This is a genomic window from Robertkochia solimangrovi, from assembly GCF_007279655.1.
GTDB classification, from domain to species: domain Bacteria; phylum Bacteroidota; class Bacteroidia; order Flavobacteriales; family Flavobacteriaceae; genus Robertkochia; species Robertkochia solimangrovi.
Map to the genome: position 1 here is coordinate 1 of NZ_QKWN01000010.1, position 57,671 is coordinate 57,671.

The following is a 57,671-nucleotide window of genomic DNA, read 5'->3' on the forward strand; positions in this document are numbered from 1 at the left end:
GGAGTCACATCGTAACACAGTGAAGCAGTAAACTGTTTTCTGTTTTCCGTTTTCTGTTTTCTGTTTTCCGTTTTCCGTTTTCAGTATACCGTTTTCTGTTTTTCTTATTCAATTATTATCGTATTTTAGGATCAGACCAACTAACTAACGGATTACATGGCCACGATTCAAATTCAGGATAAGGTAAACTTCCGGCTGATCATCGCCGGAATTATTTTTTTTATAGGTTTCATAAGCTTTTTTGATCTCCAACCCGGAGAACCCCAAGTTACCTTTACCGCCGCCATTGGTATATTAATGGCTTTTTGGTGGATCACTGAAGCGATTCCTATCGGTGCCACTTCCCTGCTCCCCCTTGTACTGTTTCCTTTTATGGGGGTTATGGATGGAAAAGTGGTTGCTGAAAGCTATATCAACTATATTATATTCCTGTATATCGGCGGATTTATCATGGCATTAAGCATTGAACGCTGGCATCTCCATAAACGAATCGCTTTAAAGATCCTTTCGCTACTCGGGGGAAGTCCTTTACGTATCCTGAGCGGATTTATGCTTGCTTCCGGAATTTTGTCTATGTGGATGAGCAACACCGCAACAGCCATGATGATGCTTCCCATCGCATTTTCGGTGATTCATACCTTGGAGAACATCTATAGTGAAGCGAATACACAAAAATTTGCATCGGGTCTGTTGCTGGGTATTGCCTATGGTTGTTCCATCGGTGGTATCGCAACTCTGGTGGGCACCCCTCCCAATCTATCCTTTGTAAGAATCTATGATATTATGTTTCCTCATGCTGATCCTATAAGTTTTGGAAACTGGTTTGTTTTTGCAGTTCCGCTCGCTTTCATACTTTTCATTTTCACATTATGGTATCTGTATATGATTTATAAACCGGGAAAGGAATTCAAACCTTTACCAGGGTCCTTTTTTAAGGAAGAGTATAACAAACTAGGACGCATGACTCCCGAGGAAAAGCGTGTTTTCCTACTATTCAATATACTTGTCTTTCTATGGATATTCCGATCTGATATCACTATAGGCAATTTTGTTTTACCAGGTTGGAGTCGATTTTTTTCGCAAGCCTCATTTATTAACGATGGAAGCATCGCTATTTTTGTCGCCCTCCTTTTATTCATTCTTCCTTCCTCTAAAAAAGACCGGGCATTAGCCGACTGGAAAATAGCTTCGGGTATACCCTGGCATATCGTTTTGCTATTTGGAGGAGGGTTTGCACTGGCTTCAGGGTTTATGAAAAGCGGACTTTCCGATTATCTCGGGCATTTCCTGGTGACACATCTAAATACAGGCACTGAAGGTTTTATGATAATGAATACGGCATTGATGAGTATTCTTACCGAATTCACCAGTAATACAGCAACAACCGAGATGATGTTACCCATCGTTGGCGGCCTCGCAAAGGAATTAGGCACAGATCCCCTTCTACTAATGATCCCTGTTACACTGGCAGGATCTATGGCCTTTATGTTCCCGATCGCCACCCCACCTAATGCGATAATCTTCGGCGCCTCCAAACTTACGATCAAACAAATGGCCTTTACAGGATTTCTGCTGAATATCGTAGCAGTATTACTGATCTGTGTCTTCACGATCTTTTGGGGAGCTATGATCTTTGGGTATTCAGCCTAATATCTATGAGATGTTGAATCTTCTCCCTCCCAAAGGTTTGATACAAAAGGAGATTTTTACTTGTGTTCATAATTGAAAATTTAAAAAACGGCAACTTTATTACTACAGCGCGTGCCGGGCGCTAAAATTGCCGTTTTTTGTCAGCTCGATATTATGTATCCGATAATTTATATATCCAGGCTATCGAAGATCTCTCTGATCTCTTTACTGGAAGGTCTTGGAGCATCACTATCAAGGATCTTCCCTTCCTTATCAAGTAAAATGAATCTCGGAATACCATTGATATAATAATCCTGTACGAATTTTGACTTCCATGCATTATCCGCGAGAAGTTGAATTCCGCCAAGTTCCTTTTCATTTACCATATTCACCCATTTATCATGGTCTTTTGCCTCATCGATGGATATACTCACAAAATGTATATCTTTTCCATGATAATCTCCTTCCAAAGTCTTTAGGAAAGGAATCTCATATTTACAAGGTCCGCACCAGGTTGCCCATACATCGATATAAACATATTCTCCTTTAAGCTCTGATAAGGACTTCGAACCTCCTGCATGATTCTCATAACCTGTAAATTCAGGTGATTGTACCCCTTTTTCAATTTTCTTATACTTCTCATAATTTACCTTTGCCGTTTCAAGATGCTCTGTATTTGAAAGTGCTGCTGCCATTTTACTATAATAAGCATCGAGATCATCACTTTTGGCCATATCCGACATCCCATAACGAACGATTAGTTTCTCCCGGATATATTCGTTAGGTACTTCCGTCAGCAAAGCAAGTAATCGGTCGGCACGATTCACATTGACATCATCATCTGCTTCTTCACGCGCCTGGGTCGCATATTTTGAAGAAACCAATTCTCTATATGCATTGGAGAACCTGTAATCGACTTCCTCATGTAAAGAAATCTGATCAATCTGCCCCGTCAACCGTTCAGAGGGCTGATAATCTTCATCTTTAGCGTAATATCTGTGATATGAAGGATATTGTTTCAATGCCATCAGATATTCATATTGAATATTTCTTTTCTCTTTTTCCTTAAAGTCACCAGTAAGTCCACTAATAGTATCCAGCAGTTGTTGCTCTCTCGTTATCACCTGATTAAACTTGGCCATAAAATCAGTTTCCTCTAATTTATAGATCTCAGCACCTTGCTCTGTTAATTCTTCTTCCAATCGACGTCTCTCCAGTAGATACTGGTTAACCGCTATACCCACTCCTGTAATTTCAGGTAACTTTTTACTTTGTGAATCGAAAATGGTCACATCGATATCCATACCATTTTCCAGATAAAGATTTACATAACTTCTCCCAACATATACGTGGTAAAAATCAGAGGGTAAAATTAGTGTGTCTCTGAAGGTGCCATCTTCATTTACATCCAGTGATTTGGAAATACTCCTGTCTCCGTTAAAGAGATTGATCTTTTTGGCCTCATAACCACTCGTTTTTCCGGACAGGATGGTGTATTCGGGTTTAGACGGTTGTTGACACCCCACAAACCCAACAGCTAACAATAATAAGAGAGATTTTTTCATAGGTAAATTTCAGTTTGTCTTTTAATTAATAATTCGAAACCCAATTGCCTACTTATTCCCCCCTTTTCAGATAAAAAAATAGCATCATTCGGTTCCTGTACAGGCATTCCTAAAGAAATGCCATTTATACAAAAACGTTTGACGATTGAAATACCCCTAAATCAATTCGAAATTTTAACGAAAATCAATAAGTTCTGCTAGGATTCTGTTTCCTCCTAATTTTTTACAGGGACCGCTTTATTCAAAACAGGACGTACATTTTCACCGGCATCTGCGAATTTGATCCGAACAGTATCGTTTGCGAAATAAAAAATGTTCTCATACCTATGTGCCTCGGAAAACAAATAATAATCGATATAAAAATAATTGCCCTGGGTCCATCCACCTCTGGCAGCAGCCTTGGTTTGTACATCCTCCAATACAGAAGTCACATATTCTCCGTGTATTCCAAAAGGAATCACCCTGGTAACAATCGAATTTTTGATTCTATCATTATAATGAATCTTAAGTTGCCATACCCCGGATCCGGAAGTGTCGATCTCAAACTTTCTGAGTCCTGTCTCATTTTCTAAAAATTCAAACTCCCTGTTAAAATATACATAACATGAATCCGGAATCTCCTGTAATCCTGATAATCTTGTGGGTTGTTTTGCTGCTTCAAGTTGTTCCTCTAGCTTGAGGTTTGCATCTAAATTCTCCGGTATCGCATTCTCTGAAATTATAGCCGAATTTAAATAATCAAGAAGGCCACCCGGTTCAAAACCGGAACCATAAATGACCATCACAATTTTTTCATCGGGAAAAATGTATAAACGTTGTCCTCCTCTACCCTGACTTTCTATATAGCTTTGATTTCCTTCCCGCAACCACCATAAATAACCATATCCTTCATTTCCGGGAAGTACAACCTGCTTTTTCAGGGAATTCCTGATCCACTTACCCGAGATCATTTGCTTTCCCTTCCACCTGCCATTCTGAAGCACCAGCTCCCCGATAATAGCAAGATCGTCCGACTTTAAATAGAATTCACCAGAAGAATCTCTATATACTTCTTCTCCCGTCCGATATTTAAACGCTGTAATTCCCAAAGGTTCAAAAAGCACTTCTCTGGCATATTCATCTAATTCTTTACCGGTGACCCGGGTTAATATCATGATTAGAATAGCAACTCCAGGAGAACAATAAACAAACTTGGTGCCCGGTTGATCAAAAAGATCTCCGTGAAGCAGATATTCCAAAGTAGTTTCTTCTTTGAGAAAACGGTCAAGAAACCTTTCTCCCTGATCCATACCCGGACAGATTCCGGAACGCATGGTCAGGAGATCCTTAATGGTAATCGAACGTTTAGTATCCGTATCGAACAAGCGCTCTTTATCGGGGAAAAAATTCCTGATCGGCTCATTTTCATTTTTAATGATGCCTTTATCTATCGCTATACCAACCAGTAGTGATACAATACTTTTTGATATAGAAGTTATGGTATGAAGATCATTCGGTTCCTGAGGGTAAAAGTCTGCGTTAAGTATCGTCTTACCATATCTTTTGATCACAATACTATTCACGTTTCGATCCTGAGATCTCAAATGATAGATCATATCAGCGAGAACTCCGGAATCTACTCCAAGCTCTTCAGGAATTACCTGTTCAGTTTCATCTGAAATATTATAAGAATCCTTTTCCCTACTGTTACATCCGGAGAACAATAGGAAAATAATTATAAGTCGTGCGTAGCGCATGCGTTAGTTCAGTTTAGTTTACGCATAACACCGTAGTAAGTTTCTCAGTTAGGTTCCATGAAGGTACATTTTTTCAGATATAAAAAAATGAAAGTTGAAGATATTTCGATTTAACTCATATTTTTAGGAGTGATTGACATTTTAGAAGTCATTTATTAGGGTTAATTGGTCAGATAATCAATCTTCGATAATATTTCTCCTACGCTTAAAAGATTGTTTCCTAAAGATCAGGTTTGGAAAAATCACTCCTACTGCAAGTCCGCACACAATAAAAAATGCCTTAAGACCATTATTCATGGTCTCATATAAAATCGTTTCATGATCATAATCGATTCCTTTTGACAGCGTGATCACCCCGATCATGAAGCGATAAAGAAAAATACCAGGTATTGCAGGAATTACCGCTGGAATAGAAAACACCAATGGAGGTGCCTTTCTCCAATGAGAGATATACACACCTGAAAAACCTACGACAACGGATGCGATCAATGAGGACAAAATGATATTTACCTCAAAAATTTGCATTGCAGTATTTCGGATGAATATTACCATAAACCCCAAACTAAAAATGGAGAGTAGCGTTCGCTTAGGCACATTGAATAAAATGGCAAAACCGACTGCGGCAAATCCACCCGGGATGCTTTTGAGAATAATGTAAAGAAATTCGCTCATATCAAAAATGATATATTAAAATTGAAATGGTCATACCCAAGGCGATCATAAATGCGATCAACATGGCATGTGTAGCCCTGATCAGGCCATTCAGTAAGTTACCTTCGAAAAGATCTGTAACGGTGTTGATCAGTGGTACCCCCGGAATAAGAAACAATACGCAGGAAGCAAAAGCTGCACTATAGCCTTCTTCCGGAAATGTACTTCTGAACAAACCTGCCAGAAGCGTTGCCAACAGGGCGGCGAAAAAAACACAGAGATACTGATTAAATTCTAATTTGAAACTTTCCTGTTTTATATAGAGTCCTGCGATCGTAGCGAACATTGCAACGCCCATTGCACTGTAATTTCCACCTGAAAAATAGCAGAAACAAGCATCTGCAAAACCAACAGCAAATAATACAATTATTCTCGGATAATGCGGTAATGCCTTTAGCCTTTTTAATTCCTCCTCTACCTGGGCTACCGTCCAGTTATTCTCCTTTAAACGCCAGGTCATTCTGCTTATATCGGATACCAATGTAAAATTAACACCCTGAGGAGGTGTCCTTTTCAACCTGCTGAACTGAAGCTCATTAACAGGATCACTTACAGTGATAGTAAGGACACTGTGGGTTATAAATAAATCAGCTTCCATGCCGTAATGTGTAGCAACCCTGTCGACGATCATCCGCGTACGGGATGTGGAAGCTCCGGAACTCATCAATGCTATCCCGATATTTAGCAATACCGTTCCCAATTCCTGTATAACTTCAGAAGAAGGACTTTTAATAGTACTAACAGACAAGATAAAATTTTGTTTAAGATTCAAAAACTCCGAAAATAGTCCTCGATATTTGAACTTGAACGAAGGACTAAAATACTGTAAAAATTCTTTAGTAAATATACGAAACACAGTTGATCTCCTCCTTAAAAAGAAGGTATTAGTTATGGATTATGAGTTAAGAGTTAAGAGTTAAGAATTGAGAATTGAGAATTGAGAATTGAGAATTAAGAATTAAGAATGATTATGTATCACGGTAAACAGCGTATTGCTTCACTGTGTTACAATTTGACTCCGTAACAGGCAACCCAGTAACTCTGTAACCCTGTAACAAAAAACGGTGTACAGTAAACAGATTCCTGCATTACTGCTTACCTGCTTCAAAAGGTAACCTGTAACAACGTAACTCAAATTAATTGAGTTAAGGGTTTATCAGTACGGAAGCTGAATAAACCCGTTCGAGCTTCCATAGCTCCAAGTTCTGTGTTCTTTTCAGGATCAGATCCGGGTATAAATTAGGTAGTTCACTACGCAACAGGAGATGCTCGTCATCATGATCTGAAACCAGCCTAAGGCAGATCCCGGTCCGCGGTGAAATAACGATACAACACACATTAATCAAGTTTTCATCAGGCTTCGGAATAAGTCTGCTCACAATAGCATAGTCATCTTTGGTTATATGAGGAAATAAGCCATTGTCAGGAATACTGAACATACGATCTGCCGCTCCGGTTACTGCCGGAAGTCTGACTTTAGGCATTTCTTCTACCCATACAGATTCCCCTCCGAACTGGAGATAAATAGTAAAATATGCACGAGAGATTAATGGAATCTCCTTCAACAAGCTTTCGGAATTGATGGATTTTAATGCCCGAATCCTTTCGCTTAAAGCTTCATGAGATTCATCAGGGAGTTTTTGTGCATAATTATAGGCTTTCGATATCATTGTTCCTCTACCCGTAAGCAGCCAATCAGCTGAGATCTCAGGAAAGCGTTGTAAAATCTTCATAAGGGTCTCATCCTTAAGATTAGACTTCCTTTTTAAGGCAATCTGCAAGGAATTAGAAGACATGCCTGTTTCTCTTTCAAATGCACTTACAGACATATTCCTTTGGGTGATTAACTGTCTTACTCGTTGAATCGGTTTCATAAGTTACAATATAAGAAATGTAAATTATTTTCTATAAAAAGTAGTCTAAATATTTTGAAAACCGGAAGAGTGTTAATACATTTGTTGCTAAACGAACAACAGGTACTAACAATTTTCAGCGATGCGAACAAAGGGTTAAAACTATTATTAACTATAACACCCAATGTCAAATGCATCATTATTTAAACCTTCCCGAAAATTCCGGTGATACGAACGTATTGCGCGAAATTTGTGAATTTATCATCTGTAAATCAGATCCAGACACCATCTTCTATTCAGAAGAGACCACCGGAAATAAAAAAAATTTTCTGGTCGTGGCATATTTGAAAACCTCCGTTTCTGAAGACAACCTTCTTTTCCAGGAAATTTCAAAGAAGTATCCAAAACACCTGATTGCCGGCTTTACCATCGATCATACTGAAAAACAACTGGATCGTGGAAATCTGTTCTTTACGGCCAACTGTAACTTAGGTAAAATGTTATATCACAATGAAATTTCAGATCATTATTTTGGTCCTGAATTTCTGAACACCTCCGAGCTGTTACGAAGGGCCCGGTATTTCTTTGATCTGGAGCATAAACGTATCAACGCTTTTACTGAAGGCGCAGCATTTTACTTAAAATCGGGCAATTTGGCAAATGCAATGTTATCCCTTCATAATGCAGGTGAGATTCTATTAACCCAAATGGAAATGATCTTAATGGGTGATCGCCTTTTTAGCCATAGTCTTCTCGAACATTCAAGATTTATAAACCGGTATCCGGGTAGATTTCCATTTTTGTTCGAAGCATCTGAAATCACTACCGATCAACTATTGCTCGCCCTTGACAATGCTTTTATAACCGTCCGTTATGGTGAAGAATATAAGCTTCCCGAAAATCTACACGATAATGCTTTAAAATTCATCAGAGAACTTCATAAATCAGTGGTTGCTCTATTTACACGAAAGCATGAACATTGTGTTCAAATCAATAAATTAAAAAACTGAAATTGAACATACATAGAACATCGGTCTTCTGATATAGTCTTGACCAAATTAATCAAGTAGTATTTTCCGAACACCGATGTTCTATGTTATTAATTAAGGATTAAGAATTATGGATTATGGGTTCTGGATTATGGGTTCTGGATTAAGAATTAAGGGTTATGAATTTTGGGTTATGAATTATGGATGAATTGAGAATTGATTTGAATGAATGCTAACAACCTTTTTACTGCTTCACTGCTTCACAAGGTAACATGTAACAGCGTAACATATATTAATTGAAAATTGATTTGAATAGATTATGGATGAAGAATTAAGAATTATGGATGAAGAATTAAGGATTATGGGTTATGGATTATGGATGAATTGAGAATTGAGAATTGAAAATTGATTTGAATGGATTATGGATTGTGGATTGAAAATTTTAGTCGGGCCAATGGCACGTATTCGTTGAAACCTGATATATCTTGGAGAGTTGCAAAAAAAAAACCAGCCTAAAGGCCGGTTTCTTCTTTATTTTTTTGATTCTTCAACCGATACTTTTCGGAATTCCTTGAAGAGTTTGCTTAGTTCCAGAGCAGACTTACGTGCTCTTGTTCCAGCAGCCTTATTTCCTTTTTCAGCTTGTAAAGCAGATTCAGTCTTAAAAGTCTCGAATTCCGCATCGATCTTGTTCAATAGGTCTTTCATAAATTAAAATTTAGTATTACGTGAGGCAAGATAACTAATTGTTTTAGAAATGCCCACTGTGATTTCTATTCTGATTTTTTTATATTAACCCGTGTTATACAGCATAAAAGGGGATTTTTCCTGTCTTTTATAGGGTGAAAATTTCGAACTAATCTCCCATAAACAACCCCAAATCCATCGACATTTTTAAAATGAGTTTTTAGATATATACTCCTGAAAATCATCACGATAACTCTCGGAAACTGTGATTCTCTTTCCTTGTATAACCACCTGATTTCGTTCGATTTCATCTATTTTATCCAGGGCTATCACAAAAGAACGATGAATACGCATAAATCGCTTTTCAGGTAGTTCTTCGAAGATAGATTTAAGACTTTTTAGGGTCAAAATAGGTTTTTGCTGATCTTTCAGGTAAATTTTTATATAATCTTTCAACCCTTCAAAGTACAGAATATCATCAATTCTGATCTTTAATTGACGATATTCCGACCGTACAAAAAGGTATTCCTTTGCCGGTTTTCTTTCACCACCAGAATCCTGATTATTTCGTTCTGTTATCTGATACCAATCCAAAGCCTTGCTCGCAGCGGCCAGAAATTCGGTATAATCAAATGGTTTTAATAAATAATCCAGGGCATCTACCTTATAACCTTCGATAGCATATTGATCGAAAGCGGTGGTAAAAATAAGACGTGCTTTTCCTTTCAACGTTCGCGAAAAATCAAGGCCGTTCAGGTCTGGCATCTGAATATCCATAAAAATCAGGTCTATATTCTCTTCTTTAAGCAACTGCATAGCTTCAAAAGCATTATTGCATTTCCCTGCGAGCTTTAAAAAAGGAGTTTTTAATACATAGCTCTCAATTAGATCTAAAGCCATCGGTTCGTCGTCTACCACAATGCAATTGAGTTCTTTCATAAAATTATGGATTTCGCTTTGTTACCGGTAATTTCAAATTTACCTCAAAAAATCCATTTTCAGTTTCGGTCTTCAGTACATACTCATCAGGTTCAAATAGCAAATCCAACCTCCTTCTCAAATTCGAGAGTCCGATTCCGGAACCACTTTTATCATCATGCTGTTTAGGAAAAGAAGTGTTCTCCACTCTAGCATGTAATACCCCATTCTCAATGGTTATTTTTATATGGACTTCCGATTGAGCCGTCGCTGATATCCCATGCTTAAATGCATTTTCGATCAAACTGATCAATAATAGTGGGGGGATGCTGATATCATGTGCGGCTAATGGTAATTCGTAGTCTATGATGGTACCTGCAGGAACCCTTAAACGCATCAATTCGATATAGCGTTGAATAAAGTCCATTTCTCTACTCACGGTAACTTTGGTAACATCCGTCTCATACAACAGATATCTCATGAGTTTGCCAAGACTATGAATTGCAGATTTTGCACCCTCAGGTGCGGTGTCCACCATTGCGTAAATATTGTTGAGGGAGTTGAAAAAGAAATGTGGTTGAATCTGATAACGCAGCGTTTGCAGATCTGATTCCAGTTTCATTTTCTGAGCCTCCTTCCTATCGGATTCAAGCCGCTTCCATCGATCCATCGTTTTCAGCAATACTGCAAAAATGACCGGTACCACAAAGGGCAGACTTTCAAAATAAATAAAGAATTTCTTCGGGGGTGCCACTTTTCTATGCGCATCCGGATCTGTATCCAGTACATCCTTTACATTGATGATTAAAAACACAAACACTGCGATCATCAGTACATTTACCCCGAAGTAAACCAGATGTTTCTTTTTGAAGAGATATTGTTCGACCAAAAGAAAATAGTTGATGTAAAATACTATGGCATAGCAGAGAATCGGAAACCAACTATGGGCTGCAATTCTTTCTATACTTATATCCTGTGGAGCGAGCACGTAGGGGAAGACCAAAAGGATCGTCCATACCAGCAGATGTAACAGTATCGGCAGATATCGGTTGTTTTTACTAATCATAATTCATCATTCATAGCGTAATGCATTGATAGGATCCAGCGCAGCAGCTTTTCTTGCAGGATACCACCCAAAGAATATACCTGTTATCGCACATACGGCAAAAGATACGAAAATAGAATAAGTCGTAATAATCACCGGCCACATCAAAATCTTTTCGATGATCTGTGTTACACCTATACCCAGTAAAGCACCAATGATACCTCCCGTTACACTTATCAGTATCGCTTCGATCAGGAACTGCACCAGAATGTCAGAACCTTTAGCTCCTACCGCCATTCTCAGTCCAATTTCCCGGGTCCTTTCTTTTACTGAAACATACATAATGTTCATAATTCCAATACCACCGATAAATAGTGAGATTCCGGCTATGGCCACTAAAAGTACCGTAAGCATCTCACTGGTACTGCTGAACGTAGAAATAAGTTGTTCCATTGACATCACATTGAAGTCATCTTCCTGAAATTCTCCGATATTGTGACGCTCCCTTAAAAGTTCACTGATCTGATCTACCGCATCCGGTGCCGTGTCTTCACTAATCGCTGATGCGACGATACTTTGCACGTAGGTGATTGCCAATATTCGCTTTTGAACCGTGGTATAAGGTGCGAGAATAATATCATCCTGATCTTGTCCGAATGTATTCTCTCCCTTAGCCTCAAGAACACCGATCACCTTAAAAGGAATCTTATTGAATCGGATGGTCTTACCCAAAGGATCCTCTCCGTCCGGAAAAAGATTTTCAACAACAGTTTGTCCGATCACCGCTACCTTAGCAGAACTATTAACTTCTGCCTCGGTAAACATGCTTCCTTCAGCGATCTTCAGCACGCGAATATCGATATAACCCGGAGCGACTCCATATAAAGTAGAAGGCCAGTTATTTGATCCGTAGATCACCTGTCCCTGACCGTTCACCACAGGAGAGACTTCGGTTATGGCATCCACGTCCTTTTCCATTGCCAGATAATCTTCGAGCTTCAGGGTTTGCTGACTGGAAGGATTCGTTCGTACACCACCCTGAAAACCAGCTCCCGGCCTGATGGTGATCATGTTCGATCCCATACTCGAGATCTGCTCTTTGATGCTTTCTTTAGAACCTTCACCGATAGCGAGCATCGCAATCACTGAAGCAACACCGATGATGACACCGAGCATGGTCAGTAAAGCTCTTACCTTATTTTGCTGTATCGCATTCCACGATATCTTTAATAAATTTAGTACTCTCATTTTAAACGGGTTTTGGCAATTCAGCCAGGTGATCTGCGGCTATCCATATATCATCATTATAGGTATCAGATACTTTATAACCATCTTTCAATACTATGGTCCTGCTACTGAAACTCGCAATATCCTCTTCGTGTGTCACAAATACAATGGTCTTTCCCTGTGCATTCAGATCCTGAAAAAGCGACATGATCTCGTAGGAAGTTCGCGTATCGAGGTTACCTGTAGCCTCATCAGCTAGAATAACCACCGGATCGTTTATCAGTGATCTGGCGATCGCAACACGCTGTTGCTGTCCACCGGATAACTGCGCTGGCGTATGATCGAGACGTTCTCCAAGTCCGACCATTTTTAAAGCTTCAACAGCCCTGTGTCTTCTTTCATCCGTAGATACCCTGCTATTATATAACAGGGGTAATTCTACATTTTCTATCGCAGTCGTTCTTGGTAAGAGGTTATAAGATTGAAATATAAACCCGATCTTTTTATTTCTTATTTCAGCCAGTTCGTTTCGGGTCATTTGTTCTACCGGAATACCATCTATTTCATAGACTCCTGTAGTTGCCTGATCCAGACAGCCCAGGATATTCAACATGGTACTTTTTCCGGAGCCACTGGAACCCATGATCGTAACGAACTCTCCTTTATGAATGTCAAAACTTACCCCTTTCAGAGCCTGCACGACCTCCTGTCCCATGCGAAACTCTCGTTTCAATTCGTGCAGATGTAATATTCCTTTGTCCATTATTTCGAAGATTTCGATTTATCATTATTTCTTCCCGGCGGTTTCGGCATAAAAGGACTACCCCCAGATCCGGTATCAGTACTTACCTCGACATTTCTGCTCAAATCATAAACTACCTGTTCGCCGGCTTCTAAACCGGACTTGATCTCTACATTGATACCGTCACTCACCCCTGTAGTTACCGGAGTGGGATGAATCATTCTATCGGCATTCATCACCCATACCATCTTTTGATCCTCTTGTGATGGAGCTTCCGGTGAGGCACCAACGTCATCAGGGCGAGATGAATTTCCTGTCATCAATCCTTCCTGCAATCTATAAGCGTTCATCATTTCTGTACCAGGGTGAAAGTTCATCGCCTTCGCTTCGAGTGTTAATATATCATTGAGTTCTTTGGTATAAATACTTACAGTTGCGGTTAGCCCGGGCTTTAGTTTGAATTCAGGATTCCCTGCATGTATAATAACTTTATAGGTAATCACACTCTCCTCCTCTGTGGGATCCAGACGTACCTGAGTAACTTCTCCTTCAAATACAGAATTCGGATAGGCATCCACGGTGAATGTTACCCGTTGTCCTTCTTTTACATCTCCTATATCAGCTTCATCGACATTGGCTTCTACCTGCATTTTACTCAGATCTTCAGCAATTGTAAATAAGGTTGGTGCTTCAAAACTTGCAGCCACCGTTTGTCCTTCATCGACCTCTCGGGAAAGAATCACACCATCTATAGGAGAGTAGATGGTTGCATAGCTCAGATTCGTCCTTGCTTTTTGCAGATCTGACTTAGTTTGAGTTACATTACTTTTTGCATTCAGATAATTATAATTGGCTTCATCATAATCTGCCTGACTGATCACTTCCTGTTCAAAAAGAGTTTTCTGACGCTTATAGATTCCTTCCCTGTAATTAAGTTCATTAAGGGCATTTTCATAGGTTGCCTTGGATTGTTCCAAAGTTGCCAGCAAATTGGTCTTATCGATCTCTGCGATCAAATCCCCCTTTTTTACGACGCTGTTATAATCGGCATACAGTTTTGAAACCTCTCCGGAAACCTGGGTACCTACCGATACGGTTTTTAAAGGCTCAATGGTGCCTGTTGCGGTGACCACAGTGGCGATACTTCCTTTTTTCACAGGTACCGTACTCACGGTGACCGGTGCCTCTGTATCATTCGCTAAAAAAATATACGCTACGGCAGCTAATACGATAATTCCGATTCCTCCGTAAACTAATTTTCGGGATTTTTGTTTTCCTTTCATCACGTTATAATTTGATTGGATTTCCTTTATAAAACTCAAGCAGTTCTGAATAGAGAATGCTGAGGTATTTTGACTGAATATAATTTTGAGTTGAATTGGTATAAGTATTCTGACTTACGATTAGATCGGTCATACTGATCTGGCCTACATCGAATTGTTTTTGCGCCAAACTATAAGACTGTTCTGCAGCATCCTGTGCAGCCAAAGATGCACTCAACTGTTCCTGAGCCGCCAACGCATTTCTCCAGGCTGTATCGATCTTTTCGAACATTGCCTTCTCTTCAGATTGTCTGGAGATCTTAGCCTGCTCCAAAGCGATCTTAGCATTTTCAAGTTTCGCTTTGTTTGTACCTTTACTGAAGATCGGGATGTTGAGTGACAGACTAACACGTTGATTAAAATTACCCTCGAACTGATCATAGAAAGCAAGATCCTGAGTATTCGTATAACCGGTACTTACACTCCCTCCAAGATTCAGGCTGGGAAGATAACCACCCTTCGCTATCTGTATGTCCTTTTCCGCTACTTCAACATCAAGATCACTGGCCTTAATCTCTGGCTGTATCTCCATGGCAGTGCGGAAGATCTCATTCTTTTCCTCCAGTACTTTTGCCCCATTATCCAAAAGATCCGGCTCCTGAATATCGAATTCGATCTCAGGTCCGAGTTCGAGCATTTGTTTCAGCATCAATACCTGCGCCTGATAATTGTTCTTTGCTTCGATTAGATTATATTGATTCGTAGCCATCTGTGAAACTGCGTCGGCATAGTCACGTTTGGCAATTGCACCGGCTTCATATCTCGCCTTTGCAATTTCCGATTCTCTGGAAGAACTTTCCAGTGTATTCTCGGCAACATTGATAGCTTCCTTAGCATATAGCGCCTGCAGATACGATTCGAGAATGCTCAGACTTACATCATTTTCCGCGGCTTTAACGAAAAAAGAGTTCTGATTCAACAGCAAATTATTCTGTGCGATCTGGTTATTTAACTGACTCCCCTGATATAAAGTGACCTGGGTATTCAAACCAACACTGGTTGACCAAATCTGTTGATTAACAAAATCGCTGGTAATCGGGTCAATACTCGTACCATTGGTAAAACTTTCAGAAACAGCCCCTGACAAAGAAGGTAATCTGCTTTGTTTCGATTCCTTAAGATTCACCTCTGCACTCTGAAAGCTGAGCTTTGCACTGAGCACGTTAAGATTATTGTCCAATGCATAGGACAAGCACTCTTCAAAAGTCCACACCTCTTTCGTTGCCGGATCTATGGATGTTCGCTGTTCCTGACCGTACCCCAGAAAGAACCCGAGTACTGCAACAAGACTTAAAATTTTGATTTTAGAACACATATTTTATACTTAAAAAGTTTGATTGGAACCACCTGTATCACTTTTACGCTATAGGGAAACCAGGAGTTTCATAGTTTCATTTAAAAAAATACAACACACTGATTTATAGAATGTAATTGAATTTCAATACGAAATAACTGCATAAACGGGACCTATGTAGTATAGAATAGAAGTACCGGGGAATCACGTCGGCGTTCAGGATCATTGTATCGATGAAATATTTCAGTTCCATCGGCGGAATGGATCTATCACATGATGAATTATAAACCACCCTGTGAAGAAATTATCTTACAATATTGTGAATTCTTACAGGAATAAATCGTCAGAATTCTTTATAATTGTATTGCCTTAAACCATCTGTATTTCAATCAATTTTTAATATGATTTTGGGTTAGGCAATATTTCAATTTCCAAACCATACCATAAATGCTACTTAAGAAGATCGTATTACTCTTTTTACTATCCATTACAGTGATCAGCTGTAATGAGGAATCACAGACGACACAAGAACAAAAGGACAATCTGTTCAATTACAGGGAATATATTTCAGAGGTATCGCCCGGACTGATCTCGTCCTGGTCGGATATTCGCATAGTGCTTCATACACCTGTACAGGGCTGGACCAAGGATATGCAGCTGGATGATGATCTACTAACCATCAAACCCCGTGTTAAAGGGAAGGTCGTGGCTCTGAATAATCAAACCATCGCCTTTATTCCTGCAGAAAAATTGACCGGTGACACGGAATATACGTTGCTATTCGATCTCAAATCCATCAGACCCGATGTCGGAGAAGAACTGGAGGAATTCACTTTTCATGTTAAGACCATCAAGCAGCAATTCAGTGTCAATACCGATGAAATTCAATCATATGACAGCGATTTTCAGTATATGACGGGAATTTTCAGAAGTAGTGATAAACTTACTGCTGAAACCGCCCAACAACTTATAAGCGTACATCAGGGTGATAAGGAATTAAAAGTCAAATTCGACAATCTCTCCGATACCGGAACACAACTTCACTTTACGATAGACAGTATCCAAAGATTTGTGGATGATTCTGAAATATTAGTAACCTGGGATGGAAAACCAGCCCATATCGATAGCCAGGGAAGTGCAACCGTAAAAATTCCGGGTAAAAACAATTTTACAGTGATCGATGTCGATGTGATCGACGGAAAAGAACAATTCATACGCATAAATTTCTCCAATCCTCTTAAAAAAGGACAGCAATTCGATGGTCTGGTAGTACTGGAAAACACTGAAAAACTGAGATTTTCAGTATCCGGAAACATATTAAGAGTATATACGGGTAAAAGGTTATCAGGAACCAACAGACTAGAGGTATTTCAGGGAATTGAAAGTGAAGATGGTTATAAACTCAAGCACATTTATAATGAAATGATCGCCTTTGAGCAGATCAAACCTAATGTTCGTTTTCTAAGTAATGCCACCATTCTCCCCTCTTCCACCAATCTGAAGATCAATTTTGAAACCGTTAATCTAAAAGCAATAGATGTAACCGTTATTAAGATTTTCGAGAATAATATTTTACAGTTCTTACAAGTTGAAGATCTCAACGCTCAATCGAATTTGAGACGTGTGGGACGACCGGTAGCAAAGAAAGTTATCCGACTGGATGAGCATATCACGGGTTCCATCGGTAAATGGAGAGCAAGCGCACTGGATCTTTCTGAGATTATTAACCCGGAGCCCGGTGCCATTTACAGGGTTGTATTAGATTTTAAAAAGGAATACAGCACTTATGTGTGTGAAAATACTGCCGGATCAGAAGCCACGCAAGTTTTAGAAGAAGAGATCGATTTCGATGACGCACCCGAGGAATCCAGTTACTGGGACAATGCTGAATATTATGAGAACTGGTCCGGTTATAACTGGAGGGAACGGGATGATCCATGTACGATCTCTTACTACTACGATAAGGAAGTAACCACCAATATTCTGGCAACAGATCTTGGATTAACCGTTAAAAAAGGTGAGAATCTTTCCTATTTCGTGTCGGTAAATGACCTGGTTTCTACCCAGCCCTTACCGGGAGTTGAGGTGACGTTCTATAATTTCCAGCAACAACCTATTGGTAAATCTACCACTGACCAGGATGGATTTGCCATATTTGACAGTCCTTCACCTGCGTTCTTCGCCGTGGCTAGTTCAAATAATCAAAAGACCTATTTAAAACTCGAAGATGGAAATGCACTTTCAGTCAGTAATTTTGACGTTTCCGGCTTTAAACTTAAAAAAGGAATCAAAGGATATATTTATGGAGAACGTGGTGTTTGGAGACCAGGAGATACCCTCTTTCTCTCTTTTATCCTTGATGATAAAGCGAATGACGTCCCCGATAATCATCCTGTAAAATTCGAATTAAGCGATCCTTATGGAAAGGTGATCAAGCGTGAGATCCTTCAAAACGGAATCAATAATTTTTATACGGTCAAGGCCGAAACGGATGCCAATGCTCCGACTGGTAACTGGAGAGCCGATTTTAAAGTTGGAGGTGTCAGCTTCCATAAAATTCTTAAAATTGAAACGATCAAACCCAATCGTTTAAAAATCAAGGCAGCCTTTGAGGAAGATGAACTAAAAGCAGGCAAAGCCGTGAACGGTTCTCTTGAAGTAACCTGGTTACATGGGGCCATTGCCAGAAATCTCAAGGCAGATATCAATGCAAAATTCACGGGACAGTCAACCACCTTCTCAAAATTTAATGATTTCACCTTTGACGATCCCACACGGAAATTCAAAACAGAAGAACTGGAGATCTTCAAAGGTAAGATCGATAATGAGGGGAAGGCTGATTTTACGGTCAATCCTCAGCTCACCTCCAAGGCCCCCGGTAAATTAAAAGCTTCCTTTATCACCAAGGTTTATGAGAACGGTGGTGATTTTAGCACCGATGTCTTCTCGGAAACCTATTCGCCCTATCAATCGTATGTTGGAATCAAAGCGCCGAAAGGGGACCGAACACGTGGTATGTTACTCACGGATACGCCCCACAGATTTCAGGTCGCTGCCGTGAACGAAGATGGTTCACCCAGATCTGCAAAAGGTCTGAAAGTAAATATCTATAAGATCGACTGGCGCTGGTGGTGGAATACTTCCGAGGAGAATTTTGCAACCTTTAATTCTGAAAGTTATCACGATAAGGTATTCAATACAACTGTATCCACCGGTAGTGATGGCCATGGTGAATTCAAATTTGAAATAAAATATCCTGCCTGGGGTCGATATCTGGTTCATGTAGAGGATCCGGTGAGCGGTCATACCACTGGAAAAGTGATCTATATCGATTGGCCGGGTTGGGCAGGTAAATCGCAAAAGAACGATCCGACAGCAGCAACTATGTTGGTCTTCTCAACCGACAAGGACACCTATCAGCCTGGTGATAAGGCGGTGATCACCTTTCCCAGCAGTGAAGACAGCCGGGCACTGCTTACCGTTGAGAATGGTACTGAAGTTATCGACGCAATGTGGATTCCTACAGTAAATGGAGAAACTAAATATGAACTACCTGTCAAGAACAATTATACGCCGAATGTTTATATTCATATAAGCCTTTTACAACCCCATGCGAATACCCTTAACGACAATCCGATCCGAATGTATGGCGTGGTACCCATCAAGGTAAACGATCCGGAAACGATTCTGGAACCAGTTATTTCCATGCCGGAAGTTTTGAGACCTGAAGAAAAGGTGACCATTGAAGTTTCTGAAAAAAATGGTAGGGAAATGACCTATACCGTCGCTGTGGTTGACGAAGGACTTCTTGATCTTACCCGATTCAAGACTCCGGATCCATGGAGTACCTTCTACGCAAGACAAGCATTGGGTGTTAAAACCTGGGATATCTATGATGATGTCATCGGAGCCTTTGGTGGCAGGATCGATCAGGTATTCAGTATCGGTGGTGATGAATCTCTTGCAGGTGCGAAAAACAAGAAAGCAAATCGATTTGAACCCATGGTCAGATATTTAGGTCCATTTCATTTAGCCAAAGGTAAAACCGCTGAGCACACGCTCAAAATTCCAAAGTATATCGGTTCCGTAAGAACCATGGTCATCGCCGGAGATATTAATTCAGGGGCTTTTGGAAATTCAGAAGTTGCCACTCCGGTTCGTAAACCCCTGATGGTATTAGCATCCCTTCCGCGCAAAGTAACTCCGGGTGAGACCGTGACCTTACCGGTTACTGTATTCGCTATGGAATCCAAAGTTAAGAATGCCAGTGTACGTATAAAGTCGAACAATGCTTTTGAGAATGTGGGTGAGACTGTGCAATCCATTTCATTTGCGCAACCGGATGAAAAAATGACCTATTTCGAACTGAAGATCAAAGAGGGGCAGCCGATCGGAAAAATCACAGTTGAAGTTTCCGGAAATGGTGAAAAAGCAAGTTATGATGTTGAAGTGGATGTAGTAAATCCGAATCCTGTCAGTTCAGAGATCAATGCTTTAATCCTGGAACCGGGTACCTCTCAGGAAATACCGGTAACAACCTTTGGTATTGTCGGAAGTAATTCCGGTTCAATCACCTTTTCCACGTTACCTTCCATGAATTTGTCGAAAAGATTATCCTATCTTATCAACTATCCACATGGATGTGTTGAGCAAACGACCTCAGCAGCTTTTCCTCAATTATTTTTAAGTGCTATCACCGATCTGACACAAAAGGAAAAGCAGGCGATCGATAAAAACATTAAAGATGCTATCAACAGACTCAGAAACTTTCAGTTACCCGGCGGCGGATTCTCCTATTGGGCCGGACAAGGAACGGTTAGTGACTGGGGAACGTCCTATGCAGGCCATTTCCTGCTGGAAGCTGAAAAGAAAGGTTATGTGTTACCTATAGGATTTAAATCTTCCTGGATAGATCACCAACGTCTTGAAGCCAAACGCTGGAGAAACAGTTTGGATAAAAATGGGTTATCTCAGGCCTATCGATTGTTCACTCTTGCACTGGCCGGTCAAGCAGATATCTCTTCGATGAACCGACTTAGGGAGACTCCGGGAATTTCTAATGATGCCCGTCATCGTCTGGCAGCTGCCTATGCGATGATCGGACAAAAGTCTGCAGCATCCGAGATCTATAAAACTGTCAATACAGATTTTATACCGGTTAAGTATGATTACTTCACTTATGGCGATGCAAACAGAAACCGTGCAATGGCATTGGAAACACTGATTCTACTCGATCAAAAAGAGGAAAGCCGCGAAATGGCGGAGCAAGTAGCCGGGGCACTCGATGAAAATCGCTGGATGAGCACACAAACCACCGCATATTCCTTGCTGAGTATGGCAAAATTTGCGGCCTATATCGGTGGCAAGGAAATCAAAGCTTCCTATACCCTCAATGGTAAGAATGAATCGGTCAGTACGACCCGATCGATCGCGCTGCGACCGATGGAAATAAACGACTCTAATAACACGCTCAAAGTTAAGAATGAAGGTTCTGCCACGCTTTTCATCAATGTCCTGACCACAGGAATATTACCGGTAGGAGAAGAGCAGGTAACGGAACGAAATCTTAAGGCGGTTGTTACCTATAAAGGAAAAGACGGAACCCTGTTATCCATAGATAACCTCATGCAGGGTACCGATTTCATTGCAGAGGTCACGATATCGAATCTTAAGGGTGTTGACATCCAAGATGTTGCCTTAACTGAGATCTTTCCGAGTGGATGGGAGATCGTTAACACGCGATTCACAGATTTTGGAGATTTTGCAGAAAATCCTGCCGACCACACCGATCTAAGAGATGATCGTGCCATGTTCTACTTTGATCTGAAATCACGGGAAACCAAAACCTTCAGAATCTTGTTGAATGCATCCTATCTGGGTACTTACTATCTTCCCGGAGTGCAGGCAGACGCCATGTATGACAATGAATATTCAGTAAGAACAAGTGGACGTTGGATAAAAGTCATTCCCTAGGAATTACTGAACAGGATGATCGTTACGGATGGTGAAAGATGGATTAAAATATTTCCAAAAACATAAAATAGCATCAGGATTAATCATTCTGATGCTTGTTTTATATTATTTCTGCCTTCCTGATCCATTATTTGAGGCTCCTACCTCCACGGTAATCGAGAGCCGTAATGGTGAATTGATCGGAGCACAGATCGCTACAGATGGTCAATGGCGTTTCCCGGTCATGGACAGTATTCCAGAAAAATTCAGGATCTGTATCACCAATTTTGAGGATGCCTATTTCTACAGACATCCGGGATTTAATCCGGTTTCCATGTTAAAGGCCATGACCACCAATATTCAAGCCGGAAAAATTATTCGCGGCGGAAGTACCCTGACCCAACAGGTAATACGACTTTCTCGTCAAAATCAGCCCAGAAGCTATTTCGAAAAAATAATTGAATTAGTTCTGGCTACCCGTTTAGAACTTCGGTATTCCAAGGAAGAAATCTTAACATTCTATGCATCCTATGCACCATTTGGGGGAAATGTAGTGGGGCTCGAAATGGCTTCATGGCGATATTTTGGAATTGAAGCTCAACAATTATCCTGGGCAGAAAGTGCAACGCTGGCAGTTTTACCGAATGCTCCCGGACTTATCTATCCGGGTAGAAACCAAAATGCGCTCCGTCAAAAAAGAAACGGGTTATTAAAAAAATTGTTCGAACAGCATATTATTGATAAGACGACTTATACGCTGGCCCTTGCAGAGCCTTTACCACAAAGACCATTTCCATTACCCCAGGTCGCACCTCATCTAGTACAAAAAATAGCAAAAGACCATGCAGGAGAGCGTGTACAAACCACCCTGGATCTGAATCTACAACAGCGGGTAAACCAAATAGTTAAACAGCATTATCTGACCTTATCAGAAAACAGCATCTATAATAGTGCAGTACTGGTTATGGACATACATACACGGCAGGTACTTTGCTATGTTGGTAATTCACCTACGAATAAAACCCATCAAAAGGATGTCGATATTATAGGAGCCCCAAGAAGTACCGGAAGTATTCTAAAACCTTTTTTATATACTGCCATGTTGGATGCAGGAGAACTTTTACCTGCTGCTCTTATTGCAGATATCCCGACTCAGATCGCCGGGTATAGTCCCAAGAATTATGACGAAACCTATAAGGGTGCTGTCCCTGCTGATCTTGCTCTGGCCAGGTCGCTGAATGTACCGTTTGTTAGATTGTTACAGAATTACGGACTCGGGCGTTTTAGAGATCAGATAGAGAAACTCCACCTTAACGATATCAATAAATCAGCGGATCATTATGGATTGACCTTAATTCTTGGAGGTGCTGAAAGCAATCTATGGGATCTCTGTAAAAGTTATGCAGCTTTAGCATCGACCCTGAATCATTTTAATGAAACTTCAAGTGAATACTATACAGGAGAATTTTCGGAACCTTTGCTTTATAGAAATGAATCCTTTGATCCGGGAATCAAACAGAAAGAAAAGCTCCTTTTCGATGCCGGAAGTATCTATCATACTTTTAAAGCAATGACTGCCGTCAATCGTCCTGAAGGTGATCAAACCTGGGAATATTTTGATTCTTCCAGAACAATCGCCTGGAAAACCGGCACAAGTTATGGAAACCGCGATGCCTGGGCTATCGGAGTGACTCCCGACTATGTTGTAGGAGTCTGGACCGGTAATGCAGATGGTGAAGGCCGTCCAGAAATGACTGGAGTAAGCAGCGCTGCCCCAATCATGTTCGATGTATTTAATATATTGCCGCGTTCCGAATGGTTCAACCCGCCCTATGATGCCATGACCGAAGTGAACATCTGTCATAAAAGCGGTTACCTGGCGGGGCCTGCCTGTGAAAGCACAGTTGAATGGGTTCCGATAAACGGTGAAAGAGCAAGAAGTTGTCCTTACCATCAATGGGTTCATCTAGATGAAAAACAACAATACCGGGTAAATTCATCCTGCTATCCAACCGATATGATCATCAATACTTCATGGTTTACACTTCCACCACTCATGGCCTATTATTATAAACATTCCAATGCTACTTATTCAAGTCTCCCCCCTTATCGTAAGGGTTGTGATCCGGGTACTGGAAATTCCATGCAATTCATATTTCCAAAGCAAAATGCATCCGTGGTTTTACCAAAAGATTTTGAGGGTAATACCAATGAACTCATCCTTAAGATCGCGCATGACAAACCAGAAAACTCAGTATTTTGGTATGTTGACGACCAATACATCGGCATGACTCAGGAATTTCATGAAATGGCCATAAAACCAGAACCGGGATATCACAGAATCACTGCTCTGGATGAAAACGGCATTGAAATAACCCGAACCTTAAAAATTGAAACCACTGATTAATTGTTACTTCCAGTTAATTCTACCGATTTACCCTTTCCTATAGTGAGCTGGTATTCAAATACAGATTTTAATTTCAATTCCTTTAGCTCTTTTTCAGAATGATTCAATGGTTGTCTAATTTCCGGGATCTGAAAGAATGGTTTGTTTGTGGGACCGTTGGTCTCCTTTAAACCTTCTCCTGTTAATGCAGTATAAGATCGAATCACACAGATTCCGCCTTTTTCAGAGGAAATCACCGCAGATTTGATCACACCTGCATGCCATGTCATGTCAACAGTAAACCCTCCTCTGGCTTTTAATCCCTCAACAGATCCGGAATACCAGGTCATTGGTAAAGCAGGTAAAAGATGGATCCCACCGTCATGGCTCTGTAAAAGCATTTCGGCAATACCTGATGTACAACCAAAATTCCCATCGATCTGAAATGGAGGATGTGCATCAAAGAGATTTGGATAGGTTCCTCCTACCTGACTACCGTCATTCTGTATTGAAGGCCGCAACTGATCTGTGATCAGTTTTAAGGCATGATCTCCATCGAGCAAACGTGCCCATAGATTTACCTTCCATCCCATTGACCAACCAGTGGATTCATCTCCCCGGGCCATTAGAGCAGTCATTGCTGCAGAAAATAATTCAGGGTTTCTGTAAGGTGATATCTGATTGGAGGGATAAAGTCCGTATAAATGGGAAACGTGTCTGTGATGATCACCTACTTCATCCCAATCTTCCATCCATTCCTGTAACTGGCCCCATTTTCCGATCTGCATCGGTGCAAGATCTGGTAATATCTGACGAAGTGAATCGGCAAATTCGATATCGGTATCCAGAATCTCAGAAGCTCGAATTGCATTGGTAAAAACATCAAATACCAATTGATTATCCATCGTGGTACCGGCAGCGATAGTGGTTTTTGAATGGTGTGAGTTTTCCGGTGACATCGAAGGGCTGACAACCCACCATTTATTGTCAGGGTCTTTTTGTAATACTTCCTTATAAAATAGAGCGACGCCTTTTAGAATATCGTATTTTTCCTGAAGGAAATCCTTATCCGCTGTAAATAAAAAGTGTTGCCAGAGGTGTTGACTCAACCAGGCACCCCCCATTGGCCATAAGCCGTAATAGCCGCCATCTACAACCCCCGATATACGCCATATATCTGTATTATGATGAATATTCCAACCCTTCGCGCCATACATCTCAGAGGCTGAAGACTTACCGGTTTCAGCGATATCCCCGATAAGATCGAACAAAGGTTCGTGCATTTCGGGAAGAGCGGTAACCTCTGCCGGCCAATAGTTCATTTCCGTGTTTATGTTGACGGTATATTTACTATCCCATGAGGGTTTCATTTTATCATTCCATATCCCTTGCAAATTAGCTGCCTGAGTACCGGGTCTGGAACTTGAAATAAGCAAGTATCTTCCGAATTGAAAATACAATGCAACCAATTGAGGGTCTTCCCCTTTTACAAAATCTCTGATTCGTTCATCAGTAGTCTTTTGTACGGAATTTGAAGTGCCGAGATCCAGTTTCACCCGGTTAAAGTACCTTTGATATTCCGTTGTATGCTCCTCCACCAGACTGGCAAAATCCTTTTCAGAAGAAGCATTTATAAGTTCCAAAGCTTTTTTATGAGCATCTCCGGAGAGATCCTTGTAATCGATAAAATTTGTTCCAATCGAGATGAACACGAGAACCCTATCTGCATTTTCGATCGTTAATCTATCTCCTTCTGCAATCAGGCTGCCTCCGTAAAGAACAGGTTTCACCAAGGTTGTAAATTCAACTTTACCCGCCTTATTCTCATAATCTCCTGAGATACCGTTTTGTATCAAAACACCATCACGGATCACTGTTTCTTTAATATTTTGGGGCGAATTCAACTCCAGTGAGCAAGATATCGATCCGGACGAATCAGCAGATAATTCCCAGACCATTATATCGCCCGTAAGCGAGGCAAATGCCTTTTTTGTATAGGTAACATCGTTGGCTATATAAGTCGTTGAAGCAACAGCAGATTCGATATCCAGTTCACGCTTATAACCGGATATTGAATCTATATTTGACTGATGGATCAAAAGATTTCCAACGGGTTGATAGCACATACCGTAATTACTATTTTCAGGTGCTCTTCTCGGAAGCACTTCATTTGCTAACTTTTGTGCTTCTTCATAGTTACCTTCAAAGATCAGGGACCTAATCTTTGGCAGATATTGTTTGAGGGCGGGTTGAATATTATTACCCGGCTCTCCTGCCCATACCGTTTCTTCATTTAATTTAATGGTATCCGTCTGAATGCCTCCATATACCATCGCTCCCAAACGGCCATTACCGATCGGTAGTGCCTCCTCCCAGATGGAAGCGGGTTCATCATACCATAATTTCATAGGATTCCCAGAGGATTCAGTGATGTTATATTGCTGCTGATCACAGCCGGAAAACAGCGTTCCGGCCATTAAACTTATGGAAAGTAAAATACGTTTCAAGTCAGTAGTAGTATTAGTTTGTAATCTGTCGAAGAATATACTAAAATTAAATTATATAACCGTCCGGTTCTATGAGGTAAGGGTGATGTTGGTGACATTAGTGACACTGGTGACAATAGTGAGTGTGTGGTGACTGAATTGAGAATGGAGAATGGAGAATTGAGAATGGAGAATGGAGAATGGAGAATTGAGAATGGAGTTTCGAAATTACTATAAACCATTTAAACTCACTAACAATGAGCCACGCGAAGAGAAAAAACTGAGCCGCGCGAAGCAATAAAACTTGAGCCTGCGAAACACAAGTAGCTCAGGTCACTCTAGCATTTTGGGCTAAAGGCCCACAAATAGCGACGACACTTGCCGCAGCGTCAGCAGGCAATCGACACTCCTGCCTCGCCGCAGGCTGAGGCCAGGATCGACACTGGGTTAGTACTTATTCTTTAGAAAAACCTCACCCCAAAATCCCCTGAATAGCCTTAAGCTCCTTCTTACTAAATTCCGGCCCATTAAGACACTCCAGAGAGTCCATTAACTGTTTGCTTTTACTTACCCCCAGAATCACAGAAGTGATCCTTTTATCGTGAAGTACCCAAGCCAGTGCCATTTGAGCAAGTGATTGTCCGCGTCCTTCAGCAATCTCATTTAATTGTCGCACTTTTTCGATCTTCTCACCGGAGATTTGGTCTTCTTCAATAGCACCGTTTCCTCTGTGGGAGGCTGCACGACTTCCTTCCGGGATTCCACCCAGATATTTATTGGTCAGAAGGCCCTGCGCCAGTGGCGAAAAAGCAATACAACCGATTTCTTCCTTTTCCACTACATCCAGTAATCCGCCTTCAACCGTACGGTCGAACATGGAATATCTGGCCTGATGAATTATGAAGGGAGTACCCATTGATTTCAGCATTTTAGAAGCAGCGGCCGTTTGTTCCGGGTTATAATTGGAAATCCCTACATATAATGCCTTTCCCTGGCGAACGATCAGATCAAGCGCTCCCATGGTTTCTTCCAGTGGAGTATTCGGGTCCGGTCTGTGATGATAGAAAATATCCACATAATCGAGCCTCATACGCTTCAGACTCTGATCCAGGCTTGAGACCAGGTATTTTTTACTGCCCCAGTCACCATAAGGTCCCGGCCACATCGTATATCCTGCTTTGGAGGAAACGATAATTTCATCCCTGTATGATTTAAGATCCTTTTTAAGAATCTTTCCAAAGGTCTTTTCCGCCGATCCCGGAGGCGGTCCATAATTATTAGCGAGGTCAAAATGTGTCACACCATGATCAAAGGCCTTACAAACGATCTTTCGTGCATTTTTAAAATCATCGATCTTTCCGAAATTATGCCAAAGTCCGAGAGACAAGGCGGGTAGCATCAAGCCACTGTTACCACAGCGGTTATATTTCATCAGGTCGTAACGTTCGGGCTTAGGTTCAAAATGACTCATTTTTCAGCGGTTTTAAAGAAAGTCTAAGGTATTAAAATTGTTTGAATGGTGCAGGGGTATGGATTATGAATTATGGATTATGAATTAAGAATTAAGAATTAAGAATGAAGAATTAAGAATTAATAATGAAAATTAAGTCTAAAACGGTCAACACTAATTTGGGAAGTTCATAAAGCATACAGTTTACTGCGTTACTGCTTTAAAAGATAACATCTAACAGCGTAACTTATATTCATTGAGAATTGAGAATTGAGAATTGAGAATTATGGATTATGAATTATGGATTCTAGAGGTTCAATAGAAAGTAGAAGACAGAAAACAGCATAAAGCATACGATTTACTGCGTTACTGCTTCACAAGGTAACATGTAACATGTAACATGTAACTGGGTAACTTAAACTAATTGAGAATTGATTTGAATGAATGCTAACAACCTTATGCAATAGCTTTATGGATTTACTGTTCTCAAAAATTTAACGGCTTTAACATCTCCCCAATAGAAAGCAAAACATAATTAGCTTACATTTAGGTAGTTATAAATAAATCGCCCTCTATGTTTATTTGAGGTAGATGTGATTCATTAATTCTTCAGAAACATGGCCATAACTCTTTTCATAGAAACAGGTCTGCCCCTTACCAATCCGGTATTAAAATTTCTGTTGATCCTAATCATCATCCTGTTTACACCAATTCTTATGAACCGAATAAAAGCACCTCCCCTTTTAGGACTTATCATTGCAGGTGCTGTTATTGGTCCGCATGGATTTAATCTGATCATAAGAGATAGTGGAATCATTTTATCCGGTACTGCGGGATTACTCTATATTATGTTTCTTGCCGGGCTGGAGATCGACTTAATGGAGTTTAAAAAGAACAGTGGTAAAAGTCTGGTATTCGGACTGCTTACTTTTGGGATCCCTATGTTCTTAGGGATCATATCGGGTTTGTATGTACTTGGATATTCCATGAAAACCTCGATCTTATTAGCCAGTATGTTCGCTTCACACACCTTGATCGCCTATCCATTGATCAGTAAAATGGGGCTTTCCGGAAACCGGGCGGTAACTATTACGGTTGGAGGAACGGTGATCACAGATACACTGGCCCTTTTGGTACTTGCCGTCATTGTTGGGATGACCACGGGTAAAGCCGATCTTTATTTCTGGATCCGCCTATCGGTTTATATTCTATTGTTTGGTTTCACGGTTCTTTATGTATTCCCGATCCTGGGACGATGGTTCTTAAAGCGATATCACGATAGCGTAAGTCAGTATATTTTTATATTAGTCATGGTTTTTTCAGGTGCCTTCCTGGCAGAACTTGCCGGAATTGAACCCATTATCGGTGCTTTCCTAAGCGGATTAGCCTTGAATCGACTTATCCCGCATAATTCCCCCTTGATGAATCGCATCGATTTTGTGGGAAATGCCATTTTTATTCCCTTCTTCCTGATCAGTGTTGGGATGCTAATCGATTACCAATTATTCTATACACAATATCGAACGCTTTTTGTAGGTACTATTATGATTATTATCGCGACGATGTCGAAATACATAGCTGCCTGGGTCACACAAAGGTGCTACGGTTTTACTACCGATGAACGAAGATTGATCTTTGGACTCAGCAATGCACAGGCTGCAGCTACACTGGCAGCGGTCATGGTTGGTTATTCTATAATCATCGGAGAGACTCCAGATGGCACACCTATTCGACTACTCAATGAAAATGTTCTCAACGGCACCATTTTAATGATATTGGTAACCTGTACTATCGCTACCTTTTCTGCTCAAAAAGGAGCACAGAATATCGTTTATCAAAAAACCGATGTGATTCAGGAAGAAAAGATCAAGCAAGTAGAAAGATTCCTCATTCCGATTCGAAAGGTTATTTCAGCGGAAGAACTGGTAACTCTGGGTATACTCTTACGATCCGCAATGCACAAGGAAAGTATATTTGCATTGAGTATCGTCAATGAAAACCGGGACAGAGGTCTAGGGGAAAAAGAAGCGCAAAAAATACTTCAAAAGGCCGTAGAAACCGGAAATGCTTCAGATATACCCGTACAACCAGTGCTTCGATTTGATCTTAATGTGATAAGTGGAATAACCAATGTGATTCGGGAAAACAAAATCAGTGACCTGATACTGGGTTTACATGAAAAAAAAGGGTTCTCTCAATCATTCCTTGGGAATCTGACCCAACATCTGCTTCCAGTAATAAATGTCACTACGTTCATTTATAAACCGGTTCAGCCGATAGCTACCATCAGAAGGCATCTGATAATCCTACCTGAAAAGGCAGTATATGAATCAGGATTTCCGTATTGGTTGATAAAAATATGGAACCTGGCCAGAAACTCGGGTTGTAAACTGGTATTTCACGGCACGCGTGAAACCTTAGTACTTATTAAAAAAATCAATAGCAATCATCCGCTGAATTGTGATTTCAGGGAATTCTCAGATTATGATCATATCCTGAAAGTAACTCAAGAGTTGCGTCCGAATGATAATCTGATTCTGATCATGAGTCGAAAGAACGGAATCTCCTACCATCCTCTAATGAATTCGATACCGACAAATCTGAATACCTACCACCCGGATAAAAGTTTTATCCTGATCTATCCCATTCAGGCTGGAATATTTTCTTCCTCCACGGATCTTACGAATCCTGCAATTTATGAATCTATAGAGAAACTGGAAGAGATCAGTAAATCGATCCTCAATTTATTCAGGAATAAGCATCATTGATCAAATCCATCCTTCGGAGACCGCCTTATTGATCAGGGCAGTAGAAGAGTTACAGTTACATTTTTCCAGCATATTCTTTCGATGCGTCCTAACCGTATGAATACTGATACATAATTGATCGGCAATCTCTTTACTAGACATCCCCTTATAAATCAGGCGCAGTACTTTCATCTCTGAAGGAGACACCAACGGAGCATTCGCATAACTTCTACTCAGATCGATATTCAAAAAAGAGGAACTATCGCCTATTCCTATGAGGGAGACTTTTTTATTATTGACAGAAGTAAGATGACTGATATCGGTGTGAATGTTCAGCGACTTGACAAAGTTATTATTGTCATCCACCGTAAGCACCAGTGACTGATGGTTGAACAATCGATAACCTCCGTCGGCAACCTTAAAACGAAAATTATAAGAGAATTTATACCGGGTTATATTCTCGATCCCGATGGTTTCCTTGACCAGATTAAAACTATTCTTTTCAGCCTCGGCTACAAAATCCATATCCTCGGGGTGAATAAGCAAAAGAATATCATTGATGGTTTGAATGGTATCCGGACTCTGACCATGGATGGTTTCAAAGGCAGCACTGATCTTTGACACATTGAGATCATAGAAATCGATAATATAGTGATAAGAGGGACCTAAACTAAATACAGAGCTGACAATCTCAGCAAAATCGAGGTCAGGCATTGCGGTGGGATTACGTTCCGAATGGATCATATCTTCCCACACTTTATACATTTTATTAACGTCAGGTGTAAGCATAGATTACAGATATCCATTTCAATTTTACGAATTTCCCTTGAATCGTCTACATAAATGCTCAAAAAATATATTGTCTGCCATAAAAATTGGATCAAAAAAGCAAAATATAGGTTTCAGTCTGTTTATAACTCATTCATTTTAGGGCAAGTTGAAAAAGTATTAAAATTTGGTTCAATTTTATTCGTGAAAAACTTGTTTTTTATTTGAAAAGATTTCTATATTTGCACCCGCTGAGACGGAAGGATCAGCACTGGAGAAATGGCAGAGTGGTCGTCCCGACAACTATCGGGAGCGGCAGTCTTGAAAAAGTATCCACGACATATTGGAGAAATGGCAGAGTGGTCGAATGCGGCAGTCTTGAAAACTGTTGAGGGTCACACCTCCGGGGGTTCGAATCCCTCTTTCTCCGCTGAGAATCTAACAAATTCCACCAAAAGCCCGTAAACACTATGTTTATGGGCTTTTTTAATTTTATTTGATATCAAATAAAATCATTCAAAATCAAATAATATGAACGGTATTCGGTGCGTACTTTTTCAAAATAAATTTACGCGCCGAATTCTTTGTTAAGCACTGTAAATTAGTAGATTACAAGGGTTTTTAATGCAATCGAAAATATGTTTTTTTACCTTTAATGGGAATAAAAAAATACGCACCGATGCAAAATACCTACACTTTCCTATTTTATCCACGTGGTAATGATATTGATAAAAACGGCAAAGCTCCTGTTTATGCACGAATCACGGTTAATGGCAAGCGAAGTGAATTTAGCATAAAACGAAAAGTAGTATTAGAAAAATGGAATTCTGATACTGGCAGGATAAAAGGAAAAACACCAGAAGTTCTTGAATTGAATAAATATATGATCTCTATTCAAAACAAAATCAATAAAACTACCTACAGTACTTTCAAAAGATGACATTTTTTCAATCATTTCTTGTGCCAATAACCTAAAACATAAATGCATCATAGCCCTACTCTATTCTGCCGGACTAAGACGTTCTGAACTCCTCAACTTAAAACTTACCGATATTGAAAGTAATCGAATGCTTATTAAAGTGAGAGATGCTAAAGGCAATAAGGACAGGTATACCATCTTATCTAAAAAAATGTTAAAAGACTTAAGAGAATATTACAGACAATATAGACCTAAAAATAATTTATTTGAAGGCCAAACCAAAGAGCAATACAGCGCCAATAGCGTAGGTAAAGTTGTAACAAATACTGCCAATAAAGCAGGTATAAAAATTCCAGTTTCATCACACACGCTTCGACATAGTTTTGCAACTCATCTTTTAGAAGCTGGTACTGATATTAGATATATACAACTTTTACTTGGACATAACTCCACTAAAACCACAGAGCTATATACTCATGTAGCCAAAAACAGTTTCAGCGCGATAAAAAACCCTTTAGACATGTAGGTATTTGCTTATATTTGAGTGGATATTTAATAGAAATAAACACACCAGTGTGTTTATACACATGTTATAGGCAATTTAAATGAAAACGAAATTGACAATATTCTCTACCCTGTTTTTATTCCTCTTCAGTTGCTCAAATCAACGCTCAGAAAATGAAATTGACAACCAAAAGGAATTAACAGAAACATTAGCCGAACAAAAAGTTGACAATAGACTACCTGTAACTAAAGACAGTTTGATAGCTAAATTGGCAACTATGGAGACAGACACTCTTGACTGCTCGGCTGATGTTTATTGGCAGATAATCGGAAAGGGCAAATCATACATTCCCAAATTAATCGGGAGTTTGACAGATACTACTCCAACCAACATTTATCACGGATGCAAAAAAGAAAAACTGAATATCGGGGAACTATCCTACTTTGCATTAGAAGAAATAGGAGATTTCCCTGCATTTATAGTAACTCAAATTCAATTTGACGTAATCCAAATTAATAATGGATGGCACTGTTGGAGTTTTTATGATTATCTCTTTGACAATAGAAATAAAAAGGAATACCAAAACAAGGTAAAAGCCTTCTACGAGAAATCTCAATTTGAATTTGTTGAATATCCCGATTCAGTAATTACGGACTGTATGAAAGAGTATTCGATTAAGGGTAAATTAAAATGGAAAGAATAAAAAGCCTATAACAAAGTGTATAGTGCATACCCTACGGGATACGCACCATACACAAACCGTTGTAAGCCATTAAAAAAAACGTGAGACACATAATTCCAATATTATTACTCCTTTTATTTGTACTTGACAGTTCTGCCCAAACTGACAGCTTGAAAAAGGTAAATCCAAGCTTTACGAAAATGCTCGTTAGTGATGAAAATATTTACGCATTAAATTCAAGTGGACAACTTCATGTTTGGAATTTAAAGTCATTAAATAGAACCTTTACAACTGACACAAATGTTGTAAAGTATACCTCCATTGCCAAAGACAACTCAAATAAAATCTACCTTGGCACAGCAAAAGGCAAAATTTTCACGATTGACAAAAACGATTATTCAATTGACCTACACCTTGAACTAAAAAAGGACTACAGTGTCACTGATATCTTTTTCAACTCTACAGATGAAATCTTTCTAATAGTTCCTTACGCTGTTTATGACCCGATAAAAGATAAATACTGGACAGATTTCAAACACCAGCCAAATGGTATGATTGTGTCAAAGCGCTTCTTATTCCTCTTTAGGAAACGGACAAACAAATACTTTGACATGCCACAATATGCTTTCATTGACAGTCAAGACAGAATTTGGATGGCTAAGAGTTTTGGTGAGTTTGGTGGTTCTATTCAGATTTTCGATACCCGAAGAAGAACAGAACTAAGTGCGGACATTGACAGTCTAAACTTTGGTTTACTCTTTCCAAAGTCGGTATTTGAAGATAAAGACCAAAACATTTATATCACTTCAGGTCTTCAACATTTTATGAATAGTGGTGATATTTTTAGAATTAAAAACAATACTGCTATTAAAATTTATGACAGTGAAGATTTCAGAAAAACAACGGAAACAAATCCATTTGGTGGTGGGATTTTCGTTGGCCCAGGAACATATAATGCATTTGACAACAAAATATATTTTGCCACAACAGAAGGTTTTTATCGTGCCGCTATTCCGAACGAAGGAAGAATAGAAAATCCTGAATTGATTTTTAAACCAGAGTTACTTTGGGATAGAGAACCTTTGGCAATAGGAGTTTCAATGTCAGTAAAAAGATTGACTTTCACTACCGACAACAGACTTGTGTTCCTGACTTCAAATAATGGAATTGGGATTTATGACGGAACAGAACTAAAAATGATAAAATAAAAAACGGCTTACAACAAGCTGTATAAGCCATTGCCTATTCCTCCCTCCTATTTAAATATTTTCTTACATTAGTCGGTGAATATAAATCGAGCAAAAAGTTAGCGCAGTTCACGAACTGCTATGGCAACGGCTCATACACCAGAGCGTTGTGTGCAATTTAAACGAGATGCTGAACCTTCAAAATATTAATAGCGCAAAGTCAAGGCTCTTAGCTTATGACCCTAACACCTTTAATGGGGTTCAGAATAGCTTTGTAGAATATCTATATAGAATTGAAGTTGATGACTTTAGACATATACAAAACCTTAAAATTCAATTCCAACACCCTATAACTGTTATTAGTGGAAGTAATAAAATTGGAAAAACAAGTATTTTACTTCTGATAGCATGCTCTCACAATCATTTTAAAAAATATGATGCAACCAAACCGGAAACAGAATTAAGAGATCATCAGTGGAAAGACGTAATTTCGTTTACTAACCATGAAACAGTTAACAACAACTATGTATATCGCCTTTTTTGGAGAAAAGGTAATGATGACCGACAGGGTGAAGGGAAAAGGTCAGCTACAAGTAAGGCTTGGACTGGTCTTGCTAAATACAGTTCGGACCTTAATAGGATGAATGCAAAAATTAGAGACAAAGAAGTTCGCCTAATCGATTTGGAAAGAGTTATGCCCGCTAGAAATTTTTCGAATAGTTTATTTAGAAAAATTGGTCAACTAAACGTACAAAACAGACTGCTAAACGATGTGGAATTAGCTTTCGCTTATGTATTTGATCTAGATCCCAATATAGAAGTATTTAATATCGGCTCTCACGTTAACAAAGTTGCATATCTTATTAAACCACCAAGGGGCGATTCATATTCAAGCTATAATGCTGCATCAGGGGAAGAGTCATTGTTGAATATATTGAGTGATATTTTCGATGCTCCAAACAACTCCTTGATATTAATTGACGAAATCGAAGCTGGTTTCCATCCAACAATTCAAAGAAAATTGGCGGACATAATAGAGTATGTGTCATGGCACCATAAAAAGCAGTTTATAATTACCACACATTCTCCGACATTAATGGGGGCATTTCCACAAAAGTCGCGTGTTTTCATTGACACAAAATTGGATGGAACTTATGAAGCTATACCGAAAATTTCTCGTAATACGGCGTTCTCAAGGATGGACTCTAATTCACATCCTTTATTAAACCTTTATTGTGAAGATGAAGAGGCCAAGTTTATTATTCGCAACCTACTTGTCGAGATAAACCAAACTCACAAAAACTTTAATCGATTGGTCAACATTATATCTTCTGGACCAATAAATGAAGTAAAGAATGACTACGAAAGGCATAAACGCAACTTCCCTCAAATGCGCATGAAGATTGGATACGTATGTGTCTTTGATGGCGACTATAAGAATGACCCGAATTATTCGAATTACCATGACAACAATAACGAATTTTCGTTCTTTCTTTATCCATATATGGCTCCTGAAAAGTTTTTAGTAAATGCATATTTGTCCGCAAATCCAAATCTGCAGTTACAATCTGCCTATAATTTCAACGACCACCACACGCTTTTTCAAGAAATGTCGCACTTCGGCCTAGCTGCGGATCGTTCACAAGCAAGAGAACTCTGTTGGACTGCTTTCAAAGCCACTCCTGAATACACAAGATTGAAGGATACATTTACTAATTTTATTAAGAAAGGGGTAACTTACTTTTCGAAAAAAAATGATTAAAAACTGCATACAACAAAACCTATACGCAATGCCCTTCGGGACACTGCGCATAGTCAAACCGTTGTAACACATTTACCAAAACCTCAAATTTGAAATTTTTAATTAAAATAGTTTTAATAGCAGTAGTACTTTTTGTAGTTGCTATTATTGCGTTCATTGTCGCTTTTGGAGACCACACTAATCGGACTAATTTCCGAATTTATTCTTTGGACAAAAAGCAATGCATAACTGTAATTACTCAAGGGGAAACTAGATATATAATAAATGGAGAACATAATTCGGTTCCAAAAACTGATTATATAAAAATTGACAAAAGTGGAATCGACCCAATCGGAGATGAAATAGGAATCTGTTGGAAAAATGAAAACTATGAATGGGAATTAGTTAATCATCAATCAAAGATTCTCGAAGTAAAATTGGACACGCTGAAATACAAATTTAATACAAGTTGGGAAAAAGATAAATACGGAATACCAAACTCAAAAAAATATCACCAGCCGAATTGTGGAACAATTGATTTATTGAATATGAAAGTCTATAATGAACCTATTTTATTGGAAAACTAAAAAAATAAAAACGTGTTACAACAAGCTGTATAAGCCATTGCTGGTTCCTCTCACCTATTTAAAAATTTTCTTACATTAGTCCGTGAATATAAATCGAGCCAAAAGTTAGCGCAGTTCACGAACTGCAAAGGCAACGGCTCATACACCGGAGCGTTACCCAACATTTGAAAAAAACCTTTGAACATAACAACAAGCTTCTAAAAATCCTCTTGAGGGAGAATATTTATTTTATTATTGGTTTGATAATTATAACGCCTATTTATTATTATCTGAAAAAAGGAGAGCAATTTGTTTTGGACTTTTTGTTTGTCAAAATAATGTCTGTGATTTTCTTAATCTATAATATACCGAATTTCATTATTTATTTTAACTATTACAAAGAAAATAAGAATACGCAAATTAAGATTGACACAAAAAACAACAGCATCGGAATTATCAAAAACGGAGTATCAAAACAATATGAAATAACGGAAATAAAATCTTCAATTTATCACTTAGGAATTTATTACAAAAATCGGATTGACAACGCAATGCGCTGGAAAATGATAAACTCTGACCTTGCATACTGGGATTTGGAATTTAATAATGGAGACCGATATTATATTTCAAACTTAATTGTGGACTTTCTGCACGACGAACCAATTGTGGAGAATACAAAGTATAGATTTAGAATGTTTCAATACATTAACAAATCCGACTCTAAAGAAGCTTTAACTTTAAAACAAGAATTGGAAAGGAAAAAAGAAAAAAGTCAAACGGAAAAGTTTGTGGAAAAATTTGAATCAAAATCTGAAAACGAATTGAATGAAATTTTGACAAACAAATCAAAATATCAGAAGGAAGCTGTGAAAGCAGCTGAAATAATATTAACAAATAAAAACGTTGGGTAACAACGTATAACCGCAATTACGGCGGATTCGACTACGTCCGAATCCACTCGGAATTGCTAACGTTCGTGCCAAACCGAAAATAAACGCATATTAACCCGTAACTGACAGTTATACGAGCCGTTAGCACCAATACGAAAAAGCAATGAACAAAGATAAAATTCAATTATATCTAAATAATTTTCGGAGATTTTTATCACCATATCTTCGAAAAGATATAAACTTCAGAACAGTAAGTTATCCTGCTGATGATGGTGCAATTGTAGAATTGAAATTTCAAAAAACTTCGCCCGTAAAAGATGAATTCCGAAAAAATGAGAAATCTATAACGGACTCATTAAAAAGAATAAATCAACACGCATTTGGTGGAAATCTTGCTGGATTTAAATTTTCTGGAACTAATGTAATAATGGAGGAAGGTCGAATTATATTAATTAAAGATAATGATGAAAAGCAATGGGATTTGGAACAAGCTAAAAAAGATGTAGATAAATTAATTCACCCTCAAAGAGATAATTTATGAGAATTGGAGATATTGAGGGAACACCAGAAGAAATAAAAGACCTTGTTGATAATCAAGGTTTGGACATTGGAAAATATTTAAAAGCAACACCAAGTATAAGTAACAAAAGGAATCACAACATTGGATTATTTATTTCAATTGCGATATTTCTGATATTAAATATTTGCGTTTGGACTATTAATTTTTCTGATACTTATGAAAAAATAGCAATTGTAATCTTGTTAGCATTAATTTGTTTCATTACTATTTTAATACACCAAAGACACGAAAATTTTATGATTAGTGGTTTAGTTATTCTTTTTTCAATAGTGATTATGAGTGTCTGTTTGGATTTTATAACACCTAAAGATGCATTAGAAAAAATAGATAAAGAAAATCCTTTGAATAATAAAATTACGGAATAAGTACTGGTGCTAACAATGAATAACCGCAATTACGGCGGATTCGACTACATCCGAATCCACTCGGAATTGCTAACGTCTATGCAAAACCGATAATTAACACATATTAACCCGTAACTGACGGTTATACGAGCCGTTGTAAAACATTTTGACGGACACCAAAGAATCTATTTAAAATTAGGAATGAGGGGAATTTTAGCTGTTTTGGTTAGCGTACTTTTAGTTGGCATTCCGACTGGAATTATCTTTTATTTGTTTTCTTATAGCATAGTTGAACTCTTAGGAAAAGAAATTTATGCAATAGCAATTTTTGTGTTAGCATTTCTGATTTTAGTCTGGGATGTATATAAAAAAGTCCTGAAATTCTTTAAACGCTCATAACTCAATATCTAAAAAAAAGACAATGCTAAAAAACAGCTTAAAAGTGATTTTGTTTTCATTTTTAGTTTTTTGCTCGACATCATTTTTGACAGTTATAAATCATCTGACTTCACCAATAAATGAAACTATTGGATATAAATCTCTGGAAATTGGATTTCCATTCAAATATTACGAGGAATTTATGATTGACTGTCCTAACCCAAATTATGGATGGAATTTAAACTATCTGATTTTTGATATAATCCTGACTGTAATAATAGTCAGTGGAATTAAATATTTAATAAATAAAAAAAACGTTTTACAACACCGGCTATAGTTTATTGCTCGCTAAATGCTAAACCAAAAAATAGTAACTTTAACTTGGCTCGATTCCTACTCCGAAAAATCGCTGATTTTTCTCCGCAACGAAACCAAAGCCAAACCGTTGTACACAAGCTAAAAACCGAAATCAAAATTGATAAAAAAGATACTAATTGGAATTTTATTACTCGGAATTATAACCATAATCGGATTTTTTATTTTTATGGCAAATTTTGAGATTTTCGATGCCCCAGTTGAAACGGAATTAAAAACTGAATGTGATTACGAAGGTTTGCGGAAAATTATAATGTCGGAATCTGGCGGAAATGCTGTTACAAGAACTTCAATTCATATTTCAGTAACCGATTGCAAATACGACAAGGAACCAAACGAAGAATTTATATTTGTTGTTGACGCTCCAAACATTAAACCAAAAGACGTAAGTTTCAGTTGGAAAACTTTTGATACAGTGACAATTCGATATGATAAAAAATTGCGGATTTTTAAACAGGAATCGGAATCGAAAACTGTGAATCCAAAAATAATATTTGAATATATAACTAAATAAAAAGCCAGTGTACAACAACGCATCCTATGAAAAGCATTAGTCACTTTCTTCAAAGTTAATATTTTCTTACATTAGTCCGTGAATATAAATCGAGCCAAAAGTTAGTACAGTTCACGAACTGCTATGGCAACGGCTCATACACTAGGCGTTGTGCATAATTAGATGACCGAAAAACAAATAGAAAAAATAGTTGACTCTAATAAAGTTTTATCTGATGAACTTGATAAAAATAAATATTTTGGATTTTTTCCCGCTGTTTTAATAACTCTTGCATTTGGAATACCAAACTTGCCTTTCATTACTGATAATACGACTTTAAATCCGACAGTTAAATGGATTGGACTGCTCTCAGGCTTACTGTTGATTTTGTTGACATTTCTAAGTTTTAATAAAGAGAAAGAAATAAAATCGGTAATAACTAATCTAGATAAAGAATCCAATAGGCAAATAATTGAGAAATATTTTTGTGACCAGAATATTTCATTGACTAAATATTCAAACTATTACTCAACATTACTACCGAGTTTATTCTATAAAAAGGGTTTGAAATTGATAATCATACCAATGAATAATAAAATTCTATTCAATTTAAGAACAATTGGTTTTGCAGTGGAGGGAGGAAGAATACCTTACTCAATCGGAAAACAAATACAACAAAATAAACTGACCGAAAAAATAAGAAACTATGCACAACAAGGAATATAAAAAATTGCTACATTTAGTTTTACCAAATTTAGTTGCTTATTTGTTTGCTTACGTCTGATTATAAAAATATTGCGGAATCTGAAAATCCAACTGACAAAAAATACCAAGAAAAAATTAAAATCGGACTTTCAAGGTTTGCCTATGTTAATATGGAATTAGACACCGAAGACCAAGAAAGAGGTTGTACATACTTTAAAGAATTAATGGACATTGTGGGACTGGAAAGTTCCAATGGACAACTGAATAAATTTATGTACAGTTTTGACCTGAACGAAATGACAAAAAAGAATTAATAAAATGTCTACTAGAAAGAAGGGTCAGTTAACGACAGACACAGAATGGCGAAAACATTTACGTAAGATAGGAAAGCGATTTTTCTGGAAAGGTGAACGTTTAGCTGAAAAGAAGATGATTGATAAAGAAATAAAAGAAAGTAAATAAAAAAGCCAGTTGCCAACAAGCTGTATAAGCCATTGCCTGGCCGTTACTCCTATTTAAAAATTTTCTTACATTAGTCGGTGAATATAAATCGAGCCAAAAGTTAATGCAGTTCACGAACTGCTATGGCAACGGCTCATACACCGGAGCGTTGTAGCACATTTGAGAAATGAAGAAACAGAATCCATATTTAACCTACATTCTGATAATTGGAATAGTTCTTTTAATGGCATTTATTGACAGAATTGAGTTCTTGAAACCATTAAAAAATATTGTGTTTCTGATTTCGATTCCAATCATTATTTGGGATATAATAGAAAGACTAAAATATAGAAACGGAAAGAGGAAGAACATCTTAAGAATAAGAACAAACAACGATGATTATAACCGAATTTTTCCTTTTATTTTCGGAACTATTTTAATTGTTGCCAGCTACTTTGGTCTGACAAAAATCGAATCTGAAAAAATCCTATTATACTCAATACTAATAACTGGAATATTATATTTAATAACAGGATTTCTGTTTGTGCCGACTGGAATAATTAAATACAAAAATGATAAATTGAGTTTTGCGAATGGAAACAATAAACACTCCATCGAAATTGACAAGATTGATAGTATTGAATTAAAATCTACCGACATAATAATTGCGGACAAAAGTCAAAAGAAATATTATGTGAATTTTATGAACTTAGTTGAATCTGACTATCAAAAAATAACTGAGTTCTTAAAAGACAAAATCGGAAATAATATAGAAATAAAAAACGTGCTACAACATCGGCTATAGTTCATGGCCGAGCTGTTACCTGTAAATATGAAACCAACTTTAGAACTTCCTATTACACTACGTCCACCAGAATTGGATGAAGTTCCTATGAACTCTTCAGTTAAGGAACGATTGGAATTATGGAAAACAGCAAAAATTGTAGAAGGATTCAAAATTCTACCAAAAGGCAATAATCCCGAACACGAGGAATTAGCATTTAATTTTTACGCAGAAATTAATATTGACAACTCAAGACTTTGGAGTTTAATTCTTGAATTGAGCAATGAAATGCCAGATGAAATTTCACTGATTTTTAATCATTCAGATTGTGAACCTGAATATGGAAAATACTCTGACAAAAATCAAACTCTCGAATTTCTCGCCAAATATGAGACTGAAATTATTTCAGATACGTTTATCGATATTGGAATGATTTTTCACTCGGATTCTGAATTGATTGAAATTTTCGTTCCTGAATCCAAATACATAAAATTTTGGGGAGTTCACCAAGAATCATTTCTTAAATCAATGAATAAGTTTGACCTGAAAGAAATTGACGGAATTGAATTTGTGGATGAATATCCAAAAGTCAGAGAACCTTTAAGGTTGTTTAATGAAAATACAACTGACTCAAACGAACTGATTGAATTATTAAGAACAAATTTTAAAATAAAATAACTACAGGTAATAACTAAGTCTTCATGTGGTCATTACCGCCAAACATGAAGATCCCGATTTCTGTCGGGATTGACTGAACCGGATTCTGGTATCATTCGATTACGTTTTGACTTTCTATGGAGATTGCTTTGTGTTGGAGTGTTATTGTAATTGAATCTGACGAATGGTTTTATATTGACAAAAATGGAAATAAAATAAAAACGACACCACAATAAAGCATATAACTTATGGCGGGTAAACGGCTACCGGTAAGGTTTTCGCTCCTTAGCCAGTTTTGGTTCCCGTGGACTCGAAAACGCTTCGAAACCACCACAAGCCATATGAAAACCATTGTGCACAAGTTTGAAAACTGAACATATTAATGAAATTTGAAATACCTTTTGACGAGCAGATTTTTAAAGAACAAATGAATTTGAATTTCAATACTGCTTGGAATGACAATCTGAAAAAAAACAAAAAACAGTTGATTTGGGGAATTCCTATGATTTTATTAGGAGGACTAATCGTTTATGGAGAAAATTATCTTGGATTTCTATTTATTGCTATTGGACTTCAATACCTAATTAACTTCCTAAATTATAATTCTCATTACAAGAAAACTAAACAGAAACTTTCTGAATTAATTGAATCAGAAGTTGACGGACAAAAAAAAGCTAATGAAAATTGCATTTGGGAATTTAATGAAGACCATTTTAGATACAAAGACTATAGATTTGAAGGAAAAATAAAGTGGGAATCTTTTCAGAAAACTAGAGTTGTTGAAAATAATTTATTCATGGATCTCAATGTTGGTTATCATTTATCCTACATACTTGGAGAAAAAGAAGTCGGAACAGAAGATTTTAAAAAAATAACTGAATTTGTAAAAAATAAAATCGGAAATAAAACCAGCGCACAACACCGGCTCCTATGAAAAGCATTAGTCGCTTTCTCCAAAGTTAATATTTAAATTTTCAACTACTTCATCATTTTGTTTTTAAGCGTGTTGATTTATGGATGAAGCTCTGATTCATCCATAAACCAATACTATATAAATTGCTCAGCATCCTATATGTGATCGCTCTTTTGAGTGTCACCGGCATCTGTATGATTATAAGTTATAATAAACCCATTTACTTGCTATAAGTATGTGATCGTTCCAGACGTCACCCACGGTGTTTTGTAATATGGGTTTTAAATACTTCTTTGTGAGCTTTGTTATTGATTTTATTCTATTACTCCAATCTCATAAGGTGTTTCTGTTTTTATTACTGCCAGCGTTCGGCTTAATAACTTTCTGGCCACCTTTACAATAATACGCTTCACATTTTTGCCATAATGTTTCCGGTAATATGCTTGCATCACCGGATCGGTACGTATGGCCTGCCAGGATGCCTCTACGAAATAGGATCGCAGTAAGCGGTGGGCTCGTGGGGTCATCCCCATCACTCTGTAGGTTTCTGCACTTTGATAAACTCCTGGAGCCAAGCCTACATATCCAGCCAAATGTTTGACGCTGGAAAACCTTCTTAAATCACCCAGCTCACTTAGTATCCCACAGGCTACAATTCCTCCGATTCCCGGTATACTTTTCAATAAGTAATAATCCTTTTTAAAATGTTTTCGACAATAGGCCCGTAACTGACAGCTAACCAATCGTAAATCCTCATCGACAAAACGAAAATAGCGCATGCGGCTTTCCAAACTTGCCTTTGCAATAGGATACTCAAATACCATTTCATCCAACCATTTTCTATAATCATGACTCCAATGATCGTTGTCAAAATGTTCCGGGACCTTGATGCCGAAATACAATAACTGCATTTTGATATAGCTCTTAATCCGTATGAAATCTTTCACTAAATCATTGCGTCGGCGAAATAAACTCCGCAGTGCCTCCCGGTGTGTATCAGGTACCTCAATACTCTCCAAACGGCCATCCTTTAGCTCTCGGCTTATAAGTTGAGCATCAATGCGATCCGTTTTGGTAAACCGCTCTTTGCCTTTGCGATGAATATCTGCCGGATTTACAACCAGGGAATTCCATCCGAATGAGATAAAACTGCGATGTGCTGAATAACCACAACATCCGGCCTCATAGGCGGTACTGACTTCATGATCAGGAAAATGTTTTTTGACAAAAGTTCTTAATTGCAACGGATCCGGAGGCATACTAAAGGATTTACCAGCAAACAGATCTGTACTGCAATGAACTTTCCAGCTTCGTTTGTGTATGTCGATTCCAATGAATAACTTGGCACTAGCAGTTTGTTGTGTTTCCATCTCTATAAGTTTTAGTGAACTTTAAAGATAACCGACAAGCTGCTTTTACATAGATGCTATAGCTCATTGCTGCTGAATTCCTAATCGGAATTCATTGCAATTTGCTATCTTTCGATTACGGCGGAAAATCATAGCTGATTTTCCGTAACGAACCATACACAAAACCGTCAGCATCAATTAGGATTAAATGAAAAGAATAATAGGATTAACTGTAATTGGAATATTCTTCGTTGCGTGTCTAATGGCACAAGATGGTTCAAATATCAAATATTACGAGCCGATTAATCTTGATAGTTCATTTATTGGAAAATATTGTCACATTGATTTTGGAGAAGAATCTTTTGGAGGACGGATAATTGACACTATTGAAATCAAAGTAAAAGGTCAAAAGATGAGATTCTATGAGCATAGAAAAGATAACGGATTCAATAATTGGTTCAATGAGCAATATTTGATTCGAATAGAAGATAAAAATCTGGTATCAACCCGACTTCAAAATTCACGAATTGACTGCTTAACAACCGACAAAATATATTTGACTAGTGTTCTGCGCTATTACGCCAATGAATCACCAATTGACACGATAACGGTTTTTCAACATTGGTATGACCAAAAGAATATCTCAAAAGTGCTAATAAAGAATTAAAAGATGCTAAAAATGTATATGAAATAATAGCACCCTGCGGGATGTTCCACTTCATATACTCACCGTTACCCAACATTTGACAAAACATTGAACATTACACTTCGAAACATAAATTGGACTAAAATAAGTGGAATTCTGATTATCGGAATTTGTTTGATAGGAATGCTACTAAATTATTTTATCCAATTCTATCGAGGAACTTGGATTTATCAATATGGGAGTCTGATTTCGTTGCTTCTTTTTTATGGTGGAGTTTTCTGTTCATTAATCAACACTATATTTTTGATTTCAAAGCATAAATCGGAATTAAAAAATAATCTGATTTGGATTTTGGTAAGTGCTATTCCCTTTTTGTACATAACAATAATGATGACATAGCCTTTACAGCTAATTACGAAATAGAACGGAACTTTTGACTATGAAACAAAGACCTATATTAATTTCAGCTATAATTCTGACCTTGATAGTTGAATTAATCTTAATTATTTTAGTTTATAACAAGGTGGGGACTGAAAGACTACCTTCCCAAATTGGAAGACTAACTATTCAACTTATTTTAATAATATGGGTTTTGAGTAGTAAATCTAATGTTGGATTATTTTTATTAGCTGGTTATCACATTGTTTCAGGAATATTTGGATTGAGTTCCAAAGGTTCGGATGAATTGTTAGGACAAATATTAATTGGATTTCACATCATAATCGGAATAGTAATTTACTTTCACGATTGGATTGAAAACAAAATCGGAATAAAAAAAACGTCGGATAACAATGTATCCTATTAAAAGCCCTAGTCCAGTTCTCTAAAGTTAATATTTTATTTTTTTATTAGTCCATAATGTTGATTTTGGGGTGTTGAATTGTTGGCAACCCTTTTCAGCATAATGCTTGGTTGTCAATACTTCAACACCTTATATAACTTGCTCGGCATCCTATATGTGATGCCATTAGGTAAACCGCACTTTGCCTTTACGAAGAATATCTGCCGGATTTACAACCAGGGACTTCCATCCGAATGAGATAAAACTTCGGTGTGTTGAATAACCACAACATCCGGCTTCATAAGCGGTACTAACTTCATGATCAGGAAAATGTTTTTTGACAAAAGTTCGTAATTGCAACGGATCCGGAGGCATACTAAAGGATTTACCAGCAAACAGATCGGTAGCACAATGTACTTTCCAACTACGTTTGTGTATGTCGATACCAATGAATAACTTGGCACTAGCAGTTTGTTGTGTTTCCATCTCTATAAGTTTTAGTGAACTTTCAGGATACTCGACAAGCTACTTTTATATAGATGCTATAATTCATTGCTACGGTATTCCTCACAGTTTATTTGGGCAACTATACTATCTTTAAGTTTGGCGGAAAAGTCCTGCGGACGTTTTCCGCAACGAAACCATAGCCAAGACCGTTGTAGTGCATTTAAAAAAACCGATGAAAAGAATATTATTCCTAATATCGATAGTTCTAATTTCAAGTTGTAAAACTGAAAGTAAAACTGAAAAAAGTCTGACAACGAAATATCAAGAACCTATTTCTAAAATTCCTAAAGTTAATGACCAATTTCAGGCGTTTCTTGACCAATTTCCGACCAAAAGTCTTCCTATTAAAATTAATGCTTGCGCAGATGAAATTCTTGACTTACCAAAATTAGATATTAATTTAAGCTCCGAATATTCTGAAAATGTCGAATTTGAACATATTTACGGTATAATCCCATCGAAAGGAAATTATATTACGACAATTACACTTAGCGAAGCCGAATGTTTTGTTCCAATTCTAAATACTTATAAATTAAACGGAGAAAAAATTGACTCTAAAGAAATTTTTATTGGTTATTGTGGTTTTGAAGCCTGTTACGAGTGTGTGGAATCGATGACAATTGACATAAAAAATCAGATATACGTGGCTGACACTACAAAAACATATGATTGTGATGACAACTACAATGCAATCACAGGTACTGAAAAGATTAAAGTCATATACCAAAAAGGTAAATTGACTGAAAATGGAATTATAGAATTAACAAAAGAAACTGAGAAAATAATTTATTAAATACGCACTACAACAAGCTGTATAAGCCATTGCCGGTTCCTCTCTCTTATTTAAAAATTTTCTTACATTAGTCAGTGAATATTAATCGAGCCAAAAGTTAGCGCAGTTCACGAACTGCAATGGCAACGGCTCATACACGGTGCGTTGTAAGCAAGCTAAAAACCGAACTTTGAATGAAATTTAAACTGACTTTTATAGTACTTTTTTTAATTACAATAAACGGATATGGACAAAATCTGAATATGGTAATTGAAGTAAACGAAAGATTAGTTGTTGGAGAAATCGCAGGAGTATATCTGAATTACGAAAATGCGGACGGAACGAAAAGCAGAAATCTTGTCGGATATCATCCTGGAGAATTAAGACTTCAAAAAGAAGATTGGGAAAAAATAAAAGCTGAATCGACTAAAAAAATAACTCTGACTTTTGACTACTATGCTCTTAAGGAAAAGTATCACCACAGCGTAAATTTCGGAATTGAAATGCAAAAACATCATTTTGAAAAAAGCTATCTAATTTTAAGAGTTTATGATTTTAGGGAACGGAAATTTAGAAAACGATATGGATGTTTGACTGACGAAAAATACATAGCGGAATTTAATTTCCCTCAAGGTGGAATTTTAATAAGATGTCGATGAAAAAAAGCCAACTTACAACACCGTATCCTATGAAAAGTATTAGTCGCTTTCTCCAAAGTTAATATTTAAATTTTCAACTACTTCATCATCTTTTTTTAAGCGTGTTGATTTATGGAGGAAGCTTTGATTCATCTTTAAATCAATACTATATAACTTGCTGAGCATCCTATTTGTGATTCCATTAGGTAAACCGCTCTTTGCCTTTGCGATGGATATCTGCCGGATTTACAACCAGGGAATTCCATCCAAACGAAATAAAACTTCGGTGTGCTGAATAACCACAACATCCGGCTTCATAAGCGGTACTCACTTCATGATCAGGAAAATGTTTATGAACAAAAGTTCTTAATTGCAACGGATCCGGAGGCATGCTAAAAGATTTACCGGCATAAAGATCTGTACTGCACTGTACTTTCCAGCTTCGTTTGTGTATGTCGATTCCAATGAATAACTTGGCACTAGCAGTTTGTTGTGTTTCCATCTCTATAAGTTTTAGTGAACTTTAAAGATACTCGACAAGCTGCTTTTACATAGATGCTATAAGCAAGCGGGCGGATAGTGCTAAACGAAACAATAATACTTTCAAAAAACTATGGTCACGGCTGATAGGAAAGTAGGTTTTAAAGCCCGCCTACTCATAGCCAAACCGTTGCCAAACATTTAAAAAGACACTTGAGACAAGTAATTAATATAATATCAGGATTCATATTCGGACTTGCACCATTAGCAGGAGCGACAATTATAGGAATTGCAATTTATGCTTCTCTTCCGAATACGATAGGAATAATAATACTTGGACTCTTGGGAGTTCTATCAATTTGGCTAGGACTAAAAATATTTAAGAGAGTACAAATTGTAGGTCCAATCGAATTTATGACAGCAGTTCACGCTTCTCCTGACCTTGACAATCTTGAACCGACAAAAGACAGTGAAACAAAGAGGAGATTCCCAGAAGAATTTGTTCGAATTGTAGAGAACAACGACAATTTGTTCAAGGGCGGAACATTCAGAATATTCGGAGACTGGTTTGGTAAGCCTTATGATAACTACCACGAAATAGAATCTGCTGAATATGACGAGCAATTAAAGCGATTGACTTTGAATTTTAATGAAGGTGAAAAGCTCGAAATTTACAATCCAAAACATATTTTTGAAGCTTCTACATTTCTTAAAATAATAAATGCTGACAGAATTCAATTGACTTGGTTTTATTACGGTAAAACTCAGACAAAAGAAAATCAATACTTTCTTGACTATAATTTAAAAGATAAAAAAGTAACGACTGAAACAAATGTTGATTGGTATAAACCAATTTTTGATGTTTCACTAGGAGAACCAGCATTGATGATTTATGGATGAAAAACAAAAACATTTGGCAACAATGTACAACCGCAATTACAGCGGATTCGACTACATCCTAATCCACTCGGAATTGCAAATGCCAGTGCTAAACCGAAAAACAAAGTAAACCAAACCAATAACTGACGGTTATACGAACCATTGCCAACAATTTGAAAAAACATTTAGGCCACATTTTAATTCTGATTTTTATACTACATTTTGGATGTAGAGAAAATATTTCCGAGAATTTGGATAAGGAAAAAACAAATGAACTTTTTACACAAATAATTAATGATTCCACTGACCATTTTTTGGATTCGAGTTGTATTAGTGAAAAAACTAAATTTCTTTATACAATTATTACACCTGACTTTGACAATTTCATAAAAATGGAATTAGACATTAAGCAAGAAACACATTTAAAAAAGCAATTAGAATTATTTCGTAATTTTCAAATTACAGAAAAATTGGCTTTTGGAAGAAACATTATATCGGAATTAGAATTCAAAAAATTTGCAAGTGATGCTGAAAATGGAAATAATTCATTTTGGCCTTGGTTAGATTCAAATTGTGAAAATGGTTATTTATCCATAAGTAAACCAATTTTTAATGAAACCTTCGACAAGGCATTTATAGTAATTGGTTCAATTTCAGGAAGAAAATCTGGTGGTGGAGAAACACGAATTTATCAGTTTAAAAATGGAAAATGGACTATTGAAAAAACGGAATTTGAATGGATAAGTTAAATAAAAACTGTGGGCAATAACTAAGTCTTCGTGTAAGCTCCCCTAAGAACTTATGTTTGCGGTGGACTTTGTGGAAGTGGTGGTATTTTCTATTTAGAAAAAATAAATGGTAAATGGTGAAATATGAAGGACGATGGATTGCATAAAAAAACTGTTTACAACAAGCTGTATAAGCCATTTACGGTTCCTCTCTCCTATTTAAAAATTTTCTTACATTAGTCGGTAATTATAAATCGAGCCAAAAGTTATTGCAGTTCACGAAGTGCAAGGGCAACGGCTCATACACCAGAGCGTTGTATACCATTTTATACTAGCATTTTGATGAAAACAATATTTTCAACATTCATATTCATTTCAACGTTATTTTCATATTCTCAAAATCAAGAAACAATTGATTGGATAACAAACAATTCTATAGAAATTGAAGATGCAAATCCAGATTCTGTATTAAAGATTTTTGAGCAAAACACACCTGATAAATTTTCCAAAGCCAAGATTTATGGTTTTGGAGAGGCCTCCCACAACACCAAAGAATTTTTTAATCTCAAAGCCAAGTTTTTTAAATATTTGGTAAAAACTCAAGGTGTTAAAACTTTTGTAATGGAAGAATCTTACCAAGCTGAATCTGGAATAAATGAATGGATAAGTGGAGGTAAGGGAGATATAGAAACTATTGCCAAAAACTTTAATACTGGATTTTGGTATACAAAAGAAATTGTAACTCTTCTACAATGGATGAGAGAATATAATAAAGACAAATCCCATGAACAGCAAATTAAGTTTTATGGAATGGATGTTCAAATAGGTAAAAGACTAAATCAAGAGATACGGGAGTTTGTTGATAGCACTAAAATTTCAATAGACGAAAAACTTTTAGCAGTTGCTGATAGTTCTGCAAATAAGGAAATAGAATATGATAAAAAAGAAACTTGGTGGCAAATTCAACTTCCAAAATTAAAAGAACTAAAAAAACAAATAATTAATTCGAACGTAGAAAGGGAGGAATTTAAAAATGTACTAAGAAGCATAGATTACTTAGTAAGTTATACAGAATATGCTTCTCTCGTGAAAGAAGAATATCCTAAAAGCACAGAATTCAGAGATCTAAAAATGTTCGAAAATGTAAAATATATCGTAGAAAATTTATCTACAAATGGGAAAGTATTTATTTGGGCTCATAATGAACACATCAACAAAAATGAAATGTACAGTACAGGTAGTTACATTATAAACCTGGGCCGTAATTTAAAGGATTATTATGGTGACGATTATTACTCAGTAGGATTCGATTTTGGAATTGGAAAAATAAACGGTTTAGTCACTGATAAAAAGAAAGGGAATTATTGGAAAACATACGATATAGAAAAGCCGATTAGAAAAACTTATGCAGAAACGTTAATGCTAGTGAACAAGGACATTTATTTTATTGAATTCGACAATAATTTAGAATTCTTCAACGAAAAGTCGAAGCATTTGCTAATTGGTGGTGGAGGATATAAGCCAAAACCCTTGCATAGAATTTTAATTAATAAAGTATATGCAGACACATATGATGCATTAATTTTTGTAAAAAATATTTCCGTGCCAGATTACAATTTAAATTAAGTAATAAAACGGTGTACAACAACGATTCTTCATCAATAAGCGGCACCGTTAGAAAGAAAATAATTAACTTGAACAACAAACCAATACTAAGCCAACAAATCCGTGTCCCCTACTCCGCCAACTGAAGATAACCGAGACCGTTGTGGTGCATTAAAAAATGGACGAGAAAATAGGAGCATATAAATCACCAGGGAAAGTTCACGGATTTGACTTCATATTTGAAGGAGAAATCAGATTCGGACCGACTTATTTTAAAGTGAAGTTGGACGGGGAGATGATTAAGAATAGAATTTTTGGATTTGAATTTAAATGGCATCCTGAATCAAAGTATTTGGCACTACAAGAGTGGCTGACAACTGACTACCAAAAAGGACCGATTACGGCTTTGACAATAATTGACTTGAAAACAAGAAAGTTTGCCAAAATCTCAAAAGCAAAAAAAGGATTTATAAAGCCTCTGAAATTTGAAAATGAACTGATAATATTTGAAAAAGAGTATTTGGCATCAGGAAAAACGCTTGAATATAAAATCAACTACGAACAAATAGAGAATTGGGAAAAGGAATAAAAACGCAACACCAACAACGCATCCTATAGCTTATGGCGGATAAACGGATGTCAGCAAGGTTTTCGCTCCGTAGCCAGCTTTGGTCTCGGTGGACAGGAAAGTGCTTCGAAACCGCCACCAGCCATATGCAAAACGTTGTGAGCAAGCGGAGAAAAAGATGACCGATAAAGAATTAAAATATTACGACAGAATCAAATCGACTTTTATCGGACGAAAAATAGTTGAAGTCTTTTATGAGGAATTGAACTACGAAGAAGATTCAGAATATTGGGTACATTCGACTGAGATTCACTCTGTGGATATGAATGTAATATTCCGTTTGGACAATAACAAACTTATTCAAATCAAATGGGACAACGAATTTCATTGTTACGGTATCGGATTTGAAAAGCTAACCGAATTAAAGAAAAGAGACGGAATTAAAATAATTTCATTGACAGACAATCCAAACTGGAAAAAGTTGATGGATAAAACATTAACCGAAATAGTTGTCCTTTGGGACAAAAGTTTTAGTCAAGAATTACAAATAGTGAACAATGAATTTGCGCCAAAAGGAAAGAAGACACCAATCAAACTTCCCCAAACTTGGCAAATCGAATTCGAAAATGAAAAAATATGGATTTCAGCACTGGAGATTAAAGAAAACCAAAAAGATAATTATTATTGGGCTGACCATTTAACAATACTATTTACCGACAAAGGAAAGGAAAAATATAAACTGATTGAAAACGCCAGCACACAACGACGGCTATAATTCAGCGTGGCGATAGTGTAAAAACCTAAAGTAAAGCATATATTTAAGCTGATTTCTCTGCGAAATAGTCCTGCGGACGATTCCACGCTGAAATCATAGCCAAACCATTGCATTAATTTCAAAAAAGACCGTGATTAAAGAAAATTCAGGAAAAATTTATAGATTCAAACTTGATCACAATTTCGGGTTTGGATTTGCAGAAATTTATGACTTTACCGATTTTTCAGAATTTGACGGTAGAATTATTTATACATTCAACCGAATTGATAATGAAGAAAAAACTGATTACGATTTAAAAAACATAACGGAATCTGGAATTTCTTTGGGACCAATAAGAAGTGTAAATTTTCCTGGTACAAGAGGTAAATATGCTACAAAATATATTGGACAAAGAACTGATTTAATAATCCATGAAATTCCAGTAACCAAAGAATATCATGGATTACTAATTAACGAGAATAATTGGAATAATTTAAAGAAATGGTATCGTTCAGATAAATTTGAGAAATTGCATTCCAACTTTGTAAATTATAACGATTTGAGAAATTTAGAATCACGGATATTAAGCTCAACTGTTGGCATTGCAACAAAGTTGACTATGAAAAAAATCATTGACGAAAATAATAAAGTATCTGATTTTTATGACTTAAGGGAAATTGGGAATTTCAATTTATTTGTACAGTTAATTAACACATATTATCCGATTGAAAAAACGGAAAAACTATTAAATGAAATAAAAAACTAATGGCAACAACGTGTAAAAATAATTGCTTGGTTCTAGTCTACTCGAAAAATCCTGCAGATTTTCCTCTGGTTCGTTCCATTTAAGTAAGTTAGTTGCTCACACACACAACTATCCTTACACAAATCATTGTGCACTATTAAAACTTGCCAGTAAAATCCGTTGATTTATGAAACTTACAGAAAATCAATTTGAAGAAGCGGCTTACGTTATCGAAAAAGCGAACGGAGTTTCTCATTCGGAATATGAACTGAAAATAATTGCGGAATCGGAATTTAAAAACCGTAATACTTCTGAACTGGAAACGCTAATTGTTGATGGACTAAACGCTGGACTTTATAAAACCGAATCGGAAAGGATAAGTGCTTATTGGTGTCTGTACAAAATTGGCAATCCTAAACTTAAAGAGGACTTTGTAAACTGGTTGGGAATGGAATTAAAAAAAGGAAATAAAAACACTCTTTTCCAACTTCTAGTAGCATTGGACGGAATTGGGGAAAAGGCATTCGCTGAGGAGAGAACCGGGCGAGCTGCTGACGAATTGGACTTAAATGTCCGTGACGCTATGGAATACTTAGAAAAAAACAGTGCACAGCACGGTGTCCTATGAAAAGCATTAGTCGCTTTCTCCAAAGTCAATATTTTAATTATCAACTACTTCATCATTTTGTTTTTAAGCGTGTTGATCTATGTATGAAGCTCTGATTCATCTTTAAATCAATACTATATAACTTGCTCAGCATCCTATATGTGATTCCATTAGGTAAACCGCGCTTTGCCTTTGTGATGGATATCTGCCGGATTTACAACCAGGGAATTCCATCCAAACGAAATAAAACTGCGGTGTGCTGAATAACCACAACATCCGGCTTCATAAGCGGTACTCACTTCATGATCAGGAAAATGTTTATGAACAAAAGTTCATAATTGCAACGCATCCGGAGGCATGCTAAAGGATTTACCGGCAAACAGATCTGTACTGCAATGAACTTTCCAGCTTCGTTTGTGTATGTCAAATCCAATGAATAACTTGGCACTAGCAGTTTGTAGTGTTTCCATCTCTATAAGTTTTAGTGAACTTTAAAGATACTCGACAAACTGCTTTTACATAGATGATAAAAATAATGGCGTATTTTCTACCAATAAAAAGAAAAGTAATAAAAACAATCATTGGTCTAAACTGAAAAAATTGTGGTCATAAAACCGCCATATTCTTATACAAGACCGTTGTACACCATTTAAGAAAACCAAGAAAATGAGTTGGGACATTGTACTTTTTAATTCAAAACAGAAAATTAATTCGGTTACCGAATTGGATGAAAATCAATTGGAACCGACTGATTTTAGTGGAATTTTGGAAACCTCATTTGACCGAATAAACAAAAACGAAAACCATCGAGAAATAGTCGGGACTGAATTTACGATTGACTTTTTTTCCGATAGTGAGTATTCGAGTAATTTTATGTTATCCTTATATGGGGAAAATGGAATTTACGCCTTGATTAAATTGGCTAAAAAATACAAGTGGCAAATTTATGACTCTGGTATCGATGAAATGATTGACTTGGAAAACCCAGAGAAAAACGGATTTAAAAATCATAAGGAATATGTTGAAAAAATTGGACATATAAAGTAAATGATATATACTATCAAGGTTTGGTTGTTTACCGTAATAATTTCACCGCTTTTGTTAGCCTTAATTTTGGGTGTTATTTTAAATAACTCTAGTTTCAATAGTATATTGAGTTCTTACGAAATTGTATTTGTTATGATACTAGTAGGTTTAATTTCATCTATACCAGCAATGGTAATTTTTGGATTAATTAAACAGCGTTTAAAGAACAAATTTTCGGATTTAAAAGAGAAAATAATCTTGTCCTTTTATTCTTTTTTGTCAGTTTGGATTACATTTTACATAGTAGATAATGGATTTATAACACGATGGTCGGAACAAACAATTTGGGTATTAATTTATTCCTTAACAATAGTAATAGGAGTTTGGATTTTTAAATTTCCAAAAGGTGAATTAATTGAATAAAAAACGGTGTACAACACAGTGCATAAAACATAGCTAGTAAGTGCTTGACAATAGGTCTATGCCTATTTACAGAGACCGCCAAATTTTTAAATTTGGCTTTTAGAAAAGAAAAATTAAAAACAAAACATAAAAATTCGGCTCTGTGTTAATCCGAAAAGTTAGCGTCTTTTTTTACGCTACGTTTCATACACAAACCGTCAGACTGCGCAAAAACATATTTTGAATACTAGAATATTTGGAGGGGTATCTGAAAAAAAAATCAAATACGGGAATCTCAGAGAGTTAAATTTAGTTATTGCGCAGACTCCCGTTACCTGAAATTAAAAAGTTGACAAGAATACTAGCCATATTAATGATTCTAACTTCTGCAAATATGTTTGCTCAAGAATCCAAATATTGTGATGCACAATGGTGTAGTCTCCCGAAAAATCACGAAGCTCATTCTGATCCATACTACAATGGACACCTTTGTGAGAACTTTGATTCTAAGCAAGCTAATTTTAGTGCAGAGTATTTAAGACTTCAAACAGAATGGCTATCAAAAATAGCTACGGATAAAACTGAACAATTAGTCAGGTATAACTTTGATACAGACTCATTATTTAACACAGGTGAATTTCAACAAAATGGAATCATAGGGTTAGATTACAAAAGAATTAGATTCCATATTTCTGACACCAAACAAAAAGAAGGTGAATTAGAATTTATAATAAGCGGTAAATCAAATGTTACAGGAAACATCTGTGACTTTAAAGGCTCTTTAAAAGTTCTCAAGGTGTATGAGATTACCGAAAATTATGATTTTCCAGGACAAGCAACACTTTTTGCAGAGTATGAATTCTTTGAAGACAGCACTCAAAATCATGTGGGCATATTCAAAGGAACATTTGAATGTTCTATCGTGATTGACCATGAGACAAAAGAAATCAAGCTTGACGAAAGTTTTGCAATTGCGGACGGCTATTACAACCGTACTTATGTAGGCATATGGGAAAGTTATAATTCCGGAAAAAGGAAAAAATGCATTTGGGGTGATTATCGGCTGCCATTCACATTTGACTTTGACTGTGGAGATGGCGAAATGATGGTCAATTTAAAGTATATAAAAAATGGATGGGAAACATTTGGAGATGGTTCAGAATATGAATACAGGATAGGTAAACTCAGACTAAAAAAACAATGGTGGAAATAAAAAAACTACAGGCAACAAGCTGTATGCAACATTGCCAGGCCATAACACCTAATAAAATATTTTCTTACATTGATCAGTGAATTCTAATCGAGCCAAAAGTTAGTGCAGTTCACGAACTGTTATGGCAACGAATCATACACCGGAGCGTTGTAAAACATTTAAAACGAACCGCAAATGGGATTAGATTCTGTAGAATTAGTAATGTCAGTTGAGAAAAAATTTGGAATTAGAATTCCTGATGCTGATTGCGAAAAAATTTATACTGTTCAGGATTTTGCGGATACAGTTTATAAAATGATTTCAA

At 37.2% G+C, this 57,671-nt stretch carries 53 protein-coding genes, 1 tRNA gene and 1 pseudogene (1 of these 55 running past the window's edge); 36 read left to right on the forward strand and 19 right to left on the reverse strand.

Features of this window, described 5'->3' with window-relative positions:
* The first annotated feature begins 156 nt into the window (after positions 1–156).
* Positions 157–1,650, forward strand: coding sequence for an SLC13 family permease (locus tag DMZ48_RS13910; RefSeq protein WP_143955771.1), 1,494 nt, complete (start codon positions 157–159; stop codon positions 1,648–1,650).
* A gap of 167 nt (positions 1,651–1,817) precedes the next feature.
* Here DMZ48_RS13910 and DMZ48_RS13915 read toward each other — a convergent pair whose 3' ends face one another.
* The 5 genes from DMZ48_RS13915 to DMZ48_RS13935 form a co-directional block, all read right to left on the reverse strand.
* Complete coding sequence (locus tag DMZ48_RS13915) at positions 1,818–3,194, reverse strand: TlpA family protein disulfide reductase (RefSeq protein WP_143955772.1); 1,377 nt, start codon at positions 3,192–3,194, stop codon at positions 1,818–1,820.
* A gap of 215 nt (positions 3,195–3,409) precedes the next feature.
* Positions 3,410–4,930 (reverse strand): serine hydrolase domain-containing protein, encoded by a 1,521-nt coding sequence (locus tag DMZ48_RS13920; protein WP_143955773.1) that lies wholly within the window; start codon positions 4,928–4,930, stop codon positions 3,410–3,412.
* 177 nt (positions 4,931–5,107) lie between these two features.
* The gene (locus DMZ48_RS13925) at positions 5,108–5,602 is read right to left on the reverse strand and encodes a threonine/serine exporter family protein (RefSeq protein ID WP_143955774.1); all 495 of its coding nucleotides are present in this window, start codon (positions 5,600–5,602) and stop codon (positions 5,108–5,110) included.
* 1 nt (position 5,603) lies between these two features.
* Positions 5,604–6,389: a threonine/serine exporter family protein gene (locus tag DMZ48_RS13930; RefSeq protein WP_143955775.1), complete on the reverse strand. Its 786-nt coding sequence runs from the start codon at positions 6,387–6,389 to the stop codon at positions 5,604–5,606.
* 397 nt (positions 6,390–6,786) lie between these two features.
* Positions 6,787–7,515, reverse strand: coding sequence for a helix-turn-helix domain-containing protein (locus DMZ48_RS13935; protein ID WP_143955776.1), 729 nt, complete (start codon positions 7,513–7,515; stop codon positions 6,787–6,789).
* Between the two features lie 170 nt (positions 7,516–7,685).
* Between DMZ48_RS13935 and DMZ48_RS13940 the strand changes: the two genes are divergently transcribed.
* Positions 7,686–8,504, forward strand: coding sequence for a hypothetical protein (locus DMZ48_RS13940; RefSeq protein WP_143955777.1), 819 nt, complete (start codon positions 7,686–7,688; stop codon positions 8,502–8,504).
* Between the two features lie 510 nt (positions 8,505–9,014).
* Here the strand turns inward: DMZ48_RS13940 and DMZ48_RS13945 are convergent.
* From DMZ48_RS13945 to DMZ48_RS13975, 7 genes are all read right to left on the reverse strand, one after another.
* A complete protein-coding gene (locus DMZ48_RS13945) occupies positions 9,015–9,191 on the reverse strand; it encodes a histone H1 (RefSeq protein WP_143955778.1) in 177 nt (58 codons plus the stop codon).
* Positions 9,192–9,377: 186 nt separating this feature from the next.
* Positions 9,378–10,109 (reverse strand): LytR/AlgR family response regulator transcription factor, encoded by a 732-nt coding sequence (locus DMZ48_RS13950; RefSeq protein ID WP_143955779.1) that lies wholly within the window; start codon positions 10,107–10,109, stop codon positions 9,378–9,380.
* Between the two features lie 4 nt (positions 10,110–10,113).
* On the reverse strand, positions 10,114–11,154 hold the full coding sequence (locus DMZ48_RS13955) for a sensor histidine kinase (protein WP_143955780.1): 1,041 nt from the start codon (positions 11,152–11,154) through the stop codon (positions 10,114–10,116).
* 6 nt (positions 11,155–11,160) lie between these two features.
* Positions 11,161–12,381, reverse strand: coding sequence for an ABC transporter permease (locus tag DMZ48_RS13960; RefSeq protein ID WP_143955781.1), 1,221 nt, complete (start codon positions 12,379–12,381; stop codon positions 11,161–11,163).
* 1 nt (position 12,382) lies between these two features.
* Complete coding sequence (locus tag DMZ48_RS13965; RefSeq protein WP_143955782.1) at positions 12,383–13,123, reverse strand: ABC transporter ATP-binding protein; 741 nt, start codon at positions 13,121–13,123, stop codon at positions 12,383–12,385.
* Positions 13,123–14,385, reverse strand: coding sequence for an efflux RND transporter periplasmic adaptor subunit (locus tag DMZ48_RS13970; protein WP_143955783.1), 1,263 nt, complete (start codon positions 14,383–14,385; stop codon positions 13,123–13,125). The genes DMZ48_RS13965 and DMZ48_RS13970 overlap by 1 nt, the downstream gene beginning before the upstream one ends.
* 4 nt (positions 14,386–14,389) lie before the next feature.
* Positions 14,390–15,739, reverse strand: a complete 1,350-nt coding sequence (locus DMZ48_RS13975) for a TolC family protein (protein WP_242009213.1) — start codon at positions 15,737–15,739, stop codon at positions 14,390–14,392.
* 426 nt (positions 15,740–16,165) lie between these two features.
* On the opposite strand from DMZ48_RS13975, the gene DMZ48_RS13980 reads away from it, so the two are divergent.
* Both DMZ48_RS13980 and pbpC read left to right on the forward strand, forming a co-directional pair.
* Positions 16,166–21,691, forward strand: coding sequence for an alpha-2-macroglobulin family protein (locus tag DMZ48_RS13980; RefSeq protein ID WP_143955784.1), 5,526 nt, complete (start codon positions 16,166–16,168; stop codon positions 21,689–21,691).
* Positions 21,692–21,782: 91 nt separating this feature from the next.
* On the forward strand, positions 21,783–24,077 hold the full coding sequence (pbpC, locus tag DMZ48_RS13985) for a penicillin-binding protein 1C (protein WP_242009214.1): 2,295 nt from the start codon (positions 21,783–21,785) through the stop codon (positions 24,075–24,077).
* Here pbpC and DMZ48_RS13990 read toward each other — a convergent pair.
* Both DMZ48_RS13990 and DMZ48_RS13995 read right to left on the reverse strand, forming a co-directional pair.
* Positions 24,074–26,563, reverse strand: a complete 2,490-nt coding sequence (locus DMZ48_RS13990; RefSeq protein ID WP_242009215.1) for a glycoside hydrolase family 95 protein — start codon at positions 26,561–26,563, stop codon at positions 24,074–24,076. The two genes, pbpC and DMZ48_RS13990, sit on opposite strands and share 4 nt — an antisense overlap.
* A gap of 451 nt (positions 26,564–27,014) precedes the next feature.
* Positions 27,015–28,013, reverse strand: a complete 999-nt coding sequence (locus DMZ48_RS13995) for an aldo/keto reductase (protein WP_143955786.1) — start codon at positions 28,011–28,013, stop codon at positions 27,015–27,017.
* Positions 28,014–28,609: 596 nt separating this feature from the next.
* Between DMZ48_RS13995 and DMZ48_RS14000 the strand changes: the two genes are divergently transcribed.
* Positions 28,610–30,760, forward strand: a complete 2,151-nt coding sequence (locus DMZ48_RS14000; protein ID WP_143955787.1) for a cation:proton antiporter — start codon at positions 28,610–28,612, stop codon at positions 30,758–30,760.
* Here DMZ48_RS14000 and DMZ48_RS14005 read toward each other — a convergent pair whose 3' ends face one another.
* Complete coding sequence (locus DMZ48_RS14005) at positions 30,761–31,528, reverse strand: LuxR C-terminal-related transcriptional regulator (RefSeq protein WP_143955788.1); 768 nt, start codon at positions 31,526–31,528, stop codon at positions 30,761–30,763.
* A gap of 324 nt (positions 31,529–31,852) precedes the next feature.
* Here DMZ48_RS14005 and DMZ48_RS14010 point away from each other — a divergent pair.
* The 17 genes and pseudogenes from DMZ48_RS14010 to DMZ48_RS14085 all read left to right on the forward strand — a co-directional run bounded on the left by DMZ48_RS14010 (position 31,853) and on the right by DMZ48_RS14085 (position 43,688).
* Positions 31,853–31,937 (forward strand) — tRNA-Ser (locus DMZ48_RS14010).
* A 249-nt stretch (positions 31,938–32,186) separates the two neighbouring features.
* Positions 32,187–32,447: an Arm DNA-binding domain-containing protein gene (locus tag DMZ48_RS14015; RefSeq protein WP_143955789.1), complete on the forward strand. Its 261-nt coding sequence runs from the start codon at positions 32,187–32,189 to the stop codon at positions 32,445–32,447.
* Positions 32,410–32,952, forward strand: a pseudogene (locus tag DMZ48_RS14020) (tyrosine-type recombinase/integrase); the annotation flags it as partial. The gene DMZ48_RS14015 and the pseudogene DMZ48_RS14020, both read left to right, overlap by 38 nt.
* 256 nt (positions 32,953–33,208) lie before the next feature.
* Positions 33,209–33,634, forward strand: a complete 426-nt coding sequence (locus tag DMZ48_RS14025) for a hypothetical protein (RefSeq protein WP_143955791.1) — start codon at positions 33,209–33,211, stop codon at positions 33,632–33,634.
* A gap of 149 nt (positions 33,635–33,783) precedes the next feature.
* On the forward strand, positions 33,784–34,821 hold the full coding sequence (locus tag DMZ48_RS14030) for a hypothetical protein (protein ID WP_143955792.1): 1,038 nt from the start codon (positions 33,784–33,786) through the stop codon (positions 34,819–34,821).
* A 166-nt stretch (positions 34,822–34,987) separates the two neighbouring features.
* On the forward strand, positions 34,988–36,562 hold the full coding sequence (locus DMZ48_RS14035) for an AAA family ATPase (protein ID WP_143955793.1): 1,575 nt from the start codon (positions 34,988–34,990) through the stop codon (positions 36,560–36,562).
* An 89-nt stretch (positions 36,563–36,651) separates the two neighbouring features.
* Positions 36,652–37,128: a hypothetical protein gene (locus DMZ48_RS14040; protein WP_143955794.1), complete on the forward strand. Its 477-nt coding sequence runs from the start codon at positions 36,652–36,654 to the stop codon at positions 37,126–37,128.
* A 164-nt stretch (positions 37,129–37,292) separates the two neighbouring features.
* Positions 37,293–38,018 carry a PH domain-containing protein gene (locus DMZ48_RS14045; RefSeq protein WP_143955795.1) on the forward strand — a complete coding sequence of 242 codons (726 nt, stop codon included), beginning with the start codon at positions 37,293–37,295 and terminating at the stop codon, positions 38,016–38,018.
* Between the two features lie 142 nt (positions 38,019–38,160).
* Positions 38,161–38,538, forward strand: a complete 378-nt coding sequence (locus DMZ48_RS14050; RefSeq protein ID WP_143955796.1) for a hypothetical protein — start codon at positions 38,161–38,163, stop codon at positions 38,536–38,538.
* On the forward strand, positions 38,535–38,942 hold the full coding sequence (locus DMZ48_RS14055; protein WP_143955797.1) for a hypothetical protein: 408 nt from the start codon (positions 38,535–38,537) through the stop codon (positions 38,940–38,942). Before DMZ48_RS14050 ends, DMZ48_RS14055 begins: the two co-directional genes overlap by 4 nt.
* An 832-nt stretch (positions 38,943–39,774) precedes the next feature.
* Positions 39,775–40,188, forward strand: a complete 414-nt coding sequence (locus DMZ48_RS14060; RefSeq protein ID WP_143955798.1) for a hypothetical protein — start codon at positions 39,775–39,777, stop codon at positions 40,186–40,188.
* Between the two features lie 162 nt (positions 40,189–40,350).
* Positions 40,351–40,893 carry a hypothetical protein gene (locus DMZ48_RS14065; protein ID WP_143955799.1) on the forward strand — a complete coding sequence of 181 codons (543 nt, stop codon included), beginning with the start codon at positions 40,351–40,353 and terminating at the stop codon, positions 40,891–40,893.
* A gap of 44 nt (positions 40,894–40,937) precedes the next feature.
* Entirely contained in the window at positions 40,938–41,186 is a 249-nt protein-coding gene (locus DMZ48_RS14070) for a DUF4844 domain-containing protein (protein WP_242009216.1), read from the forward strand.
* Between the two features lie 4 nt (positions 41,187–41,190).
* A complete protein-coding gene (locus DMZ48_RS18645; protein WP_162558727.1) occupies positions 41,191–41,334 on the forward strand; it encodes a hypothetical protein in 144 nt (47 codons plus the stop codon).
* Positions 41,335–41,500: 166 nt separating this feature from the next.
* A complete protein-coding gene (locus DMZ48_RS14075) occupies positions 41,501–42,118 on the forward strand; it encodes a hypothetical protein (protein WP_143955800.1) in 618 nt (205 codons plus the stop codon).
* Positions 42,119–42,145: 27 nt separating this feature from the next.
* Entirely contained in the window at positions 42,146–42,775 is a 630-nt protein-coding gene (locus DMZ48_RS14080) for a hypothetical protein (protein WP_143955801.1), read from the forward strand.
* A gap of 361 nt (positions 42,776–43,136) precedes the next feature.
* On the forward strand, positions 43,137–43,688 hold the full coding sequence (locus DMZ48_RS14085; protein ID WP_143955802.1) for a hypothetical protein: 552 nt from the start codon (positions 43,137–43,139) through the stop codon (positions 43,686–43,688).
* A gap of 293 nt (positions 43,689–43,981) precedes the next feature.
* On the opposite strand, the gene DMZ48_RS14090 is transcribed toward DMZ48_RS14085, so the two are convergent.
* Positions 43,982–45,037, reverse strand: a complete 1,056-nt coding sequence (locus DMZ48_RS14090) for an IS110 family RNA-guided transposase (RefSeq protein WP_143955803.1) — start codon at positions 45,035–45,037, stop codon at positions 43,982–43,984.
* A 187-nt stretch (positions 45,038–45,224) separates the two neighbouring features.
* Here DMZ48_RS14090 and DMZ48_RS14095 point away from each other — a divergent pair, with 187 nt between their 5' ends.
* Together DMZ48_RS14095 and DMZ48_RS14100 are read left to right on the forward strand one after the other, a co-directional pair.
* Complete coding sequence (locus DMZ48_RS14095; protein ID WP_143955804.1) at positions 45,225–45,683, forward strand: hypothetical protein; 459 nt, start codon at positions 45,225–45,227, stop codon at positions 45,681–45,683.
* A 418-nt stretch (positions 45,684–46,101) separates the two neighbouring features.
* Complete coding sequence (locus DMZ48_RS14100) at positions 46,102–46,467, forward strand: hypothetical protein (RefSeq protein WP_143955805.1); 366 nt, start codon at positions 46,102–46,104, stop codon at positions 46,465–46,467.
* A 162-nt stretch (positions 46,468–46,629) separates the two neighbouring features.
* On the opposite strand, the gene DMZ48_RS14105 is transcribed toward DMZ48_RS14100, so the two are convergent.
* Positions 46,630–46,929 carry a hypothetical protein gene (locus DMZ48_RS14105; RefSeq protein WP_199287999.1) on the reverse strand — a complete coding sequence of 100 codons (300 nt, stop codon included), beginning with the start codon at positions 46,927–46,929 and terminating at the stop codon, positions 46,630–46,632.
* A gap of 193 nt (positions 46,930–47,122) precedes the next feature.
* On the opposite strand from DMZ48_RS14105, the gene DMZ48_RS14110 reads away from it, so the two are divergent.
* Together DMZ48_RS14110 and DMZ48_RS14115 are read left to right on the forward strand one after the other, a co-directional pair.
* On the forward strand, positions 47,123–47,743 hold the full coding sequence (locus DMZ48_RS14110; protein WP_143955806.1) for a hypothetical protein: 621 nt from the start codon (positions 47,123–47,125) through the stop codon (positions 47,741–47,743).
* Between the two features lie 173 nt (positions 47,744–47,916).
* Positions 47,917–48,381, forward strand: a complete 465-nt coding sequence (locus tag DMZ48_RS14115) for a hypothetical protein (RefSeq protein WP_143955807.1) — start codon at positions 47,917–47,919, stop codon at positions 48,379–48,381.
* A 181-nt stretch (positions 48,382–48,562) separates the two neighbouring features.
* On the opposite strand, the gene DMZ48_RS14120 is transcribed toward DMZ48_RS14115, so the two are convergent.
* Complete coding sequence (locus tag DMZ48_RS14120; protein WP_199288001.1) at positions 48,563–48,862, reverse strand: hypothetical protein; 300 nt, start codon at positions 48,860–48,862, stop codon at positions 48,563–48,565.
* Between the two features lie 191 nt (positions 48,863–49,053).
* Here DMZ48_RS14120 and DMZ48_RS14125 point away from each other — a divergent pair, with 191 nt between their 5' ends.
* The 7 genes from DMZ48_RS14125 to DMZ48_RS14155 all read left to right on the forward strand — a co-directional run bounded on the left by DMZ48_RS14125 (position 49,054) and on the right by DMZ48_RS14155 (position 54,747).
* A complete protein-coding gene (locus DMZ48_RS14125; RefSeq protein ID WP_143955808.1) occupies positions 49,054–49,740 on the forward strand; it encodes a hypothetical protein in 687 nt (228 codons plus the stop codon).
* 152 nt (positions 49,741–49,892) lie between these two features.
* Positions 49,893–50,468 (forward strand): hypothetical protein, encoded by a 576-nt coding sequence (locus DMZ48_RS14130; protein WP_162558728.1) that lies wholly within the window; start codon positions 49,893–49,895, stop codon positions 50,466–50,468.
* Positions 50,469–50,789: 321 nt separating this feature from the next.
* Positions 50,790–52,073, forward strand: coding sequence for an erythromycin esterase family protein (locus DMZ48_RS14135; protein ID WP_143955810.1), 1,284 nt, complete (start codon positions 50,790–50,792; stop codon positions 52,071–52,073).
* A 157-nt stretch (positions 52,074–52,230) separates the two neighbouring features.
* Entirely contained in the window at positions 52,231–52,641 is a 411-nt protein-coding gene (locus DMZ48_RS14140) for a hypothetical protein (RefSeq protein ID WP_143955811.1), read from the forward strand.
* Positions 52,642–52,798: 157 nt separating this feature from the next.
* A complete protein-coding gene (locus tag DMZ48_RS14145; protein WP_143955812.1) occupies positions 52,799–53,395 on the forward strand; it encodes a hypothetical protein in 597 nt (198 codons plus the stop codon).
* Positions 53,396–53,525: 130 nt separating this feature from the next.
* Positions 53,526–54,140, forward strand: a complete 615-nt coding sequence (locus tag DMZ48_RS14150; RefSeq protein ID WP_143955813.1) for a hypothetical protein — start codon at positions 53,526–53,528, stop codon at positions 54,138–54,140.
* Between the two features lie 166 nt (positions 54,141–54,306).
* Complete coding sequence (locus DMZ48_RS14155; protein WP_143955814.1) at positions 54,307–54,747, forward strand: hypothetical protein; 441 nt, start codon at positions 54,307–54,309, stop codon at positions 54,745–54,747.
* A 311-nt stretch (positions 54,748–55,058) separates the two neighbouring features.
* Here the strand turns inward: DMZ48_RS14155 and DMZ48_RS18650 are convergent, their stop codons facing one another.
* Positions 55,059–55,196 (reverse strand): hypothetical protein, encoded by a 138-nt coding sequence (locus DMZ48_RS18650; RefSeq protein ID WP_162558729.1) that lies wholly within the window; start codon positions 55,194–55,196, stop codon positions 55,059–55,061.
* 196 nt (positions 55,197–55,392) lie between these two features.
* Here DMZ48_RS18650 and DMZ48_RS14160 point away from each other — a divergent pair, with 196 nt between their 5' ends.
* From DMZ48_RS14160 to DMZ48_RS18865, 3 genes are all read left to right on the forward strand, one after another.
* On the forward strand, positions 55,393–55,773 hold the full coding sequence (locus tag DMZ48_RS14160; protein WP_143955815.1) for a hypothetical protein: 381 nt from the start codon (positions 55,393–55,395) through the stop codon (positions 55,771–55,773).
* Positions 55,774–56,548: 775 nt separating this feature from the next.
* Complete coding sequence (locus DMZ48_RS14165) at positions 56,549–57,367, forward strand: hypothetical protein (protein ID WP_143955816.1); 819 nt, start codon at positions 56,549–56,551, stop codon at positions 57,365–57,367.
* Positions 57,368–57,541: 174 nt separating this feature from the next.
* On the forward strand, positions 57,542–57,671 hold the 5' portion of the coding sequence (locus tag DMZ48_RS18865) for an acyl carrier protein (RefSeq protein ID WP_143955817.1). 464 nt of this gene lie beyond the right edge of the window; 130 of the gene's 594 nt are visible here — the first part of the coding sequence; the start codon lies at positions 57,542–57,544; its stop codon lies off the right edge, out of view.

Excerpts from the sequence above, each read along its gene's own strand:
- DMZ48_RS13910 (WP_143955771.1), top strand. The coding sequence starts at position 157 with ATGGCCACGATTCAAATTCAGGATAAGGTAAACTTCCGGCTGATCATC.
- DMZ48_RS13915 (WP_143955772.1), bottom strand. The coding sequence starts at position 3,194 with ATGAAAAAATCTCTCTTATTATTGTTAGCTGTTGGGTTTGTGGGGTGT.
- DMZ48_RS13920 (WP_143955773.1), bottom strand. The coding sequence starts at position 4,930 with ATGCGCTACGCACGACTTATAATTATTTTCCTATTGTTCTCCGGATGT.
- DMZ48_RS13925 (WP_143955774.1), bottom strand. The coding sequence starts at position 5,602 with ATGAGCGAATTTCTTTACATTATTCTCAAAAGCATCCCGGGTGGATTT.
- DMZ48_RS13935 (WP_143955776.1), bottom strand. The coding sequence starts at position 7,515 with ATGAAACCGATTCAACGAGTAAGACAGTTAATCACCCAAAGGAATATG.
- DMZ48_RS13940 (WP_143955777.1), top strand. The coding sequence starts at position 7,686 with ATGCATCATTATTTAAACCTTCCCGAAAATTCCGGTGATACGAACGTA.
- DMZ48_RS13945 (WP_143955778.1), bottom strand. The coding sequence starts at position 9,191 with ATGAAAGACCTATTGAACAAGATCGATGCGGAATTCGAGACTTTTAAG.
- DMZ48_RS13950 (WP_143955779.1), bottom strand. The coding sequence starts at position 10,109 with ATGAAAGAACTCAATTGCATTGTGGTAGACGACGAACCGATGGCTTTA.
- DMZ48_RS13955 (WP_143955780.1), bottom strand. The coding sequence starts at position 11,154 with ATGATTAGTAAAAACAACCGATATCTGCCGATACTGTTACATCTGCTG.
- DMZ48_RS13960 (WP_143955781.1), bottom strand. The coding sequence starts at position 12,381 with ATGAGAGTACTAAATTTATTAAAGATATCGTGGAATGCGATACAGCAA.
- DMZ48_RS13965 (WP_143955782.1), bottom strand. The coding sequence starts at position 13,123 with ATGGACAAAGGAATATTACATCTGCACGAATTGAAACGAGAGTTTCGC.
- DMZ48_RS13970 (WP_143955783.1), bottom strand. The coding sequence starts at position 14,385 with ATGAAAGGAAAACAAAAATCCCGAAAATTAGTTTACGGAGGAATCGGA.
- DMZ48_RS13975 (WP_242009213.1), bottom strand. The coding sequence starts at position 15,739 with ATGTGTTCTAAAATCAAAATTTTAAGTCTTGTTGCAGTACTCGGGTTC.
- DMZ48_RS13980 (WP_143955784.1), top strand. The coding sequence starts at position 16,166 with ATGCTACTTAAGAAGATCGTATTACTCTTTTTACTATCCATTACAGTG.
- pbpC (WP_242009214.1), top strand. The coding sequence starts at position 21,783 with ATGCTTGTTTTATATTATTTCTGCCTTCCTGATCCATTATTTGAGGCT.
- DMZ48_RS13995 (WP_143955786.1), bottom strand. The coding sequence starts at position 28,013 with ATGAGTCATTTTGAACCTAAGCCCGAACGTTACGACCTGATGAAATAT.
- DMZ48_RS14000 (WP_143955787.1), top strand. The coding sequence starts at position 28,610 with ATGGCCATAACTCTTTTCATAGAAACAGGTCTGCCCCTTACCAATCCG.
- DMZ48_RS14005 (WP_143955788.1), bottom strand. The coding sequence starts at position 31,528 with ATGCTTACACCTGACGTTAATAAAATGTATAAAGTGTGGGAAGATATG.
- DMZ48_RS14015 (WP_143955789.1), top strand. The coding sequence starts at position 32,187 with ATGCAAAATACCTACACTTTCCTATTTTATCCACGTGGTAATGATATT.
- DMZ48_RS14025 (WP_143955791.1), top strand. The coding sequence starts at position 33,209 with ATGGAGACAGACACTCTTGACTGCTCGGCTGATGTTTATTGGCAGATA.
- DMZ48_RS14035 (WP_143955793.1), top strand. The coding sequence starts at position 34,988 with ATGCTGAACCTTCAAAATATTAATAGCGCAAAGTCAAGGCTCTTAGCT.
- DMZ48_RS14050 (WP_143955796.1), top strand. The coding sequence starts at position 38,161 with ATGAACAAAGATAAAATTCAATTATATCTAAATAATTTTCGGAGATTT.
- DMZ48_RS14055 (WP_143955797.1), top strand. The coding sequence starts at position 38,535 with ATGAGAATTGGAGATATTGAGGGAACACCAGAAGAAATAAAAGACCTT.
- DMZ48_RS14065 (WP_143955799.1), top strand. The coding sequence starts at position 40,351 with ATGACCGAAAAACAAATAGAAAAAATAGTTGACTCTAATAAAGTTTTA.
- DMZ48_RS18645 (WP_162558727.1), top strand. The coding sequence starts at position 41,191 with ATGTCTACTAGAAAGAAGGGTCAGTTAACGACAGACACAGAATGGCGA.
- DMZ48_RS14075 (WP_143955800.1), top strand. The coding sequence starts at position 41,501 with ATGAAGAAACAGAATCCATATTTAACCTACATTCTGATAATTGGAATA.
- DMZ48_RS14080 (WP_143955801.1), top strand. The coding sequence starts at position 42,146 with ATGAAACCAACTTTAGAACTTCCTATTACACTACGTCCACCAGAATTG.
- DMZ48_RS14085 (WP_143955802.1), top strand. The coding sequence starts at position 43,137 with ATGAAATTTGAAATACCTTTTGACGAGCAGATTTTTAAAGAACAAATG.
- DMZ48_RS14090 (WP_143955803.1), bottom strand. The coding sequence starts at position 45,037 with ATGGAAACACAACAAACTGCTAGTGCCAAGTTATTCATTGGAATCGAC.
- DMZ48_RS14095 (WP_143955804.1), top strand. The coding sequence starts at position 45,225 with ATGAAAAGAATAATAGGATTAACTGTAATTGGAATATTCTTCGTTGCG.
- DMZ48_RS14100 (WP_143955805.1), top strand. The coding sequence starts at position 46,102 with ATGAAACAAAGACCTATATTAATTTCAGCTATAATTCTGACCTTGATA.
- DMZ48_RS14105 (WP_199287999.1), bottom strand. The coding sequence starts at position 46,929 with ATGGAAACACAACAAACTGCTAGTGCCAAGTTATTCATTGGTATCGAC.
- DMZ48_RS14110 (WP_143955806.1), top strand. The coding sequence starts at position 47,123 with ATGAAAAGAATATTATTCCTAATATCGATAGTTCTAATTTCAAGTTGT.
- DMZ48_RS14115 (WP_143955807.1), top strand. The coding sequence starts at position 47,917 with ATGAAATTTAAACTGACTTTTATAGTACTTTTTTTAATTACAATAAAC.
- DMZ48_RS14120 (WP_199288001.1), bottom strand. The coding sequence starts at position 48,862 with ATGGAAACACAACAAACTGCTAGTGCCAAGTTATTCATTGGAATCGAC.
- DMZ48_RS14135 (WP_143955810.1), top strand. The coding sequence starts at position 50,790 with ATGAAAACAATATTTTCAACATTCATATTCATTTCAACGTTATTTTCA.
- DMZ48_RS14140 (WP_143955811.1), top strand. The coding sequence starts at position 52,231 with ATGGACGAGAAAATAGGAGCATATAAATCACCAGGGAAAGTTCACGGA.
- DMZ48_RS14145 (WP_143955812.1), top strand. The coding sequence starts at position 52,799 with ATGACCGATAAAGAATTAAAATATTACGACAGAATCAAATCGACTTTT.
- DMZ48_RS14155 (WP_143955814.1), top strand. The coding sequence starts at position 54,307 with ATGAAACTTACAGAAAATCAATTTGAAGAAGCGGCTTACGTTATCGAA.
- DMZ48_RS18650 (WP_162558729.1), bottom strand. The coding sequence starts at position 55,196 with ATGGAAACACTACAAACTGCTAGTGCCAAGTTATTCATTGGATTTGAC.
- DMZ48_RS14160 (WP_143955815.1), top strand. The coding sequence starts at position 55,393 with ATGAGTTGGGACATTGTACTTTTTAATTCAAAACAGAAAATTAATTCG.
- DMZ48_RS14165 (WP_143955816.1), top strand. The coding sequence starts at position 56,549 with ATGTTTGCTCAAGAATCCAAATATTGTGATGCACAATGGTGTAGTCTC.